The 56,747-nt window shown below is 63.9% G+C and carries 58 protein-coding genes and 1 riboswitch (2 of these 59 cut by a window edge); of the genes, 16 read left to right on the plus strand and 42 right to left on the minus strand.

All coding sequences use genetic code 11. The features are described 5' to 3' along the window. Positions 1-886, plus strand: partial view of a tetratricopeptide repeat protein gene (locus tag CH296_RS18220; protein WP_179277766.1) — the 3' portion only. 677 nt of this gene lie to the left of the window's left edge; 886 of the gene's 1,563 nt are visible here — the last part of the coding sequence; the start codon falls outside the window, past its left edge; it ends in the stop codon at positions 884-886. A 74-nt stretch (positions 887-960) separates the two neighbouring features. On the opposite strand, the gene CH296_RS18225 is transcribed toward CH296_RS18220, so the two are convergent. From CH296_RS18225 to CH296_RS18250, 6 genes are all read right to left on the minus strand, one after another. After that, entirely contained in the window at positions 961-1,689 is a 729-nt protein-coding gene (locus CH296_RS18225; protein WP_094685424.1) for a CHAP domain-containing protein, read from the minus strand. 190 nt (positions 1,690-1,879) lie between these two features. Beyond that, a complete protein-coding gene (locus CH296_RS18230; RefSeq protein ID WP_143546385.1) occupies positions 1,880-2,998 on the minus strand; it encodes a hypothetical protein in 1,119 nt (372 codons plus the stop codon). 102 nt (positions 2,999-3,100) lie between these two features. After that, on the minus strand, positions 3,101-3,922 hold the full coding sequence (locus tag CH296_RS18235) for an ABC transporter permease (RefSeq protein WP_094685426.1): 822 nt from the start codon (positions 3,920-3,922) through the stop codon (positions 3,101-3,103). Next, positions 3,922-4,746: an ABC transporter permease gene (locus CH296_RS18240; RefSeq protein ID WP_094685427.1), complete on the minus strand. Its 825-nt coding sequence runs from the start codon at positions 4,744-4,746 to the stop codon at positions 3,922-3,924. Before CH296_RS18240 ends, CH296_RS18235 begins: the two co-directional genes overlap by 1 nt. Then, positions 4,743-5,552, minus strand: a complete 810-nt coding sequence (locus CH296_RS18245) for an ABC transporter ATP-binding protein (protein ID WP_094685428.1) — start codon at positions 5,550-5,552, stop codon at positions 4,743-4,745. Before CH296_RS18245 ends, CH296_RS18240 begins: the two co-directional genes overlap by 4 nt. A gap of 31 nt (positions 5,553-5,583) precedes the next feature. Continuing rightward, entirely contained in the window at positions 5,584-6,573 is a 990-nt protein-coding gene (locus CH296_RS18250; protein ID WP_256980498.1) for an ABC transporter substrate-binding protein, read from the minus strand. A 258-nt stretch (positions 6,574-6,831) separates the two neighbouring features. Here CH296_RS18250 and CH296_RS18255 point away from each other — a divergent pair, with 258 nt between their 5' ends. From CH296_RS18255 to CH296_RS18280, 6 genes are all read left to right on the plus strand, one after another. Next, the gene (locus tag CH296_RS18255) at positions 6,832-7,659 is read left to right on the plus strand and encodes a FadR/GntR family transcriptional regulator (RefSeq protein ID WP_094685430.1); all 828 of its coding nucleotides are present in this window, start codon (positions 6,832-6,834) and stop codon (positions 7,657-7,659) included. A 131-nt stretch (positions 7,660-7,790) separates the two neighbouring features. Continuing rightward, entirely contained in the window at positions 7,791-8,354 is a 564-nt protein-coding gene (locus CH296_RS18260) for a MaoC family dehydratase (RefSeq protein WP_045194237.1), read from the plus strand. Further along, positions 8,351-9,568, plus strand: coding sequence for a CaiB/BaiF CoA-transferase family protein (locus tag CH296_RS18265; RefSeq protein WP_094685431.1), 1,218 nt, complete (start codon positions 8,351-8,353; stop codon positions 9,566-9,568). The genes CH296_RS18260 and CH296_RS18265 overlap by 4 nt, the downstream gene beginning before the upstream one ends. Continuing rightward, positions 9,565-10,935: an MmgE/PrpD family protein gene (locus CH296_RS18270; RefSeq protein WP_094685432.1), complete on the plus strand. Its 1,371-nt coding sequence runs from the start codon at positions 9,565-9,567 to the stop codon at positions 10,933-10,935. Before CH296_RS18265 ends, CH296_RS18270 begins: the two co-directional genes overlap by 4 nt. A 24-nt stretch (positions 10,936-10,959) precedes the next feature. Then, positions 10,960-12,123 carry an acyl-CoA dehydrogenase family protein gene (locus tag CH296_RS18275; RefSeq protein WP_094685433.1) on the plus strand — a complete coding sequence of 388 codons (1,164 nt, stop codon included), beginning with the start codon at positions 10,960-10,962 and terminating at the stop codon, positions 12,121-12,123. Continuing rightward, positions 12,120-12,953 (plus strand): CoA ester lyase, encoded by an 834-nt coding sequence (locus CH296_RS18280; RefSeq protein WP_094685434.1) that lies wholly within the window; start codon positions 12,120-12,122, stop codon positions 12,951-12,953. Before CH296_RS18275 ends, CH296_RS18280 begins: the two co-directional genes overlap by 4 nt. A 2-nt stretch (positions 12,954-12,955) precedes the next feature. On the opposite strand, the gene CH296_RS18285 is transcribed toward CH296_RS18280, so the two are convergent. Together CH296_RS18285 and CH296_RS18290 are read right to left on the minus strand one after the other, a co-directional pair. Further along, on the minus strand, positions 12,956-13,333 hold the full coding sequence (locus CH296_RS18285) for a hypothetical protein (protein WP_094685435.1): 378 nt from the start codon (positions 13,331-13,333) through the stop codon (positions 12,956-12,958). Positions 13,334-13,447: 114 nt separating this feature from the next. Then, complete coding sequence (locus CH296_RS18290) at positions 13,448-14,101, minus strand: hypothetical protein (RefSeq protein ID WP_094685436.1); 654 nt, start codon at positions 14,099-14,101, stop codon at positions 13,448-13,450. Positions 14,102-14,257: 156 nt separating this feature from the next. After that, positions 14,258-14,376, plus strand: a riboswitch (SAM riboswitch). A 28-nt stretch (positions 14,377-14,404) separates the two neighbouring features. Between CH296_RS18290 and CH296_RS18295 the strand changes: the two genes are divergently transcribed. Next, positions 14,405-14,833 (plus strand): mandelate racemase/muconate lactonizing protein, encoded by a 429-nt coding sequence (locus CH296_RS18295; RefSeq protein ID WP_094685437.1) that lies wholly within the window; start codon positions 14,405-14,407, stop codon positions 14,831-14,833. A 39-nt stretch (positions 14,834-14,872) separates the two neighbouring features. On the opposite strand, the gene CH296_RS18300 is transcribed toward CH296_RS18295, so the two are convergent. Next, complete coding sequence (locus CH296_RS18300) at positions 14,873-15,337, minus strand: nucleoside deaminase (RefSeq protein ID WP_094685492.1); 465 nt, start codon at positions 15,335-15,337, stop codon at positions 14,873-14,875. Between the two features lie 94 nt (positions 15,338-15,431). On the opposite strand from CH296_RS18300, the gene CH296_RS18305 reads away from it, so the two are divergent. Beyond that, positions 15,432-15,833 (plus strand): PPOX class F420-dependent oxidoreductase, encoded by a 402-nt coding sequence (locus tag CH296_RS18305; protein ID WP_094685493.1) that lies wholly within the window; start codon positions 15,432-15,434, stop codon positions 15,831-15,833. A gap of 43 nt (positions 15,834-15,876) precedes the next feature. Here CH296_RS18305 and CH296_RS18310 read toward each other — a convergent pair whose 3' ends face one another. From CH296_RS18310 to CH296_RS18370, 13 genes are all read right to left on the minus strand, one after another. Then, positions 15,877-17,100: a type II toxin-antitoxin system HipA family toxin gene (locus CH296_RS18310; RefSeq protein ID WP_094685438.1), complete on the minus strand. Its 1,224-nt coding sequence runs from the start codon at positions 17,098-17,100 to the stop codon at positions 15,877-15,879. Next, positions 17,097-17,357 carry a helix-turn-helix domain-containing protein gene (locus tag CH296_RS18315; RefSeq protein WP_032395135.1) on the minus strand — a complete coding sequence of 87 codons (261 nt, stop codon included), beginning with the start codon at positions 17,355-17,357 and terminating at the stop codon, positions 17,097-17,099. The genes CH296_RS18310 and CH296_RS18315 overlap by 4 nt, the downstream gene beginning before the upstream one ends. Before the next feature lie 260 nt (positions 17,358-17,617). Next, positions 17,618-18,721, minus strand: coding sequence for an alcohol dehydrogenase catalytic domain-containing protein (locus CH296_RS18320; RefSeq protein WP_094685439.1), 1,104 nt, complete (start codon positions 18,719-18,721; stop codon positions 17,618-17,620). 10 nt (positions 18,722-18,731) lie between these two features. After that, the gene (locus CH296_RS18325) at positions 18,732-19,691 is read right to left on the minus strand and encodes an ROK family protein (RefSeq protein ID WP_094630747.1); all 960 of its coding nucleotides are present in this window, start codon (positions 19,689-19,691) and stop codon (positions 18,732-18,734) included. Next, on the minus strand, positions 19,688-20,356 hold the full coding sequence (locus tag CH296_RS18330; protein WP_094685440.1) for an HAD-IA family hydrolase: 669 nt from the start codon (positions 20,354-20,356) through the stop codon (positions 19,688-19,690). The genes CH296_RS18325 and CH296_RS18330 overlap by 4 nt, the downstream gene beginning before the upstream one ends. Continuing rightward, positions 20,353-21,240, minus strand: coding sequence for a TIGR03619 family F420-dependent LLM class oxidoreductase (locus tag CH296_RS18335; RefSeq protein WP_094685441.1), 888 nt, complete (start codon positions 21,238-21,240; stop codon positions 20,353-20,355). Before CH296_RS18335 ends, CH296_RS18330 begins: the two co-directional genes overlap by 4 nt. After that, positions 21,237-22,034 (minus strand): VOC family protein, encoded by a 798-nt coding sequence (locus CH296_RS18340; protein ID WP_094685442.1) that lies wholly within the window; start codon positions 22,032-22,034, stop codon positions 21,237-21,239. Before CH296_RS18340 ends, CH296_RS18335 begins: the two co-directional genes overlap by 4 nt. Next, positions 22,031-22,930: an NADP-dependent oxidoreductase gene (locus CH296_RS18345; protein ID WP_094685443.1), complete on the minus strand. Its 900-nt coding sequence runs from the start codon at positions 22,928-22,930 to the stop codon at positions 22,031-22,033. The genes CH296_RS18340 and CH296_RS18345 overlap by 4 nt, the downstream gene beginning before the upstream one ends. Then, a complete protein-coding gene (locus CH296_RS18350) occupies positions 22,927-23,745 on the minus strand; it encodes an SDR family NAD(P)-dependent oxidoreductase (protein ID WP_094681808.1) in 819 nt (272 codons plus the stop codon). The genes CH296_RS18345 and CH296_RS18350 overlap by 4 nt, the downstream gene beginning before the upstream one ends. Then, complete coding sequence (locus tag CH296_RS18355) at positions 23,738-24,733, minus strand: zinc-binding dehydrogenase (RefSeq protein WP_094685444.1); 996 nt, start codon at positions 24,731-24,733, stop codon at positions 23,738-23,740. The genes CH296_RS18350 and CH296_RS18355 overlap by 8 nt, the downstream gene beginning before the upstream one ends. Beyond that, positions 24,730-25,920: an MFS transporter gene (locus tag CH296_RS18360; protein WP_094685445.1), complete on the minus strand. Its 1,191-nt coding sequence runs from the start codon at positions 25,918-25,920 to the stop codon at positions 24,730-24,732. The genes CH296_RS18355 and CH296_RS18360 overlap by 4 nt, the downstream gene beginning before the upstream one ends. 4 nt (positions 25,921-25,924) lie before the next feature. After that, positions 25,925-26,962 (minus strand): ketoacyl-ACP synthase III family protein, encoded by a 1,038-nt coding sequence (locus tag CH296_RS18365; RefSeq protein WP_094685446.1) that lies wholly within the window; start codon positions 26,960-26,962, stop codon positions 25,925-25,927. Continuing rightward, complete coding sequence (locus CH296_RS18370) at positions 26,959-28,194, minus strand: sedoheptulose 7-phosphate cyclase (protein ID WP_094685447.1); 1,236 nt, start codon at positions 28,192-28,194, stop codon at positions 26,959-26,961. The genes CH296_RS18365 and CH296_RS18370 overlap by 4 nt, the downstream gene beginning before the upstream one ends. Positions 28,195-28,363: 169 nt before the next feature. Between CH296_RS18370 and CH296_RS18375 the strand changes: the two genes are divergently transcribed. After that, positions 28,364-28,969 carry a TetR/AcrR family transcriptional regulator gene (locus CH296_RS18375; protein WP_032395033.1) on the plus strand — a complete coding sequence of 202 codons (606 nt, stop codon included), beginning with the start codon at positions 28,364-28,366 and terminating at the stop codon, positions 28,967-28,969. Positions 28,970-28,981: 12 nt separating this feature from the next. On the opposite strand, the gene CH296_RS18380 is transcribed toward CH296_RS18375, so the two are convergent. The 9 genes from CH296_RS18380 to CH296_RS18420 are packed head-to-tail and all read right to left on the minus strand — an operon-like array spanning position 28,982 to position 38,301. After that, the gene (locus CH296_RS18380; RefSeq protein WP_256980499.1) at positions 28,982-30,310 is read right to left on the minus strand and encodes an aspartate aminotransferase family protein; all 1,329 of its coding nucleotides are present in this window, start codon (positions 30,308-30,310) and stop codon (positions 28,982-28,984) included. A 1-nt stretch (position 30,311) separates the two neighbouring features. Beyond that, entirely contained in the window at positions 30,312-31,256 is a 945-nt protein-coding gene (locus CH296_RS18385; RefSeq protein WP_032395136.1) for a choline kinase family protein, read from the minus strand. A gap of 7 nt (positions 31,257-31,263) precedes the next feature. Then, the gene (locus CH296_RS18390; protein ID WP_094685448.1) at positions 31,264-32,199 is read right to left on the minus strand and encodes a phosphotransferase family protein; all 936 of its coding nucleotides are present in this window, start codon (positions 32,197-32,199) and stop codon (positions 31,264-31,266) included. Further along, complete coding sequence (locus CH296_RS18395; protein ID WP_094685449.1) at positions 32,196-33,605, minus strand: amidase; 1,410 nt, start codon at positions 33,603-33,605, stop codon at positions 32,196-32,198. Before CH296_RS18395 ends, CH296_RS18390 begins: the two co-directional genes overlap by 4 nt. A 10-nt stretch (positions 33,606-33,615) precedes the next feature. After that, positions 33,616-34,407: an SDR family NAD(P)-dependent oxidoreductase gene (locus CH296_RS18400; protein WP_094685450.1), complete on the minus strand. Its 792-nt coding sequence runs from the start codon at positions 34,405-34,407 to the stop codon at positions 33,616-33,618. Between the two features lie 13 nt (positions 34,408-34,420). Beyond that, on the minus strand, positions 34,421-35,689 hold the full coding sequence (locus CH296_RS18405; protein ID WP_256980500.1) for a M20 family metallo-hydrolase: 1,269 nt from the start codon (positions 35,687-35,689) through the stop codon (positions 34,421-34,423). Next, positions 35,689-37,251, minus strand: coding sequence for a sodium:solute symporter (locus tag CH296_RS18410; protein WP_094685451.1), 1,563 nt, complete (start codon positions 37,249-37,251; stop codon positions 35,689-35,691). The genes CH296_RS18405 and CH296_RS18410 overlap by 1 nt, the downstream gene beginning before the upstream one ends. 1 nt (position 37,252) lies before the next feature. Then, on the minus strand, positions 37,253-37,531 hold the full coding sequence (locus CH296_RS18415) for a hypothetical protein (RefSeq protein WP_045199456.1): 279 nt from the start codon (positions 37,529-37,531) through the stop codon (positions 37,253-37,255). 5 nt (positions 37,532-37,536) lie between these two features. Beyond that, positions 37,537-38,301: an inositol monophosphatase family protein gene (locus CH296_RS18420; protein ID WP_179277768.1), complete on the minus strand. Its 765-nt coding sequence runs from the start codon at positions 38,299-38,301 to the stop codon at positions 37,537-37,539. Positions 38,302-38,545: 244 nt separating this feature from the next. Here CH296_RS18420 and CH296_RS18425 point away from each other — a divergent pair, with 244 nt between their 5' ends. Beyond that, on the plus strand, positions 38,546-39,316 hold the full coding sequence (locus tag CH296_RS18425) for a GntR family transcriptional regulator (protein ID WP_045199458.1): 771 nt from the start codon (positions 38,546-38,548) through the stop codon (positions 39,314-39,316). Positions 39,317-39,362: 46 nt separating this feature from the next. On the opposite strand, the gene CH296_RS18430 is transcribed toward CH296_RS18425, so the two are convergent. The 7 genes from CH296_RS18430 to CH296_RS18460 form a co-directional block, all read right to left on the minus strand. Further along, positions 39,363-41,312 (minus strand): primary-amine oxidase, encoded by a 1,950-nt coding sequence (locus CH296_RS18430; RefSeq protein WP_094685453.1) that lies wholly within the window; start codon positions 41,310-41,312, stop codon positions 39,363-39,365. Beyond that, entirely contained in the window at positions 41,309-41,686 is a 378-nt protein-coding gene (locus tag CH296_RS18435) for a hypothetical protein (protein WP_094685454.1), read from the minus strand. Before CH296_RS18435 ends, CH296_RS18430 begins: the two co-directional genes overlap by 4 nt. Positions 41,687-41,786: 100 nt before the next feature. Next, complete coding sequence (locus tag CH296_RS18440; protein ID WP_094647274.1) at positions 41,787-43,412, minus strand: long-chain fatty acid--CoA ligase; 1,626 nt, start codon at positions 43,410-43,412, stop codon at positions 41,787-41,789. A gap of 68 nt (positions 43,413-43,480) precedes the next feature. Beyond that, complete coding sequence (locus tag CH296_RS18445; protein ID WP_094685455.1) at positions 43,481-44,560, minus strand: alpha/beta hydrolase; 1,080 nt, start codon at positions 44,558-44,560, stop codon at positions 43,481-43,483. 87 nt (positions 44,561-44,647) lie between these two features. Continuing rightward, positions 44,648-45,532 carry a tagatose-bisphosphate aldolase gene (locus tag CH296_RS18450; RefSeq protein ID WP_094630728.1) on the minus strand — a complete coding sequence of 295 codons (885 nt, stop codon included), beginning with the start codon at positions 45,530-45,532 and terminating at the stop codon, positions 44,648-44,650. A gap of 71 nt (positions 45,533-45,603) precedes the next feature. Continuing rightward, positions 45,604-46,959, minus strand: coding sequence for an L-fuculokinase (locus CH296_RS18455; protein WP_052683681.1), 1,356 nt, complete (start codon positions 46,957-46,959; stop codon positions 45,604-45,606). 10 nt (positions 46,960-46,969) lie between these two features. Further along, a complete protein-coding gene (locus CH296_RS18460; protein WP_179277769.1) occupies positions 46,970-47,974 on the minus strand; it encodes a LacI family DNA-binding transcriptional regulator in 1,005 nt (334 codons plus the stop codon). Positions 47,975-48,076: 102 nt separating this feature from the next. Here CH296_RS18460 and CH296_RS18465 point away from each other — a divergent pair, with 102 nt between their 5' ends. Next, entirely contained in the window at positions 48,077-48,631 is a 555-nt protein-coding gene (locus tag CH296_RS18465) for an AAA family ATPase (RefSeq protein WP_052049434.1), read from the plus strand. On the opposite strand, the gene CH296_RS18470 is transcribed toward CH296_RS18465, so the two are convergent. Together CH296_RS18470 and CH296_RS18475 are read right to left on the minus strand one after the other, a co-directional pair. Then, positions 48,616-49,623, minus strand: coding sequence for a LacI family DNA-binding transcriptional regulator (locus CH296_RS18470; protein ID WP_094685457.1), 1,008 nt, complete (start codon positions 49,621-49,623; stop codon positions 48,616-48,618). The genes CH296_RS18465 and CH296_RS18470 overlap by 16 nt on opposite strands. Positions 49,624-49,654: 31 nt before the next feature. Continuing rightward, a complete protein-coding gene (locus CH296_RS18475) occupies positions 49,655-50,380 on the minus strand; it encodes an SDR family oxidoreductase (protein WP_094685458.1) in 726 nt (241 codons plus the stop codon). 405 nt (positions 50,381-50,785) lie between these two features. Here CH296_RS18475 and CH296_RS18480 point away from each other — a divergent pair, with 405 nt between their 5' ends. From CH296_RS18480 to CH296_RS18495, 4 genes are all read left to right on the plus strand, one after another. Further along, positions 50,786-51,565 (plus strand): ATP-binding cassette domain-containing protein, encoded by a 780-nt coding sequence (locus tag CH296_RS18480; RefSeq protein ID WP_094685459.1) that lies wholly within the window; start codon positions 50,786-50,788, stop codon positions 51,563-51,565. Next, positions 51,562-52,659, plus strand: coding sequence for an ABC transporter permease (locus CH296_RS18485; protein WP_082073654.1), 1,098 nt, complete (start codon positions 51,562-51,564; stop codon positions 52,657-52,659). The genes CH296_RS18480 and CH296_RS18485 overlap by 4 nt, the downstream gene beginning before the upstream one ends. Before the next feature lie 53 nt (positions 52,660-52,712). Then, positions 52,713-53,684, plus strand: coding sequence for an ABC transporter substrate-binding protein (locus tag CH296_RS18490; protein WP_032395047.1), 972 nt, complete (start codon positions 52,713-52,715; stop codon positions 53,682-53,684). A 104-nt stretch (positions 53,685-53,788) separates the two neighbouring features. Continuing rightward, positions 53,789-55,264 carry a mannitol dehydrogenase family protein gene (locus CH296_RS18495; protein ID WP_094685460.1) on the plus strand — a complete coding sequence of 492 codons (1,476 nt, stop codon included), beginning with the start codon at positions 53,789-53,791 and terminating at the stop codon, positions 55,262-55,264. On the opposite strand, the gene CH296_RS18500 is transcribed toward CH296_RS18495, so the two are convergent. Next, positions 55,252-56,043: an acyl-CoA thioesterase II gene (locus CH296_RS18500; RefSeq protein ID WP_094630723.1), complete on the minus strand. Its 792-nt coding sequence runs from the start codon at positions 56,041-56,043 to the stop codon at positions 55,252-55,254. The genes CH296_RS18495 and CH296_RS18500 overlap by 13 nt on opposite strands. A 79-nt stretch (positions 56,044-56,122) precedes the next feature. Next, positions 56,123-56,747, minus strand: the 3' portion of a protein-coding gene (locus CH296_RS18505) for an SDR family oxidoreductase (protein ID WP_094685461.1). It continues 425 nt past the right edge of the window; only the last 625 of its 1,050 coding nucleotides appear in the window; its start codon lies beyond the right edge, outside the window — the gene reads right to left on this strand; its stop codon occupies positions 56,123-56,125.

The following is a 56,747-nucleotide window of genomic DNA, read 5'->3' on the forward strand; positions in this document are numbered from 1 at the left end:
CATGCTCGATCAGAATTTGGCCGGCCTGCATATGTCCCGCGGCGATCTCGATGGAGCGGAGGAAGCCTTCCGCCGCGCCGCCGCGGTCTTCGCCGCCCTGGATCAGAAACCGAGGAGTGCCCTCTGTCGATGTAATCTGGGGGCGGTTGCGCTTTTGAAATCACAGTTCGGCAGGGCCGCCCACATTATCGGGGAGGCGTTGCATGAGCTGAGGTCGGACCCAGCTCACCGACGTACAGTGGCCTGGGCTGAGCGAAATCGGGCATGCGCAGAATTGTTGCTCGGCAACAAGAACCGCGGACTGGTGCATCTCGGTGCTGCGCGGACCCTCGCGCTCGAGCTCGGCACAATGCTGGATGTGGCAAAATGTGACTACATCGCGGCGTTGTGGGACGTATCCGACACTGGAGACGACCGGCTGCGCGAAGGGATCGACCTGGCTCTCCCGGCGCTGCAATACCTCGATGCTCAGCGGTTCCAGTTCAGTTCCGCCGGTACGCGCGAAGCATGGTCGAAAACTGTCGCTTTGTGGACATCGAACCTATTCGACTGGGCTCATCGCTTGGACGACGAGGCGCTGATGGCCGAGCTCATCGAATCCGCGACCAACTCTGGGACACACGTATCCGATTCGCCCGCCGACCTGACGGTTGTGTCGATGGACCTCGCGTCATCTGGACACGACATCGACTTCGGTGCCAAACAGCTACCGACGCTTGATATCGGAGGGAGAGCAGGTTCTCTCATCGCCGGTGCGGTTCTACCGATGCAACCTCCGCCCATGCTGGTGATGCCTGATGGTCGCATTGCCCTGGGGGCGTACTTCCGTGCCGCAGACAGCCGATACGGTAAGCAAGCGCGGCCCTCGGCTGTAAGCGTTGTGTGAGACGCAGAACGAATTCTGGACGCGCTCAGGAGGTCCCGTGTGCGAGCGATTAACTCGCCCGCACACGGGATGGCTCATGGTGCGAGGATGTAGCTCATCCCAGCTACGTCCTTGAGAACGAAATTACCGTAGCCGTTCATGTCCCTGCCGCGGATGTAGCGGCCATCGGCTCGGTCTTCCACCGAGTCGACCCACCCAACGTGTCCGTAGTTGCGGTCGGCACCGTGAACTCCCGGCTGAAACACCACGATGCTGCGCGCCTGCGCATCGGCTACGACGGTCCAGCCATTGGCTCGCGCGTCATTGCCCCAATCTTTCGCGTTACCATGAATATTCGGGTAATAACCGGTCGCAACTTTCCAATAGTTCTTTGCTCCCCACGTGCATTGTCCCGCAGGCGCGTCGTTGCTCGCCATTGTCCGGCCCATGGTGCGTCCGGTGTTGGCCGACGGTGCCGGGGTGCCACACCGCGGGGTGACGGCCGAATTCGAGCCCGTTTCCAGATACGAGTCGGTGACGTAACCGCCACCATCGATCGTGTACCAGATTGTCGACGTAGTGCGGTACGGGCCGGTCACTGCCTGTCCTGGGACCCAGCAATTGATTCCTACGCTGGTTCCGGCGGGAATTGTCCGGACGACAGGGCCGCCGGTGTTGGGCGCGTTGCGGACGTTGACTTGTTGGATTACTTTGCCGGTCTTTATGCCGGCGTCGGCCAGGGGCGCGTTCAGCATGCTCAGCGAGGTTAGGGCAATACTGGAAGCAACTAGGGCCAACATGGCGGTACGAGTGCGATACGTCATCGAAGTCTCCTGGGTCGGGTTTGCTTACACGACCTTTACCGAACCCCCGAGGGCATCGAAATAGCCGGGCCTACTCGACGGCCACTTCGTGCCTGCCGATCTGCCGGAAAACTCGGCAGATCGAATGGGCCCCGGGTCTCGGCCTGTCCAGGAACCTGATCGGTGTTACCGGCAGAATTGACGTTCGGGCTCAACACACCTCGTTGCCGAGTGTCGGATCGAAATGGCCACCCATGGACGGGAAATACCATTGCACCTTCGAGTAGGCGCGGCGCGTGTTGCAGGTCGAGATGTCGTAGGCAATGACCTCCGCCGGCATCATCTCGGCGTCCGCGACGGAGTCGACTACGTACAGCGCGTTTCCGTGACCGGTTGCACGTTCGCCACCCCATGAATCCCACACGATGTCGCTGACCAAACCACTGGGCGACCCGCCGAAATATATCCTGGCGGGGGTTGTTTCGCCGTAACCCTCGGAATAGGAGGGCGGTCGGCCGCCGAGGACAATGTTCGGATCCAGTTCGGAGACCGTCGGCGCAAACGCTGGGGGAGCGGAATGCACCGGTTCGCATTCGAACGTCCCAGTCTTGGCGAGCTTGTTCGGACTGGTGTACTCACCGGGCACCCTTGTCGTGTCGCTCTCAGACCATGCGCCGTTTGCCCAATCGGAAGTGACAGTCTCCGTGTACGCACCACCCGGGGTCGGTGTTCCGTAGCTGCTGTCACCCTCCGTCGTGACCGCCCCGACCGACCCTGGCCGCGGGCACCGCACCAGGACTCGCAAACCCTCAGTAGGCACCGTCCATGCAGTCGGGTCTTCGAATTCGGAAGCAAGGACGGGGGGAGCGGGAACGACTACGGGTCCGTCGTCCCACCCGATCACGCCGAACAGTTCTGAACCGCCGAGCCCGAATTTTCCGTCGACGACGATATCCGCGCCCTGTCCGCGCGTGATGTAGTACGCACCGACGAACACGTTCGACGGCGTGATGTCGCTGCGCAGAATGTGCTTATCCTCGATACTTGCAGTTGACACAGTGCCGCCCGTGTCGACTCGGACGCTGACCAGACCGTCGACCAATTCGATGGCCACATTGTCAGTGTTGCCGTCACCGTCCACGTCGACGGACGCGACTACCTCACACGGACCACGGGTGCCGTCGCACGGGTTGCCTGCTGGTGCTCGCTGTGGACTCGAAGCTGTGTCCTCGTCGACGGCCGGCGAGGATGCCACCGCATTGGGCCCTGTGGTTGGCTCGACGCCGTCTTCACCGCACGCCGCAACCAAGAGTAGAACGGACGTTGCCATGACACTGAAGACTTTCCTTCGCCGCATATCCGTGAATGTAAAGTGGCAGAGGGCAGAATGGTATCCGGTGCTTGATCGACGATGGCCGCCGAACCGTCCTCGTCAGCGGCCGCCGTACTTCGAGGTGATGCGGCTTTCCAACCACTGCAGGGCGATGGTGGGCGGCAGTGCCATCACGAGGATCAGTACAACCGTACCCATGATGTTTTCCATGCGCACCAGGCTGACGTTGCGGAGCAGTTCGTATCCGATGCCGCTGGACGACGAGAACATCTCGGCAAGAAGCAGACCTAGGAACGCCAAGCCGAAGGTCATCCGCATACCCGTCGCCAGTGCCGGAAGCACTGCGGGAATGACAATTTGACGGATCAACCTGGGCCAGCTCACTTGCAGTGACGCCGCCATCTTCAGGTGGATCCTCTGGACCGATGCCGTGGCCTCGACCGCGACGAGGAACATGGGGATGAATGCGGCGTAGAACGAGAACCCGAATCGGCTCAGTGCGCCGATCCCGAGGAACGACAGGAAGATCGGGTACAGCACGATCTTCGGGATGCTGTTGATCGAGTAGACGATCGGGGCGATCGTTCTGGTCCAGAACGGACTCAGTCCCAGTGTGAGACCCAGCAGGGAACCCACTACCGTGCTGGCCAGAAACGCGAGCACGAGGATGCGCAGCGAGTCACCGACATTGGCGCGGAAGTCTGCCTTGCCCAGGTCTTCGACGAGTGAGGCCATGGCCTCGGCGGGCGTCGGGAAGATGAGACTGTCGACGAGCACGGCCGAGACCCACCAGATGATTACCGCGACGACGGCGACGACCAGTGGTGGGAGGAACCGTCGCGCGTTGGTGCGGCCCGCAGACGAGGTGACCTTCGGGGGAATTGTCCGTGCGGTAACTACTCTGTCCAAGGTGCTGCTCATCAGCGGCGCCTCCAATCGAATCGGTTGAGCGCGAGAGAGATCAGCGAGGTCGAGAGCAGCGCGATCAGCGCCACGATGAGGATCCCGGCGTACATGTCGGCGATGTCGAACCCGTCGTAGGCAATGGAGATGAAGTGCCCCAGGCCTTGAGTCGAGAGGATGAACTCACTGGCCAACACCGAGATGACCGCGTACGAGAGACCCAGCTTGAGTCCGGTCACGATGCTCGGCAACGCATACGGAAGAAGCACCGATCGGAAGTACTGCCACCGTGTGAGCATCAGCGTGGTGCCGAGCTTGGTGACGATCGGCGATACCGCGTTGAAACCGGTACGTGCGTTCAACGCCACCACACCGAAGGCGAAGATGGTGGACAGGATGGCGATCGGGGCCACGCCGGCACCGAACAGCACCACCATGATGGGGTAGAGCGCGAACGTCGGGACGGCGTAGTAGACGTTGAGGTACGGCTGAAACGCTCTGTCCCACAACTCATACCGCCACAGAACGTACGCGGCGGCTACGCCGAGGACGGAACTGAGCACGAAGGCGAGGACGATGATGCCCAGCGTCCGGCCCAACTCGTCGATGAGGAAGTCCGGGTCGGTCAGTAGGCCCAGTGACGTCGAGATCATGTCGGTCACCGGAACGATGTCGAGCGGTGAGGCGAAGAACCGTGCCGAGATGTCGATGGCTACCAGTGCCGCGACGAGGATGAGCACGGTCCATCCCCATGCGGGTAGGCCGAGTTGGGTGGAGGGGGCAGGCCGGATGTATCCGGGAACCACGGAGGCGCGCGTGCTCTCGCGCGTGGGCGCACTCATGGTTCGATGCTCATAGTCTTCTTGGCCTCGTCCCGCAGCCGCGACCAGATACGTTCGTGCAGAGCGACAGCCTCAGGACTGGCCAGCACGTCTTCGGATCGTGGGCGCGGCAGGTCGATGTCCACCTCGTCGATGAATCGACCGGGCCGCGCACTCATCACCAGCACGCGATCGGACAGCAGTACCGCCTCCTGAATGCTGTGGGTGATGAACAGGACTCCGCACGTGAGCTTTTCGACGATCTTGAGAAGCTCGTACGACATCACCAATCGCGTCTGCTCGTCGAGTGCACCGAACGGCTCGTCCGCGAGAATGAGGTCGGGCTCCATGGACAGGCACCGCGCGATGGCCACACGCTGGCGCATACCACCGGACAACTGGGTGGGGTAGTGGTCGCCGAACTTGCTCAGCCCCACAGTGTTCAGCAGCTCGTCGGCGCGGGCTCGACGCTCCTTCTTGCCGACCCCGCGGACTTCGAGGGCGAATGCGACGTTGTCGCGGACGGTCCGCCAGGGCAGCGTCGCCGATTCCTGGAAGATCACCGCAGTTTTGGAGCGGGGTCCGGTCAACGGCCGACCGTCGATCTGCACGGTGCCGCCGTCGTGATCCTGCAGTCCGGCGAACACCTCGAGCAGAGTCGACTTGCCGCAGCCACTGGGGCCGACTACGGAGACGAATTCACCTCTGCCGATAGACAAGTCGATCTCGTGGAGGGCCGTCACGTCGCCGAAGTGTCTCGACACCGAGGATGCGACGGCGATGGCCGCGGTGGTGTCTTGGTGAGGTCGAACCGATGTTTGCGTCACGTCGCTACCTTCTGGTGGTGGGAAATTGTGGTCAGGCTTCGCAGTCGTCGGGCATGTCGTTCGTGACTCCCTCGGCGAGGAAGTCCGGGTCGAACAGAGTGCAGAAATCGGGTTCACGATCGCTGCCCGACGCCTCGACTCCGTCCTGCGCGGACATGACGGACGCCGTATCGAACCCGCCGCCCCACGTGTCGACCGACGACGCCCGCTCGACCACCGCGGTGGCCGACTCCACGTCGAAACCGGTGTAGTTCGCGTAAATCTCTGCTGCCGCAACAGGATCGGCTTTGATCGACGCGACCGCCTCGGTGTAGCCAGCGTTGATGGCCCGCACGACGCCGGGGTTGCTGGCGGCGTAGTCCTTGGTCGTGGTGATCGTCGACTGCAGGAACCGAGACATGTAGTCGGGGCTGCTGACGATCAGCTTGAAGTCCTCCGGTCGCTGCTCGGCGACGATGGAGGGGACGAGGGCGATATCGACGTTGCCGGCTTCGAGAAGCGCGAAGCCCTCGCCGATTCCGCCGGACGCGACCCGTTCGATCTGGCCGGCGTCGACGCCCGCGAGAGAGGGAATGAGGCGGGTCAGGGCGTCGGACGCCGAGTTGGGTCGGGTGTAGGCCCACCGGCGCACGTCCTCGATGGAGTTGATATTGGGGTTCGAGGCGAGCGCGTAGAAGTTCATCGGATACGGCCCCTGCGTGCCACCGCCGACGATGCGCAGCTCGGAGCCGGCCGCGTCGGCCTGCACGATCGACGGGTAACTGACCTCGCCGATGGGAATGTTGCCGTCGAGCAGAGTGCGCATCGTCGCGCTGCCGCCCTTACCCGGAACGATGTTCTCCACGATGACACCATGCTTCTCGAACAGTCCCTGCTGCTGCGCGACAAGCCAAGGGATGCTGTAGATTTCGGCCGCTGCCGAGACGGTGACATCGATCGTGACCGGATTGGCAGGGTCCGCGTCGGGACCGGGATCTGATCCGCAGGCCACCAATGCGGCGGACAGCGTCAGTGCTGCCATGATGGACGTGGCTCGGCGTAAATGCATCTGCGTCCTCGCTGGATGATCGGCGTCGCACGGATCGAAGTAGTCCGCGCATTGCCGAGGTCTGGAATGTCGGCTGCCACAACCTCAGGTGTGGTGAGACCTAAGTAACAGCTGCGATCTACCTAAACATAAGATATATAGACCGTCAAGGGGCGTGTATGTGCGTCTCGATGCGTCGATTCGGACAGTTTTGGTCGAAAACATCAGATGTATCACGGTGGCATTGACGCAATGAGCGCTGTGCACGCGATCGGTGCATGTCGGAAGTTCGGCCACGCTAGGCTCGAGCCGATCGTCAGCCGTCGTCGAGAAGCAGGGGGAGAAGTGGCCGAATCGGCATCGCTCAAGGGCACAGCCAAGAGCGTCCCCGCGTATGCGGTCCTCGCCGGACATCTGCGCACTCGCATCCTGTCGGGTGAATTGCAGCCCGGTGAGCGCCTCCCCGGCGAAGCGGAGCTGACCGCAGAATTCGGCGTGGGCCGCAGCACCATTCGTGAGGCCCTTCGCTCCCTGGCCAGTCAGAACCTGATCGAGACGACCAGGGGAGTGACCGGGGGAAGCTTCGTCGCCGTCCCCAGCGTCGGACACATCAGCGAGCACCTGGAAACCGGTGTCGCCCTGATGGCGGCCGCGGAAACCGTCACCGTCGACCAGTTGATGGAAGTCCGCAATCTGATGGAGGTGCCGGCCGCCGGTATCGCTGCATTCCGCCGCACCGACGAGCATCTCGAACAGCTCAACGCGACGATCTTCGACCCCAACGACGTGCAGGGACCCGAGACCTTCGCCAAGAACCAGGAATTCCACCTCGTCTTGCTCCGTGCCGCCCACAATCCGCTGCTCGAGCTCATTACCGCACCCGTCTTCCGTGTCCTGTCCGGCCGATTCGGTCGCGATCACGCGCCGGAGGGCTTCTGGCAATGCGTCGACAGTGACCATCGGGGACTGCTCGACGTGGTGGCCGCCGGTGATTCGATGGCCGCGATGGACTTGATGCGTAAGCATCTCGACCACCTCGGCGACTCGTACCGGCAGATGGATCGACTCCGTAACCCGTAAACATCTGCTCTTTATCGAGCCGGTCTGCCTGAAGCCCGTCGATTGTCGGTTTCGCCGAACCCTTGACGCCGTAAACATCTGATGTTTATGGTCTAGGTAAGGCACTCGCCAAACCGACACAAGGAGACACGGTGGCAATCCATCCGGCCGTTCTGGGGCGCTTCTTCGACGACTACACCGTGGGGGACGTCTACCAACACCCCTTCGGACGGACGATCTCGGAGACCGACAACACCTGGGTGACGCTGCTGTCGCTCAACACGAACCAGAACCACTTCAACGCGCATCTGGCATCACAGAACCCGATCACCGATGGGAAGGTCATCGTCAACTCGGGCCTGACCGTGTCTGTGGTACTGGGTCTTTCGGTGATCGACATGAGTCAGAACGCGATCTCGAACCTCGCCTTCACCGACATCAAGATGTCCCACCCGGTCTACGCCGGCGACACCCTGTACGCCGAGAGCATCTGCACGGGGCTGCGCAAGTCCAAGTCTCGGCCCTACGCCGGCATCGTCTCGATGATCACCCGAGGCCTCAATCAAGATGGTGCCGAGGTCATTTCGTGGAAGCGCTCGGTCATGGTCGCCACCCGCGACAGTGGCATCGGGCAGAACTACTTCCCCGAAGCACAGAACGGCCCGCTCGAACTCCCGGCGGACATCGAACTACAGGCGAAGGATTCAGACGCATGAGGCCACTGGAAGACGTCCGCATCATCTCCCTCGAGCAGTACGGTGCCGGCCCGTTCGGCAGCCTGCATCTGGCCGACCTCGGCGCGGATGTCATCAAGATCGAGGACCCCAGTGTGGGCGGCGACGTCGGCCGCTACGTCCCTCCGTACAACGAGGGCGAGGACTCGCTGTTCTTCGAGAGCTTCAATCGCAACAAACGATCTCTCTCGCTCGATCTTTCGACCCCGAGCGGGCGAGCGGTGTTCGAAGACCTCGTCCGCACCAGCGACGCTGTGTACTCCAACTTGCGCGGTGATGTGCCCGAGAAGATCGGCATCACCTACGACCAGCTCAAGCATCTCAACCCCGCGATCGTGTGCTGCAGCCTCACCGGCTTCGGCATGACCGGCCCGCGCGCGAAAGAGCCTGGCTACGACTACATCCTGCAAGGACTCGCCGGTTGGATGAGCGTCACCGGCGACCCCGACGGCCCGCCCACCAAATCCGGCCTGTCGCTGGTCGACTACTCCGGTGGTTTCGTCGCCGCCATTTCACTGCTATCGGGATTGCATGCTGCCCGACGCGACGGCATCGGTGGTGACTGCGACGTCTCGCTGTACGACACTGCGATGTCGCTGCTCACGTACCCCGCGACGTGGCATCTCAATGCCGGCTTCGAGCCGATCCGCACGAAGAACTCTGCGCACCCCTCCCTGGTTCCGTTCCAGGCCTTCGAGGCAACGGACGGTTGGCTCATCGTCGGCTGCGCCAAAGAGAAGTTCTGGGACCGCCTCGTCGTGGCCATCGATCGACCGGATCTCGGTGCCGACCCGCGATTCACCAATTTCTCGTTGCGTGGCAAGAACCAGCACATTCTCCTTCCGATCCTGGAGGAGGTGTTCGCCACGAACACCGTCGAGCACTGGCTCTCGAAGCTCGGCCCGGCCGGGGTGCCTACCGGGCCGATCAACGACGTCGAGCACGCACTGACCGAACCCCACACGCTCGCACGCAATCTCGTCGTCGAGACCGAGCATCCGGTGTACGACACGGTGCGTCAGGTCGCGTCCCCGGTGAACTTCGGTTCCGAGGCCAAGCAGTACCGCCGAGCGCCGCAGCGCAACGAGCATTTCGACGACATCGTGCGCGATCAGTTGGGCTACGACGACGAACGCGTCGCGAAACTGAAGGCGGAGGGAGCCTTCGGAACGGCGAAAGACGAGGTGCGGGCGTGAGCTCGACCGTTCTGGCGGAGTGGGCGTCGGCTGTCACCGTTGCCGACCTGTCCGAGGACGTCCGGCACGCCGCCGCGCGTCACCTGCTCGACGGCGTCGGCAATGCCATTGCAGCGCAACGGTTGGGCTACGGCCGGGCCGGTTGGACGGTGGCCGATGCTCTCGGCGGGCCGCCGGAAGCCCGTCCGCTCACCGGTGCACGCGGGTTGTCGGCACCGGCGGCAGCGTTCGCGACCGGAGTGATGGTGCACGCCCTGGACTTCGACGACACGCACGCGGGCGCTCTGGTCCATGCGACGGCCGTCTCTCTTCCCGCGGCCTTCGCCGTGGGGCAGCAGGTGTCGGCCTCGGGAGCCGACGTGCTGACTGCCGCCGCGCTGGGCCTGGAAACCGCCTGTCGTCTCGGTGAAGTCAGTCCACACGGATTTCATGCCCGGGGAGTGCACGCCACGGCAGCGGTGGGTCCGTTGACGGCCGCACTCGTTGCCGGTCACCTCTCGAAGTTCGACACCGAGACGTTGGTCAATGCCCTGGGGATCGCCGGGTCGTCGAGTTCGGGACTGCTCGAGTTTCTCGATACCGATGCCGACACCAAGGCTCTGCATCCGGGATCGGCGAGCATGAACGGTGTTCTGGCCGCGCGACTCGCCGCCGCCGGTGCAACCGGGCCCTCGTCGGTTCTGGAAGGTCGACGCGGAATCTACGCTGCGTTGACCGACCGGCCGACGAATTTCGCGGCACTGACCGAGGGGCTCGGCTCGCGATGGGAAGCGACTCGAATCGGCATCAAGCCGTACCCGAGTTGCCAGCTGATGCACGTCACACTCGATGCAGTGTCGGAAGCCCTCGGCGACACAGACGTTCACGCGAGCGATGTCGCCGACATCGAGGTGTTCGTTCACCCCGATTCGAGCCCGTTCGTCTGCGGACCGAACACCGGGGTCGCCTCACCGCGCAGTACCTACGACGGCAAGTTCGACCTACCGTGGAGCGTGGCCGCCCTGCTGCACGACGGGGCCATCACCGTCTCGACCTACACCGAGGATTCCATTGCGCGCGAGGACGTCCTCGTCACTGCCCGCAAGGTGCGGGTGACGAACCTCCCGTCCGAGGTTCCCGCGGCAGCCGCGTCGGGCAGGGCGGTTCTCACGCTCACCGACGGACGGGTGCTCGACGCCTCCGTCGGTGGCAGTCAAGGAAGCGCCGGGTTCCCGTTGAGCGACGACCGTCTGCTGGAGAAGTTCCTCGGCAACTGCGGCAACGACTCTCTCGCCGTCGAGCTCTCCGACCGCATCCTCGGACTGGTCGACGAAGCCGACTTGACCGCCATTCTCGATCTCGCCGCAGCCATCGCGCCGGCACCCTGACACTTCAACCGACAGGACATCATCATGGACTTCACGTACGACGAACAACAGTCGGCCTTCCGGAAAGCATTGCGCACCTTCGTCGACAAGGAGATCATCCCCGTCGCGAACGAGTGGGAGAAGACGGGCCGGTACCCCACGGAGATCGTCGAGCACATGAAGGCCATGGGCCTGTTCGGGATCACGACGCCTGAGGAGTACGGCGGCCTCGACCTCGACAAGGTCTCGTTCACCCTGGTGTACGAGGAGCTGGCCCGCGGCTGGATGGGCGTCGCCGGCATTCTCGGCAGCCACAACCTGTCGTGCTGGATGATCGGCAAGCACGGCACCGAGGAGCAGAAGAAGACTCTGCTGCCCAAGCTCGCGTCCGGTGAGTGGCGAACGGGCGTCGGTCTGACCGAGCCCGGTGCCGGCACCGACCTGCAGGGCATCAAGACCACCGCCAAGCGCGACGGCGACCACTACGTCGTCAACGGTGCCAAGACGTGGATCACCAACGCACGCCACGCGAATGTGCTTCCGGTGCTGGTGAAGACCGACACCACGACCACGCCGGCTCACAAGGGCATGTCGCTGCTGCTGATCGACACCACGACCGACGGTTTCGAGGTGCAGCGCGACATGGGCAAGCTCGGTTACAAGGGCACCGAGTCGTGTGAGATCACGTTCACCGACGTGCGTGTTCCCGTCGACGCAGTGCTCGGTGGTGTGGAGGGGCGTGGTCTGCAGCAAGCACTGTCCGGTCTCGAGATCGGTCGGCTGAACATTGCCGGACGCAGTGTCGGTATCGCGCAGGCCGCCTACGACGCTGCCCTCGAATACGCGAAGCAGCGCACCGCATTCGGTCAGCCGATTGCCGAGTTCCAGGCCATTCAGCTCAAGATCGCCGACATCGCGACCCAGCTGCAGGCCGCCCGTTTGATGACGTACTGGGCTGCATCGCAGGCAGATTCGGGTAAGCGCGTCGACATGGAAGCCGGCATGGCGAAGTACTTCGCCTCCGAAGCCGCCATCACCGCCAGCCTCGAAGCCATGCGTATTCACGGTGGCTACGGCTACTCAACCGAGTTCGTCGTCGAGCGCCTCTACCGTGACGCCCCGCTCATGGCCATCGGTGAGGGCACCAACGACATCATGCGGACCGTCATCGCGAAGTCCCTCGTCGCGGGTACGGGAGTCATCGGATGAGGTCGGCTCTGACGTACCTCTATGTTCCCGGGGACGTGCCGGAGCGCTTCGACAAAGCATTGGCCTCGGGTACGGACGCGGTGGTGTTGGATCTCGAGGACGCCGTCACCGCGGCGAACAAGGATCATGCGCGTGCGACGGTGGCCGAGTGGGTTGCGGCCTGCGAACCGGGTGACGTGCAGATCTGGGTGCGGGTGAACCCAGGGGCGTTGCAGGAAGACGATATTCGTGCGGTGCTGCACCCGAACCTGACCGGCATCTGGCTGCCGAAGGTGTCGTCTGCTCGCGGGATCGAGCAGGCCGACGCTCTTCTGGGCGACAGTAGCGCGGTGGTCTCGCCCCTCATCGAGACGGCCGCCGGAGTGTTCGCCGCTCTGGAGATCGCCCGGGCACCGCGGGTGCGGTTTCTTCAGATCGGGGAGGTGGACCTCGCCGCCGATCTGGGCGTCGACGGCTCGGCGGAGTCACTGTCGTTCGTGCGCGCTCAGGTGGTGGCAGCCAGCGTGGCGGCCGGAATCGATCCGCCTCCCGCAGCGGTGTCTCGAAACTTCAGAGACGCCGATGCATTCGAGGCCGATACTTGTGCCTTGGCCGGTCTCGGTTTCGTCGGTCGTGCGTGTATCCATCCGGCCCAACTCGCACCGGTGCGAACAGTCTTCGTGCCCTCGGAAAACGAGGTGCGTGAGGCCGAGGAACTGTTGGCAGATTTGGAACGTGCCACCTCGGGTGTGGCTGTGGACAGCAAGGGATTCCTCATCGACGAGGCCGTCGCCCGAACCGCTCGACGAGTGGTCGAGCGTGCTGCTGCGCGGTTCGCGATCGGCAGCTGACGTCAGCCGAAGGCGATGCGAAGCCCGACGCTCGCTGTGGCCCCGCCGGCGCTGAGGATGAAGTTGTGTCGTCCTTCGTCGCGGAACACCATCTGCATCGGCAGGAACCAGAATCGATTCTCCCCGGTGAAGCCGGCACCGGGGATCTGCAGGCCCCGCTGATTCACTATGTGTTCGCCATTCGCATCGAGGACTTCGAGTGTCGCGGGAAAGTCCTTACCGATGTCATCGGGTCCCGTCTGCAACAGTGCGACCAGACGGCATTCGAGCATACGGGTCTCACGAGGGACCGTGCAGGTATCCCAGACGCCGCCAAGAATGTCGAGCATGTCGTTGGAGGCTCGCGCATACTCGGCGAAGAACAACCCGGTGATGATCATCTGCTTCCTCTCTCGTTCATGAATTGGTCTGATTAAAAGGGACTTTGCTCACCGCGTCGACCGAGGAAGTCGAGCGCACCACTCCAGGCGGCGCGGCGGTCGACCCTCGAGCTCCTACGCTGTCGTACGCAGCGCCCACGCTCGCGCGAGCGCAAAGGTTGCCACGAGTACGCACAGCACCGCCACGATCACGGCGACGAAAGTGGATGCCGTCGTGGAGAATCCGAGAATCCAGGCAGTCCCCGTTCCGACGAGGGTGGCGAGGACACCCCCGATCGGGAGAAAGGCAGCCACCACCTTGGTCGTCCGGGACGACAACGGATCGTGACTTACTTTGAGCAGCAGCCGAACCGAGGCGACTCCGAGCACGTAGGCCAACGCTCCGGTACCTGCGTATATCGGCAGCAGGTAGTCGGTCGAGACGCTCGAATTCAGACCGGAAAAGCTCGTTCCGACCAAAACCAGTACGGGCGTCATTCCCAGCGTCACTCCGATCAGACCGGCAACGGCGACGAGCCCAACGCGCCGAGAGGGGGCGACGGCGAATCGAAACCCACACAGGTGCAGCACCAGGCCTGCGAGCATGCCGACCACTGCTCCGACTGTGGCAGCGACAATGGGCTGCACCCACGGCCCCAGCGTGGTGTCCGGACCATAGAAGGACTCGCCGGAGACGTACGCCGAGTACCCCGCAGTTCCGGTCGCCGAGTAACCCAGAACCGCAATCACTGCGCCGAGCAAAGCAAAACCACTTCCCTGTTTGATCACGTATCAATGATGGCGGATGTCCGATCTGCGTAGAGAACTTCGGTCGGAGTGTTGCTGGTTCACCTGTTGGTTCCTGATTCCGTTGGCAATTCGTCGAGTTAGTCCGCCGATTCATAGGATTGTCCAACCCGTACCCCTCGGCTATTGTCGAAGAAGGTTCATGAGTGGCAGTTGTCGGTACCTGGCCGGCTGTCCGGCAACCCCGTCTCCATCGACAGGGTGCCCCAGGGGAAGAACCGGCGCGTCCCGCAATCGCAGGCGCGCAAGTCGATGGAGGGTTGCACCTCCAGAATGAGGCGAACAGTGTCCGGCAGTGACGAACTCGAAGCAGCGCAGGCGAAGTGGGAACCCATTCCGCCGGAACGCCGTCGTACTTGGTGCCAAACCCTACTGAGTTACCCACCGATCTGGTACGGCGTGTTCCCGATGATCGAGACTCGGAGGCGGGTGCTCGAAGGCGGATACGCCAATGCGGAAGCCTGGATCGACCTTGCGAAACGTGCTGAGGCAGTGGGTTTCACGCCGCAGACGTGGTTGATCTTTCGGCAGAGTCTCGAGCCCGCGTATCTGAAGGATCGGTTCCCGTCCCATCCCGAGAACATGCCGAAGCGGCGCGGTAACGGCGGTGTCGAGACGGTGGTGGTAGATCCCGAGGACTTCTCCGAATGGCCATGGCTGTTCGAGGCGGGGTATCGCGCGGGAGAGGCGACCTGGCAGGCGTTGGCTCGATGACTCACTCGAGCTCGGACAGGACCGGTTCGTCGGTGCCGCCTATGCGTCCTCCCCGATGTCCTCGAACCACAGGCTCGGTCGCTCGGCGAGCATGCGTTCCATCAGTCGAACGCATTCCGCGTTGTCGACGACGTCGACCTGCACGCCGTGCTCGCGCAGCAGGCTTTCCGATGTCTCGAACGAGCGGTTCTCACCGACGACGATCCGAGGAATCTCGTACAGCAGAGCGGTTCCCGCGCACATGAAGCACGGAGACAAGGTCGTGTACAGCATCGACTTTCGGTACACCGACGCGGGGAGACGACCTGCTCGTTCGATGCAGTCGGTTTCACCATGACGGATTGCGCTGTCCATCTGGACGCGACGGTTGCGGCCGACCGCCAGTACTTCACCGTTGTGCACGAGTGCCGCGCCGATCGGAACGCCGCCCTCAGCCCAGCCGATCTGGGCCTGTTCGATTGCAAGTCCGAGGAAAAACTCGTCGGTGCGTGCATGATCGGTCATGGGGTCCTCCTCGGCGTTGATGAATTGTGAGAGTGATCCTTTCAGTCGACCAGGTATCGAACAGATTGCCAAGCGGGTGAGTAGCGTGGTGGCCATGACTTCTTCGGACAAACCGATGCACTCGCTGGGCGACGAGGCGTTCGTCTCGCTCACCACGTTTCGCCGGTCCGGTGAACCCGTGTCCACGGCCGTGTGGATTGCTCGTGACGGAAATGACCTGGTCGTCATCACCCCCGCCGAGAGTGGCAAGGTCAAACGCATCAAGAACTCGGGGCGTGTCGAGCTACGGCCGTGCAACAGGGGCGGGAAGGTGCCCGACGGCGCAACAGCAGTGGCTGCAGAGGCACGAATCGTCACGGGCTCGGCTGCGGATCGCGCCACTGCGATACTGAAGAAGAAGTACGGGTTTCAGTACCGACTGGTGATGTTGATCGAGCGAGTCATCGCCCGCCGTCACAAGCCGCGCGTCATACTCGCCATCAGTGCTGCCGAGTAGCCGAGTCCGTTGCCGCACTGACGAACATGAATGGTGCTCGAGGTCAGGACAGCTCTGTGCAGCGTTCATCGAGCAGTCGTTTCAACTGCCGCGTTTGCTTGTCATCGAATCCGATCGTGTCCACTTCATCGATTCCGCTTCGAACACCTGCGCAGACGTCGTCGAGGATTCGTCGAGTCGCTCGCTCGGGCATGCCCAACCGGCCGGCGGACTCGACGAAATGCCCACGTGTCCAACGGTTCGCGCGCCCGTAGAAGCTCAACGCCATCGGATCGCTCCACGACGCGTAGGGCTGCGTGCACAGGAGGTCGTAGGCAGGTGTGATCGACCAAATTCCGCGAGTGTTGTTGTGTATCGAATAGTTCTTTCCGTGCAGATCGCCGTTCCCGATCGCATACGAATAGGCCGTCAAGCGAAGAAGTTCGGCAGTGGCCTGACGCGCGGAACCGCCGCCGCGCTCGACAGTGTCGGCGAGCAGCGCAATCACCGCTTCGGTCTTCATTCGGTACTTGGACGCGGGATAGAGCCCGGCTACTTGGCACGCATCCTCTTGCGGTAGCCGTTGTCCACCGATCCGATCGAATCGCGCCACCAGCAGACCGCTGATCCCCTTGTCGTCCTCGATCACCCGGTGATTCGGCACCGAAAGCCCGCATCCACGTGCCAGATTCATGAAGAAGCTCTCGTTATCCACCAGTCGCGGCAGTCGCGCGGGCGGGGCGAGTTTCAAGATGGCAGGCCCGGCCGTAGTCGACACCGGGGTCGAGTACATCTGCGCGGACACTTTGCCCTGAACGCCCGGCAGAGCGGACGGATCCTGACTCACCGACTCACCCGTGGCCAAGGAATCGAACAGTCGACGAAGATCGGGAACACGATGTCTCGAATCGAATGCAGTGCCCACCAAAGACATCTCTTGACCGCGTGGCAGCACACGAACGTCTCCGATTGTGTCCGATCCGACCGCCAGCAGCAGAGTGAAGTGATCGTCCTCGGATGTCTTGGTAGCCGTCACCACTCCGCTGAGACGGACGCCCTCGGGCAGTAGGCCCGCGAAAAAGGCAGGGACGCTACCGCCCGATGCCCGCGTCTCAGCGGACGACTTCGGAATCGACCACGCGAGATTCGGCGCGGAAGCGCTGTCGAGGTAATCGCTGTCGTACAGAAACTCGACGTCGTTGCCCACACGCGTCAGTGAGCCGGCGAGAAGGTCGCCCTTGTAGACATCGGCTGCATCGACATCCCGCAGCTCGGATACCGGGATCATGTCGCGTCCAGTGGCGGCACGGGCGATCCGGCGCGCGTGAGCAACGTGATCTCACAGCCCAGCGCTTGCGCGACAGCAACCGCGCCGTCGAGCTGCACCGTGTCTTTTCCAGCTTCGAGTGCCTGGACTGTCGAGCGCCCGACGCCGGCGAGCAACGCCAACTCGGCCTGAGTCATGCTCAACTGATGCCGACGCGCGACGAAGGCTTCGGCCAGCTCGCTGGGATGCTTCCTGACTCGTCGTCGTGGTTCGGCCATCATCTCTCCTTGTGCTTGCGAAAGCATGCATATCGGAGCTTACATCGCGAACCACGCGGTGAACAGTCTTTATGCTTGTCAACATAGGCATATAACAGCTGGACGAGCTTGCTGACACGTTTTACCGAGCTTATGCATGCTTTCTCATGCGTAAGCATGATCTTACGGATGAGCAAGGGACGCGGTACGGACTTGGGCCTGCAAGCAGCAGCCGCGCGTTGAGGGGCGGAGGTCGACGAATAGTCCGAAGCGAGCGGCGGTCAGTCGTGGCTGTTGAGGTCCACGACCAATCGGATCACGAGTTCGCCGTCGACGATTCGCGTTCGTCGCTCGCAGATGGTGTTCATCAATGCCGTGCCCTCGTCTATTCCGCGTCGGTGGGTGAGAAGTCCATCGATCGAGTCCTCGGCGAATGTCAGTGCCGTTGCTGCTGCGGTGAGTTGACCGTTCGTGACGCCCCGATTGCCCGTCAGCGCCACGCGCTGAGAGCCGCGCGTGAACGTGGTCACCGCAGGCGGAGTCGGGCCGCCGGTATTGGCCTGCCGCACGCCGGCAATATCCACGCCGGGGAGCAGATCGGAGGTGGCCTTGGCAGGCACCCCGCCGATCGGGTGTACCGCCACCACTCGATCGCCGAGACGTCGCAGAGCCGCGTCGATGGACGCCACCGTCCCGGCGCGATGGGTGGCAACGAGTACTGCGACCGATCCGGTGAGGTGTCGCTCCCACTCGTCATCGACGGCGAAGTTCTTCACGTACGGGAGATGGTTCGCAGTCCACTTCGTACCCAGTTCGGTACGGTGCACCATCGCGACGTCCACGGTGGGGAACAGGACGGACCGAGCGAGTGTGGCTGCGAGATTGCCGATCAAGCCGTCCCCGAAGATCAGCAGTGTCTCTGGGGTCTCCCGCGCCAGGCACGAGAGCGCGTAGCGCACGACGGCGTACGGTTCGACGAGAGTCGCCCGAGCACTGGACAGACCGGTCGGAAGTAGCGACACCAATCCGCCGCCGACAGCGGACGAGCCGATGACGACACGCTGCTGGAACAACCCCTCGACGTTGTGGCCGAGGAGGAACGACGAGTCGTGTGGGTGCGTCGGATTGACGACAACACGATCGCCGACGGCGAACCCCGACACCCCGGTACCGACCTCCGCAACACGAGCCGCTCCCTCGTGCCCGACGATCGGGGACGGATCGTCTCGATCACCGCGCACGATCTGAATGTCCGTCCCGCACAACGACACCGACTCCGGGGCAATCAGCAGCTCTCCCGGCCCAGGCGTCGGCGTCCGACGCACTTCGACGGTCGAGTGGCTACCCTGTCGAACGATGGCGCGATGAGTCGATTGTGTTGTCATGGAGCCTCTTTCAGATCTTGGTGGCGCGCAGATAGCCGTCGGCGATGGCATCGGCTCCGGCCAGAGTGTCGATGTCGCCGGGCTTGCAGAGGTGGATGATCTCGGCGACACGCTCCGAGGTGAGGGAGTCGGCGTACGAGCGTGTCTCCGCGAGTTGTTCCTCGAGCTCACGTCCGTAGAACTCGCACAGTCCCTCCGCGACGCCACCGCCGATGCCGATTCGGTCCAAGCGCGGGTCGAGGGTGATCATGGTCCTGATCAGTTCGGCGATCGGTTCCACCATAATCCGTAGCAACCTGGCCGCGTCTGCGTGTCCGGCCGTAAGCGACGCCGCGAAGGTATCGACGTCGTAACCAATGCCGAGTACCTCCGCCACCGCCTCTACTCCGGGGCCGGACGAGATGGACGACACGTGCCCGATGCCGCCGCATGCGCAGGGCAACGTCCGCACTGCCTCGGGGGCTGAACTCGTTGCCCGCAGATGGCCGATCTCACCCTGTAGACCTCGGTGGTCGACCGGGATGGTTCTGTCGGTGAGAACTGCAGTGCGCGCAGCGATTCCGCTGCTGATCGTGAGGTAGGCGATGTGACGGTCGGTAGGTCGAGCAAATCCGAGTGCGAACGACGCCAGCCCAGCCGTCACGTCGTTGACGAGCCGCCATCGCACATCGGGGCGTCGAGAGGTCAGGACGTCGAGCAGAGGAATCTCACCGGTCGGCGCGCCTCCCCACAGGGGCCCGGAACCGAGGGCAACACCGTTCTGCTCGTCGAGCGCAGCGCCACACGAAATGTTGGCCGCGGCACCCTGTGGAACATGGAGATCCAGGGTATCCACCAGTTGCTCCAACAGCTCGTCGGACGGTGTGCCGGGCTGCCTGATCGAGCTTGGAGACGGTAGCCGCTCGGTGGCACCGCCGTGTCGGATGCGCAACCACGTCCCGCCGAGATCGACCGAGACGGTGGTGTTCACGTCACCCCATCCACATCGATCACCAGACCGCCGTCGCTTACCGCCACCCGCATCGACTCGAAGTCGTCGACGCGGGCAACCTGTGGACCGGACTCGTTGCCGATCGCGATGCACCGCGCGCCGGCGGCATGAGCTGCGGCAATCCCGGCGTCGGCATCCTCGAAAACGATGCACGACTCGATCGCCACACCCAATTGCTCTGCGGCATACTGAAATCCCTCGGGATCAGGCTTGCCGACGGCGACGTCCTCGGCGCACACGGCAACACGCGGCGTCGGAAGTCCGGCCGCGGTGAGGCGTCGCACCATCATCGAACGCGACGCCGACGTCACCACCGCCCATCGGTCCGGTGGCACCGCGTCGAGAAGCTTCTGCGCACCGGCGATGGGCCGAACCGGCACCAGGTTCTGGTGTTCGCGTTCTCGAATCCATCGGAGCGCGGCACGGAGGTCTGCAGTGGGGCCGAGTACGCGCAGAACGATGTCGGCGGCCAGTCGCCCCGGCAAGGCCTTGGCCATCACGGCCTTGTCGACGCCGTGGCGTTCGGCGAACTCGAACCACACCGCCTCGATCGACTCGTGGGAATCGACGAGTGTGCCGTCCATGTCGAACAGGAATGCAGCTGCCGTGATGGATCCGCGAAGCGGGCCGGGCTGCAGACTCATACCGTAGCCTCCGCTCGTATCCCCAAGGCGTCGCCTGCGTAGCGGACGAGCTCGAGATCGTCTGCGGTGGAGCGGCGTAGTTGTTGGTCGCCCGGGTCGGTATCGAGAACCACGGTGCCGGCACCCAATTCGCTGAGAAATTCGATGTCGGTACGGATCTGATCCACGGTCCCGTACCCGAGCGGACGATTGGGCGACTGCACCGGAGTGTCGGTGGGGAGAAAGTAGATTCTCGGGACGAACTCCTTGTCCTCGTGCAGGGCTCGCGATCCTGCGATGCACAATTGTCTCGACGGGTGCAGTGGATGCCAACCGGTGCCGCGGGTATTGGTCCGGTCGATCGCCGCAGGGCCGTTGCCACCGATCCACAGCGGCGGATGTGGCGACTGCACCGGCATCGGCCCACCGTGGATACGGCGGGATGTGCCACTGGCACCGGGGGATTCGTAGGTCTCCGACGCCCAGGCGGCTGCCAGGGTGTCGAGTGTGGTGTCGGTCAGCCTGCCCCGGCGGTGGAACGGAACACCCAGAACGTCGAACGCCTGCGCCGTCCAACCCACGCCGACTCCGACGATGAGTCGTCCGGCGCTGAGCCGGTCGATCGTTGCGGTGGCATGCGCGAGGTATGCCGGATGGCGATGGCTCCCGATCAGCACTCCGCTACCGAGACGGATCGAGTCGGTCTGCCCGGCAAGCCACGACAGCGTCGTCAGGCATTCGTAGAACGGCGCGGGGGAGCGGCGATTCGCATCGTCGGTCAGTACCACGTGATCCGAGAGCAGGATGTTGTCGAATCCGGCCGATTCGGCAGTGCGTGCCCATCCGAGGAGCCCGTCCGGATCGATCTGTGGCCCGAAGTTCGGCAGATTGAGTCCGTACTTCACAGCGCACCCGGAAACAGTCGACGTGCGCCGGTGTTCCGATCACTGGTGGGCAGGGTGAGGAAATTGCCACCGTTGGCCGTCAGCGGCCGGGCACCGTGCTTGCGTCCGATGTGATGCTCGAACAGTTCCACATTGAGCTCACCGACCGAGACCATTGCCATCCTGGACGTACCTTCCACATCGAGATCGAATTGCGCGCGCATGAAGCCGCGGTCTGCTTCGATCTCGGTGCGCAGTACCTCGGTTGCGGAGTGCGAGGCCACCAGCTGCACGATGGTCGCATCGAGATCCGCCACGCTGTACCCGGAATGGTCGAGCCCTCGGCAGGTCGGCAGCAGCGCCGAGGGGATATCGTCACGTCGATGATGCAGCCGGGCGTCGGTGTGGACGAAGTAGCCCGGGGTCTCGGGCCACTGCTGCAGCTCGAACAACGTGCCCCACGGCGATCTGAAGTAGATCCACTTGTTGCCGGCAATCGGACCCTCGGGGACGGTGATCACATCGCCGAGCAACGAAACATCCTGCTGTTCATCGAGGTAACCCGCTGCCGCGTCGATGTCTCCGACGGTGAAGCACAGGTGATTGGTTCCCACATCGACTATTCGCGGCGGGGTCTGTTCGGCCGAAGCCGAGGACGTGAACTCGACGGTGACGCTGCCCGAGACCGGCACCGAGGCATCGTCGGTGGCAGTCGCGCCGACGAGCGATGCGACGAAGTCAGCGGCCTGGTGGGCGTCCGGGACGGTGATACCTATTGTGGTGAGCGATGTTTGGATTCCTTCGGTCGTGGTCATGGGATCAGCAGTACCTTTCCTCGGGTTCCACCGGCCGCAAGGAGCGCATGCGCCTGCGAGGCCTCGTCGAATCCGAATTCGCGGGCAACGGGGACAGTGAGCGTGCCCGCCGAGACGAGCGCGGAGATCTCCGCCAGTCCCGGTCCGTCCTCGTTCACATAGCTCTTGCCCGGGGTGATCCCGCGTTGTGGTTGTGGTTGGTCGCCGTCCTCGATCGAGACGTACGCGCCGCCGTCGCGCACGGAGTCGATGGTCTCCACCACGCCTGCGGTGTCGACGACGGCGTCGTACTCACCGGCCTGCAGGTCGACGGGTTTGGCGAACACTCGGCGCGCGCCGAGCGCGAGCAGATCCTCGGTGTCGGACTCACGCGCGAGGGCGTCCACTCGGTGGCCGCGGCCGATCAGAATCGCCGACGCGATGCGTCCCACCGCGCCCGCAGCCCCGGTCACCAAGACTGTCGAGTGCGCTGCGAGGGCGATCTTGTCGAGTTGCTGCACGGCGGTGAGAGATGCGAGCGGGATCGCTGCCGCATGGGCCAGGCCGACGCCGGTGGGCGCGTGTGCGAACAGAGATTCGTCGGCGACCACACGCTCGGCATAGGTACCGAAACGATGTGCCGGCTGCGCAATCATCCCGATCACGTTGTCGCCCGGTGCAAATCGAGTCACCGACTGTCCGACGGCGACGACGGTGCCCGACACATCCCAACCGAGGACCGCGGGGTACGTCAGTTCGATCGGTAGAAATCCCGAGCGGGTCTTGAGGTCGACCGGATTGACGGCGGCCGCAGCCACCGACACCGTGATGTCTCCCGGTCCGGCGACGGGTTCGTCCACGTCGGCGACAGTCAGTACTTCGGGTTCACCCTTGGCGGTGATGACAACGGCCTTCATGCGATCTCCTCTCGTTCGGCTGCGGGCACCAACTCGCCCGCGTACCGTGCGTTTTCCTCCGCTGCGGTCAGCACGAGGCCGCCGTCGACGGTGATGGTGGTACCGGTGAGGTAACTCGATGCCGGTCCGGCGAGAAAGACTGCGGCTGCGGCAACCTCGTTCACCCCGGCGGGCCTGCCGAGGGGAATGGCCGGCCTCGAAATCTCCGCGTAGGCGGATTCGTCGACAACTCCGTTCATTGCGGTTGCTGTCTCTCCGGGAGCCACCGAATTGACCCGAACACCGTGCCGCGCGAACTCGAGCGCGAGTACCTTCCCCGACGCAGCCAACGCTGCCTTGCTGGCGCAGTAGATCGCGCCGCCGGTGATGGGCACCGAATCGTGAACCGAGGTGATGTTGACGATCGAGCCCGCGATGCCGTCCGAGATCATGCGACGACCGACAGCCGATGCCAACGTAAGTGGCGTGACGGTGTTGATCGCCAGGACATCCTCGATCCGTTGGACATCGAGACCGTCGGCCGAGGACCGGTCGTTGACGCCGGCGTTGTTGACAAGGCATCGGATCTTGCCGAACGTGCCGATCGCGCCCTCGACTGCGGCGACCGTGGCCCGCGCGTCGCGCAGATCGAGCTGGAGCGCAGTCGCGTCGACGGGATACGACGCTCGAATATCGTCGATCAGTCGACTGACTCGGTCGGTGCCGTTGCCGTATCCGAGGATCAGGTTGTGTCCCTCGCGTGCGAGGGCCACGGCGATCGCGCGTCCGATTCCGCTACTGGCACCGGTGACGACGGTGTAGCCGGGTCTACTCAACTGCGATCACCACCTTCGGGCGTGTCCTGTGGCTTTCGAGACGATCGAAGGCCGTCTTGGCGTCGGACAACGGGACCACGCTGTCGATGAGCGCCGCCAGGGCGGGACGAATGAGCGGGAAGAGCGCCGCAGCACGGCGATAGTGATCGACACCGTGACGAATCCCGATGATCGAGATACCCGCCAGCGCAACCGCTCCGGGGTCGATGGACTCGCAGTGCGCAGCCACGCCGACGAGAATGCACTTTCCACCGGGGCGCAGAACCCCGATTGCGGTGCTCAGTGCGCCGACGCCGCCCGATGCCTCCACGACGATGTCGTAGGGCCCGGTCAGAGCGTCGGCCTCGGTGAAGGTCCGAGCCACCGCGCTTGGGTCGAGGTGCTCGATGCATCGTGGTTCGAGAATGTCGACGGTGACGGGGTAGCGGGAGAGCATGGCCACCGCGAGACTGCCGATGGTTCCCGCCCCGACGACGAGGACCCGATCGCCCGGCGACACCGATGCCGCGTCGACAGCTTCGAGTACGGTCACCAGCGGTTCGATGAGGACATGTTCGGGTTCGGCTGTCACCCGTCCCAGCGAGACCACGGCGCGCCGCGGCATGACGAGGAATTGTGCTGCAGCACCGCCGTGTTCGTAGAGGCCGACCTCGCGAAGATCCGAACACTGGTTTCGTTTACCCGATCCGCAGGCCGTGCAGGACTGACAGAAGAGCATGGTGCTTCCGGTGACCGCGTCGCCGGCATCGAGATCGCGGGCGCCGCTGCCCGTCCGTTCGACCACGCCGACCCACTCGTGGCCGAAGTGGTGCGGAAAGGACGTCTTCCCGTCGGTCAGGTACGAGGACGTGCCGTGCAACAGTTCCAGATCCGTACCGCACAGCCCGACATACGAGACAGCGACCACGACGTCGTCCGGGCCGCAGACCGGTGCGTCGAGCTCGACGATCGAAACGGAATGCGGCGCGTCGATCACCGCGGCTCTCATGCGGCCACCTGTGACGCGCGACGACTGACGAACAGCAGCGCCACCGCGCCGACGGCGAGGACCGCTCCGATGGCAGGCAGGACCGAGACGCTGCTGCCTCCCGACAGGGCGATGGAACCGATCCAGGCACCCGCTGCGTTGGCGAGTTGGAACCCGGCGATGTTGACGGTGGCCGCGAGGTGGGGCGCTTCACTGGCCGCGCCGATCAACTTCGAGGCCAGTGGCGGGATGATCGAGAAGCCCGCGGCACCGAGAACGAACATCCACGCGAACGCGAACCATGCTGTGCCGCCGAAGAGGAACAGGACGACGAGTGCGCCCGCGAGTGCCGTCAGCGCCGTGTACAGCGTCGTGTCCAGTGCTTTGTCTGCGAAGTATCCGCCGAGCTGGTTGCCGACCACCGAGCCGACGCCGAAGACGAACAGCACGATGGTGACGGTCGATGCGGAGATGCCGGCGTGATCGGTCAGGTAGGGCGCGATGTAGGTGAACACCACGAACAGCGCGGCCTGGCTCAGCGCCGTGAGACCGATTGCCCACAACACCGGTCCGCGGGTGAACACGCTCAGTTCCGAAGTGACACTGCCGGTCTGATGTGACGGTGCTGCTCGTCGGGTCGAGGCGATCAAGGCGGCGGTGACCAACAATTGGAAGAGCGCGACGATGGCGAACGACCAACGCCAACCGAGCTGCGAGCCGATCAGCGTCCCCAACGGAACTCCGAGGACGGTGGCGAGGTTGAGCCCCAGTGTCACGCGTGCGATGACGCGGCCCTGAAATTCCGGTTCCACCAACGATGTTGCCAACACCAGGCACAGTGCGAAGAACGTCGCGTGGGGGAGTGCGGTGATGATTCGGAAGACCACGAGGGTCGCGAAGTTCGGGGCCAGTGCGGTGCCGATGTTGCCGATGACGAACAAGGCCATCAAAGCGGCGATGAGCGGGGTGCGATGGACTTTGGTGGTGGCGATGGTGAGAAGGGGGCCGCCGATGACCACCGTGACGGCGTAGATCGTGATCAGCAGGCCCGCAGTCGAATTACTCACACCGACATCGGAGGAGATGTCCTGTAGAACTCCGGCGACGAGGTATTCGACGGTTCCCACCCCGAACACTGCGAGCAGCATCCAGATGATGGCCGCGTTCGCGTTGACCGCGGGCGCTTCGTGACGTGTCTCGGTGACCATTGGTCTATCCCTTCGTGGTGTTGTCGTGGCCTGTGTACTCGACGACTGCGCATCCCCAGGTGAACCCGACGCCGATGCCGGTGAGCATGATTCGGTCACCGGGCTGCAGGGTTTCGGTGTGCCGGAGCAGGTCGAGGCCGAGCAACGGGTCGGCAGCACCGGTGTGGCCGATCTCGCGCCCGAGTTCGACCAGCGTCTGGTCGGGCTTGATCTTGAGAGGCTCGAAACACTGCTTGCGCAGCAGAACGTTGCCGAAGTTCGGGACGATCCACCTGCCGATCTCGCCGTGATGGGTCGCCGAGTCACCCAGTGCCGTTTCGGCACAACGGGACAGAGCCGCTGCGTTGCGGGACCAGAACTCGTCGATGGAGTGTGTCGCGGTGAAGCCCGCGACGCGTGCTCTCAGGTCGATGGGCCCGTCGGTGTCGTAGACCGGCATGTCCAGGCTGTCGAAGCCGCGGTGCATCTGTTCGAGGTGCGCATCGCTGACCACGGATGTCGACAGGATGCGGAACGGGCCGAGATCGGGGCCGACGACGGCGGCGGCCGCACCGTCGCCGTAGACGAGTCCGCTGTCGGACTTCCACCGGTCGAACAGTGGCATTCGCCATGCGTCGGACGCGGTCACCAATCCCTTGCCGCTTCCGTCGAACCAACGACCGATCATCTCTATGCCGACGATCGCGCCGGCACATGCGGTGCGGATCTCGATGGGCAGACAGTCGTCGATGCCGAGTTCGTTCTGGATGTACGCACCGCAGTTCCAGGCCTCCAGACCGTTGTGCAGAACGACAGCGTGTACCAGAAGATCGATCTCGTCACTGTTGATTCCGCTGTCCTGCACCGCGGCTCGGCCCGCGAGGACGGCCATGTCCGGCGCGGACTCGCCGAGGTCGGGATTCGAGACCGCGACCGACGTCTGCCCGGTCTTCTGGTGCTCGACCGAGTCGAATCGCCCCGCCGCGACCATATCGGCCGCCTGCACTCGGCTTTCGGGTAGATAGGACCCGAAGCCCTCGATGTACAGGCTGTCCCACTTCATGACGCGACCTTCGTCACCGAGACTTCACCGTTGGCCAGCCCGGTGTTCTTGCGCGCGAGAAGAGTCAGCGCGGACACGATCTCCTCGTTGGTCACATCGTTGGCGAAATGGTGTCCGCCGATACCGACGGGCAGCGGCAGTCGCTGACGTCCGTCTCGATGGCGGACGGTGTCTGCGAGTGCGGCGTCGAGCACGCCTGCGGTGGACAACACGTCGTTCCAGACGGGGAGGCCGAGCCGTTTCATCACCGTGAGAATCCGGTCCAGATCCTCTCTGCTGAGGCTTCCGCGCAGGAAACCCAGCGCGGAGGTGAGCGCCATGTCGATGCTGACGGCCTCGCCGTGCAGCAGAGCGGGCAGAGCCTCCATCTCGAGTGTGGGCGAGAACGTGTGGCCGTAGTCCACGCACCGTTCGAGGCAGGACTCCCACAGGTTGGGTTGAAGCTCCTCGAGCATGAGGTGGATCGATTCGGCAATGACCTGCGTTGCAGCAGTGTCGAGTTCGCTGCACGTACCTTGAAAATTGTCGGCGATCAGGCGTTGACCGTAGGTTTCGAGCAGCTCGAACAGGTCGACCGACTTGATCAACGCCATCTTCAGGATCTCGGCGAGACCGTTGGACAGGTGTCGGTCGTCGAGGGTGCGCAGGAATGAGCGGTCCACGTAGGTGGCGATGGCGGGGGCGTACGTTCCGAGACGGTTCTTGCCCATGCCGTAGTTGACACCCGTCTTGACGCCCACTCCGGCGTCGACGAGACCGATCAAGGTGGTGGGAATCCTGATGTACGGAGTGCCGCGCCGATAGACACTCGCGGCGAATCCGACGACGTCGAGCAGCACGCCACCGCCGACGGCGATGACCGGCTCGCGTCGTCGGTCGATACCGAATCCGTTCATCGCGTCGACGACGCGGATGACCGAGCTCCATTCCTTCACCGTTTCGTCGGCGCGCATCGGCACGAACGATGCGGCCACCCCGTGGTGCTCGAAGTATCTCCTGATGCGGTCGCCGTGGATGCGATCGACATTGGAGTCGATCACGACGAGACGTCTGTCTCCCCGGGTCAGCGGTGCTGCGCTGCAGCCGGTCAACAGCTGGGCGTTTTCCGTCTCGAAAAGGTTCCGTGCGGCGATGACGTGGTACTCGACTTGCTTCACCGCCTCGACCTTCCACGCCGAGTCGGTGTCTGCGCTGTGACTGAGTCCGAGTTTGAATGAAGCGGCACTACGCATTTCGATCCCCCTGGACGGTGATATGCACTCTCGGGCTGTATTCGCTCTCTTCCGTGCGGCGCCGAACCGAAGTTCTTGCAGAAGCGTAAGGGATTCGCTTAGTGATCGCTACAGGAGTAGAGTAGATCACAGCTGAACAGAACTGTTGCGATGTGACACAGGAGGGCCTATGGCCGGCGTGCGAGGGCAGGGGCGCAAGTTCGATGTCGACTCTGCGCTGGACAAGGCGATGTTCGCCTTCTGGGAGCACGGGTACGAGGGCACCTCGGTGTCGATGCTGACCGGTGCCATGGGCATCAACCCGCCCAGTCTCTACAGTGCATTCGGCGGCAAGGAGGGGCTGTTCTTCGCAGCGGTGGACCGCTACCTCGCTACGCGCGGTGACTTCATGGCCCGGGCGTTCGCCGAGGAGCCGCAGGCCGCCAAGCTCATCTCACGGCTGCTGTACGACGCGGCTGTGCACTACACCGACGATTCGTGTCCGGGGGGCTGTCTGATCATCAGCTCGGCCGTCGGCGTCACCGACGCCAACCGAGGCATCGCAGATCGGTTGCGGGACATGCGCAATGCCAACGTCGCGCTGCTGTCGGAGCGCATTTCGGAGAACATCGCCGACGGCATCCTGCCCCCGTCATGGGAGCCCGTCGATGTAGCGGAATTGATCGGTGTGATCATTCAGGGCATGTCCCAGCGCGCCCGGGACGGCGCAACGCGGGGTCAACTCGAACGAGTGGCCGACAGAACCTTGGCGTCGCTGGGCCCGACCGACGCCTGACAGACATTCGTATCAGGCCACGACCGCCGCGAACATGTCGAGGAACAGGTCGACGTCTGCCGATTCGATGGTCAACGGCGGTCTGATCTTCAATGTGTTTCCGTACGAACCGGTGGCCGAGATCAACACCCCGCGTTCCTTCATGGCGTTGACCACGCGCAATGCCTCGGCCGGGTCCGGTTCACCCGCCGGGTCGATGAATTCGACTCCGACGAACAACCCCGCACCACGGATGTCACCGATGGAATCGATACCAGGGGCAAGTCCTCGCAGGCCCGTCAGCATGCGCGAACCCATCGAGGCGGAGTTGGCGACCAAGTCCTCGTCGCGGATCACGTCGAGAACCGCACGGGCCGCAGCAACGGTCACCGGATTGCCACCGAAGGTGTTGAAGTAGCGCAGGTCTCGTCCGAACGACTCGGCAAACGAACTCTGCATGACCAGTCCGGCAATGGGCATACCGTTGCCCATCGGTTTGCCCATCGTCACGATGTCGGGCAGCAAGCCGTGCCGCTCGAAGCCCCACATCGAGGCGCCAAGGCGCCCGAATCCCGGCTGCACCTCGTCGGCGATCAACAGCCCACCTGCGGCGTGAACGACGTCCGCTGCAGGCTTCAGGAACGGTGTCGGCTCCGGCAAGATCCCGTCGGAGGCGAAGATCGAATCGACCATCAGTGCAGCGAAACCGACACCGCTGCAGACCAAGTCGTCGATCTGTGCCTGCACCTTCTCGGCGAACCACGTGCCCGGATCGCCGTCCACCCGGTACGCATCCGGTGCCGGAACCGTCCGCACCCACTCCGCGTCGCGGACGGACGCCGGACCCATCGACGGCGAACACGCCGCCACATCCACGGTTCCACCGTGATATGCGCTTTCGGTGACGATGATGCCCTGACGGCCGGTCGCGTGCCGTGCGATCCGGAGAGCGAGGTCGTTCGCCTCGGACCCGGTACACGTGAACATCGCCGTGCTCAGGTTTTCCGGGAAAGTGCCGACAAGATCTTCTGCGTAGCCGATCACGGCCTCGTGCAGGTACCGCGTGTGCGTGTTGATCCTCGACATCTGCCGGGTGACGGCGTCGACAACCCGGGGATGGCAATGCCCCACGCTGGCGACGTTGTTGTACATGTCGAGGTACCGACTGCCGTCGGCGTCGTAGACGTACACACCCTCGCCCCGTACCAATTCGAGCGGAGACTCGTACATCAGGTGGTAGGCCGGCCCGAGTACGCGCCTCCGGCGCTCGACCAGATCGAGCGTGCGAGTGCTGAGCCCCACGGCCGAGGATGCATCGAATCCGTTGACGCTCAGGGCTCCGACGCGATCGAGTGTGGTCACCTCACAACCCCTGCAGCCAGAACGCCCAACGCGGATCCGCCATCTTCATCCTCGCGCGGGCAAGCTTCCAGGTTCCGTACTTGTGGTAGTCGAAATCCCATGCGGTGCTGAGCTTGTGGTTCATGCAGCCCCACAGGCCCCACTTGACGTCCGCGAGGGCGCTGCACACCTGCACGCGAGAGATCATCGACCACTCGGCTTTGCCGTAGAACTCCTCGATCAATTCCATCGTCTGCTGCTCGCCGTAGAACATCTCGGTGATCATGACGGCGAGCTCGTAGGCGCGGTCGTTGTTGGATGCGAACTCGTAGTCCACCAGTTTCATCGGCAGGCCGTCGCCGATGAGGATGTTTCCTGGCATCGGGTCGTTGTGACATGCAACCAGATCCAGGCCGGACGCCAGCATCGCGTTCTTCGCCTGCCCGTACTCGGCGAGGATCAGCTCTGCGTCGCGCGGCAACCGCACACCGAGTTCGGCAACCTGATCGAGGTGTTCGTCGATCATGTCGAAGATCGTCTTCGTGATGCTGAGCTTGCTTCCCGAATGAAGCACGCGATACACATCGATCATGCCCATCGGGATCTCGGGACGCTTGAGGTCGCCGTTGGTGCACGCCCGGTAGCCTTCCAGGAATTCGATCACCTCCACCCCGGTCACCGGATCGAACAGCACCACCTCCGGCCCGATGTCCAAAGCGCCTGCCCGGCGAGCGGCTTCGTTGGCCAGTGACCGGTCGATGAACGAATCCGTCCCGGCGCCGGGGAGTTTCATGAAATAGCGCTTGGGTTTCCCTTCGACGGTGATGCGCCAATTGCTGTTCATCAACCCTCCGGGTACCGGAGCGTAGGTGATGTTCAGGCCCTCCCACTCCGCAACAGCGGCCAGAGCCTTCTCCACCTGCCGTTCGGGCTCGGTTCGGGCAGATCCCAGTGCGATCTCGTTCATGGCCACCTCAGATATTCCGTACTCGGTCGTCGAAATGGGGGTCGCGCAATCCAGCCCGCGCTCTCAGGAACTGCCAGTCGGAGAACTTCGAATACTCCTGCGTACCTGGCCTCATCGCGTCGGCATACGAGCCGATGAGGGCCCACCGCAGGGAGTCGGCGATGCCGTATACACGGGCGCGATCGAACAGCGCACTGTCGAACGATCCCCACATCATCTCGAACACCTCGCGTGCGTCGGTGTCGAACGGACGGATCTCCGCGAGCAAGGCACCGATGTCCTGCAACGGATCCATCAGCGCCGCAACGTCCCAGTCCACGAGCCGCATACCGCCGTCGTCGAGCATCAGGACATTGGAGACGTTGCCGTCGCCGTGGCAGGGGACCGCGTCGAACCCGGCACCGTCGATGCGGACTCGAGCAGGCGCGAGAGTCCGCAGCATCCAATCGAAGTCGGCCGGGAACAACCCCCCGACCTTCTCGACCAAGCCGATCATGTGCGCCAGGTCCTCGAACACCGACGCACGTCTGGTGATTCCGCTGAGCCGGTGAACGGATGTCCGCAGCGCCACCAGCTTCTCCACATTCGCGTCCTCGTCGAACAGATCGAGCGTTGCGGTCGAACACCGTCCGGTGAAGTCCTCCATGACCAGCACACCGGAGGCTGCGTCGGAGAAGAAGACTTTCGGTCCGATGCCCGTGTCGCCGGCCGCGGTCGCCGCCGAGAACGTCGCTGCGACATCGATGTAGTCGCGAGCGTGCGGTTCCGTCACTTTCACGTATGCGGCCGAGCCCGTGCCGGAGTCCGCAACCTCGGCCCGCGCCGAATACCGCTCGGAGTCCGCGCCCCACCAACTGGGGCTCGCCATGGTGGTACCTGGGTCCAACGTCAAGTCGCCCGTTGCCCAGATACCCAACTCGCTCAGTGTCTGCCGCACAGTCATCCCAGCACTCCGATCTTGTCAGCGGCCACAGCCGTCGGCCAGTTCATCTCGAATCCGCGTGCACCTTCGAGCCATTTCGTCAGCCTCAGCACCGCCTGGTCGGCGAACCGAGGTCCGACGACCTGTATCCCGACAGGCATGTGTCCGGCGAAGCCGAAACAGAGCGCCGAGGCCGGTTGCGCGGTCTGGTTGAACCATGCGGTGAAACTGCAGTGGCCCAACGGTTGTGCCGGGTCGAGCCCGACTTCCTCGGCACCGAAGCCCACTGTGGGAACGACCGGAGAAATGACGAAGTCGAATTCGGACGTCTGCGCCCGAACAGACTCCTGCGAGCGCATCACCGCATCGGTATCTCGCGTGAACTGAGCCGCCGAATACTCCGCCGCCGCCGAGGCCCACTCCGCGACCGCGGGCAGTACCTGCGATCGACGACTCTCGGGAATGGCCTCCCACTCCGTGCGCGCACGAACCTGGAACAGGCGATCCAACGCCGGGTACGGATCCACGCCGAAGATCGGCGGCATGTCGGTGACCACGGCACCCGCTGCACTCAGTTGCGTTGCGGCAGAACGCACCACGGCCTGTACGTCGTCGGAAACGGTGGGACCGTAGCCCATGTCGAGCATGACGCCGATGCGAAGCCCGGCAGGAGCGAGAACCGCGTGTATGTCGGAGGTGTCCTCGTCCGGCAGACTCCACGCGTCGCGTGGATCGGGCCTCGAGACAACGCCGTAGAGGTCGATGAGATCGTCGACGGTGCGCGCCATCGGACCGGCCGATCGCATGGTCGACGGAGCAGTGTGCGGAATGCGGCCCTGCGTCGGCTTCAATGCAACGAGCCCGCAGTGTCCCGCAGGCAACCGCACCGACCCGGCGATATCGGAACCGACAGAACCGAACCCGATGCCCGACGCCAGCGACGCACCTGCACCGGCACTGGATCCACCGGTGTTGCGCGAAGGGTCCCAAGGATTGCGGGTGATTCCGTACAGCGAGCTGACGCCGGCTGCCATCATCCCCATGTCCGGCATCGTGGTCTTGCCGACGATGACAGCACCCGCTTCCTTCAGCCGGGCGGCCGGCGGCGCGTCGACCGTGGACATCGGCAGGTCCGCATTCGCGGCGACGCCGTGCCGCCACGGCATCCCGATCGCATGGACGCTGTCCTTGATCGTCACCGGAATCCCGTCCAGGCCTCCTCGGGCACGGCCGGATACGAGTCGGTCGGTCGCGGCCGCCGCGGCTGCACGGGCACCCGACTCGTCCACGTACGCCATCGCATTGATCACGGGGTCGGTCGCCGACAGATGCTCCAGCGTGGCGTCGAGCAACTGCACGGGAGTGAGCTCACCGGTGCCGAATGCCGCACGTATCTCGGCGACGGTTTTGGTCAACATGGGATTCATCGCGTGCCTTTCATGCCGATACCGCGGTTACCGCCGGTACGACCGGAGTGCCGACGAGCCAGCCGCCGTCCACGGCCACGATCTCTCCGCAGATGTGGTCCGAGAGCGACGAGGCCAGGAACAGCACGGTGTCGGCGATGTGCTGCGGATCTGCCCACTTGCCGTTGGGCGTCTGCCCCTCCAGAGCAGCGCGGATGGACGCGTCGTAGATCGCGGTCATGTCGGTCTCGACGAAGCCGGGCGCAACGCCGTTGACGTTGATTCCCATCGGTGCATAGTCGATGCCGACCTGCCGAGTGAAGTTGACCATCGCTCCCTTCGCCGCGCAGTACCCGGCAAATCCTGGATTGGCCCGCAGGCCGCTGATCGACGCGACGTTGACGACCTTGCCGCCCCGCCCGGCGTCGACCATGTGCCGTATCGCCGCTCGGGTGCAGAAGAACGTCCCGTCCACGTTCACTGCGAAAAGTGACCGCCACGCATCGTCGGTCGTGTCGAGGACCGTTCCGGCACTGAGCACTCCGGCGTTGTTGACGAGGATGTCGATGCCCGATCGGCCCGCGACGTCCGCGAAGACCGCGTCGACCTGCCGGGAATCGGAGATGTCCAGCAGGACGGACTCGGCGGTGCCTCCCGCAGCGCGGATCAGATTCGATGTCGATGCGCCGTCGGTGCGGAGTGCGTCGCTGCGGTCGGCGATCACCACGTGCGCGCCGGCCGCCGCCAAAGTGGTCGCGACTGCGCGTCCGATGCCGCGGGACCCGCCTGTGACCAGTGCAGTCTTGCCGCTCAAATCGATCATCTGGCTCTGCTTTCTATGCTCGAGTGCGGCTGGTGGCGGCGAGTTCGGAAGATCGGCCGACTCCGATATCGCCGCGGACCATGCGCGCGACCGTCTCGGCGAGCATTTTCACGCCGTCGAGCAGGTCGCTGTCGTGGGTCAGTTCTTTCTCGCTGTGCGAGATTCCGTCGACGCTGGGGACGAACAGCATCACCGTCGGGACGACGTCCTTGAGGTTCACCGAGTCGTGGCCGGCCATCGTGAGCATCCGTCGGGACGACAATCCGAGTGCCTCGGCTGCCTCCTCCGCCAGTTCGACGCCGTCGATCTGGTAGCTCGTGGACGGCCGTAGCGCCGAGGTGTCGACGCTGACCCGCACCTCCCCGTCGGTGTTGACGGAATCGATTGCTGCAAGGAGCTTCTCGTGGGCCTGCTCGAGAACCTCGGGATCGGAGGACCGGATGTCGATGGCCATGGTGACCTTCGACGGCACGACGATGGGGGAGTTGGGTTCGACATCGAACTCGCCGACCGAGGCCAGCAGCGCCTCCTGCGGGAACTGCGTGGTGAGTTCGCGGGTGGCGAGCACGATGCGCGATGCGCCGACCAACGCGTCGTGACGCAGGGCCATATGAGTTGCGCCGGTGTGCGACTGCTCGCCGTGCACGGTGATCGAGTACTTCCGTGCGGCCCAGTTGGCGGTGACGATTCCGATCGTCGTGCCCGTGTCCGCGAGAATGGGGCCCTGTTCGATGTGGATTTCGGCGTAGGACGCGGCCTCGGGTGCATCGTCGTTGCCGTGAAACCCGATATCGGACAGAGCATCCCGCACGCTGACGCCATTGCGATCGGTGACCTTCAGGATGTTCTCGGCGTCGAACTTGCCGATGAAGACCCCGCTTCCCATGAGGCTGGGCGAGAAACGGGAACCTTCCTCGTTGAACCAGTTCACCACCGCGAGGTTGAATTGTGGAGCGACCGAGCCCCGTTCGACGCATTCCGAGACCTCGTACGCGGCGTGTGCCGCGGCGAGGACCCCGTAGGCCCCGTCGTACTTTCCGGCCGTGGGCTGACTGTCGAGATGCGAGCCGACGAGGACGTACGGTGCGCCGGGAACCAACTCGACGGTGCCGTACATGTTTCCCACCGCGTCGACGGTGGTGGTGAAGCCGTGCCGGTCGAACCAGTCGGCAAGGAACCGCCTGGTTCGACCGTCGTCCGCGGTCGCTGCCTCGCGGTGCACGCCGCCGGCGGCGGTGGCACCGAACTGCGACATCGCGGCGAAATCGTCGAGAAAGGTCACTAGATCTTCTCCGGTGCGGGGTTGGCGGCCAGTTCTTCGATCCGGTCCTCGAAGGACAGGTCGACCGGTGCTGTGCGGGTAGGACGCTTGCCGACCGCGAACATCTCGTCGACGCGTGCCTTCTCCTCGGCCGTGATTCCGGTGACCTTGGAGACGATGAGGAAGACGGCCAGGTTGACGGCCATGCCGACGACTCCACCGGTGAGGCTGCCCAGTCCGACGATGTCGTCGGGGAAGATCGCGGTGAGCACCAGGGCGACGGTGAAGCCGGAGATCATTCCGGCGACTGCGCCCTTACCGTTGCCGCCTCGCCAGAAGATGCCGAGGAACAGTGGAATGGCAAGCTGCACAACGCCTTGGTACGAGATCTGCGCGAGGAGTTGCAGGCGCGTCATGTTGAAGGTGGCGTAGGCGACGATGGCCGCCGCTGCCATGAACGCGAGCATGCTCGTCTTGGCCACCTTGGTGAGCTGGCTGTCGGAGAGTTTGCGCTTGTCGGAGTTGACGATGTCGTTGGCGATCTGCAGTCCGCAGACCTGCACGCTGCCGTCGATGTGGCCCATGGATGCGGCGAACACCATGGTGGCGGCGAGTCCCAGAAGCCACGTCCCACCGTAGCTCTCGGCAATGGTGAACCAGCCGGTCTGCGGTGAATCGGCGACGGCGGGAATGACCGTGCCTGCGATTCCGACGAGCATGAGCAGTGAGTAGAAGACGCCGGAGATCAGCACGGTGCGGATGGTGCCGGACTTGACTGCCCGGACACTGGATGCGGTGTAGATCCGCTGAAAACTCGTCGGCCCGCAGAGGGATCCGACGACACCGGTGAAGATGAGGGCGAAGAGGTAGAACGGGCCGTAGGAGTCGCCGTCGCCGGGGACGCGGAGATACTGGTCGGCGACGTCTCCCAGAGTCGAGAAGCTGATCGGGCCGCCGGCGACACCGGAGAGCAGGATCAGGCAGAGTGCTGCGGAGAAGACATACGCGACGATGCCTTGGAACATGTCGGTCATGATCAACCCGCGCATGCCCATCTTGACGGTCCAGTACTGACGGATGACGATGACGGCCAGGCCGACGAACAGGCACGTGGTGACCGACCATGCTCCGGCACTGGCGATCTGGAAGACCTCGCCGAGTGCCTGCATACCGAGTACCACCCAGGGGAAGAGCGAGACGATACCGATGACGCTGGCGACGATCTTGGTGCCGCGGGAGTTGAAGCGCAGGCCGAGCAGGTCGGGCTGTGAGCGGAGGTTGTACTTCGCGCCCCATCGCCAGGCGCGGGTGGCCATGAAGTACATCATGGCGACACCGAGGCTGGAGTAGGCGAGGCCGTACATGCCGAATACGCCTGCGCCGCTGGCGAGTCCGAAGAACGCGATGAACACAGAACCCGGCCACCACGAGTTGACGTAGCTCATCGCGACATACCAGGGGCCGTAGCTGCGACCGCCCACCGAGTACTCGTCGAACGTCGGGGAGGTTTTCTGTTGAGTGGTGTACAGAATGAAGATGACGACGGCGTAGAAGACGCCGAGCATTCCCAGCATGATCAACATGTCATTCTCCAGTCAGCGGTGCGGTAGCGGGAAGGAGGTCCTCGTCGAGTTCGCCTCGGATGTCCTCGACGATGTAGAGGCCCCACAGGGTCAGTCCGAGCACGACCCCGTTGATCAGCCAGTACATGATGGCGAACGGGATACCGAGGATTTCGTAGCGAATTCCGCTGCCCCACATGTAGAGCGGTGGGAACAGTGCGAAGAGCAGAGCGAGAGCGTAGGTACCGCCGAAGAACGTCATGATGCTCTTTCGGCTCAGGCCGCGAATGTACTCTTTCATGTGCGTCATCCTTGGTTGACTATTTTGAGAACCGAGTCGTGAATTACGCCGTTGGTCGCAATCCCGTTGCCTTTGTCGAAGTCTCGCGCTCCGTCGAGCGAGGTGAAGGTGCCGCCGGCTTCCTCGATGATCACCGGCATGGGGGCAAGATCGTAGATCTGCGTCGTGTAGTCGACCACGGCATCGGCCTGGCCGCTCGCGACCATCATGTAGCCGTAGGCGTCGCCCCAGGTGCGTAGTACGGCACCCGTGGCGTGGAGGTCGACGATGGTATCCGGGTGCCAGTCCTCGAGCCAGGTTGCCATCACGTAGGCACCGTCGAGATCGGTCCTGCTCGAAACATGCACCTGCTCACCATTTTTCCAGCACCCTTTGCCGCGCTCGGCGTGCATGAGGACGTCGACGCTGGGTAGGTTGATGGCACCGAAGACGATCTCGTCGCCTTCCTCGATCGCAATCAGGTTGGCGTACAGAGGAACTCCGTGCACGAACGATTTGGTGCCGTCGATCGGGTCGACGATCCAGCGGTAGTCGGAGGTGCCGCCGGTTTCACCGAACTCCTCTCCGAGAAAGCCGTCGGTGGGGAAGTGCTCGGCGACGCCGGCTCTGATGTGCGTCTCGATATCGCGATCCGCCTGTGTAACAGGGGAACCGTCCTGTTTCTGTTCGACGGTGAGGCCTGAGGTGTCGAACCAGCGACGAGCGATCTCGCCCGCCGAGCGGGCGAGCTCCACGCCGAGAGCGGCGCGTGCCGACCTGGAATCCTCCACGGTGTTGCACCCTTCGGTAGATGTTGCGTTCTCGGGTAGGTGCAACGATGGGCGTAGACCATTTCTGGTTTTCTCGTCGATACGTGAACGTCGTGTAACGCATGACCTGGTTGCGGGTCATAGGACACCCGCCGTGTTAATCGTGCGTTAATGCCCAGGTCGAGGGGTGTTGCGCGGGCCTGATTGAAGATTGAATGGACACTGCAGTCATTCCAGGAGAAATCGAGGTGGTCCGGTGCTGTTGATGGAACAGACGCACGCGGCGCTTCTTCGGCTGGCGGCCGAGCTCGAATCGCGCTCCGTTGCCCGGTTGCCTCCCGAACGCGAACTGGCCGAGCGGCTCGGCACGTCGCGGACGACACTGCGCAAAGCGCTGGATCTCCTCGAACGCGACGGTGTCATCCGACGGACGAAGGGTAGGGCAGGCGGTGCCTTTCTGACCTCGGTGACACCGGGTTCGTCCTCGCCGGAAAGTGCGCAGTCCCTCTGTCAGAGCCGGCGACTGCTCCGAAGCCTCAACACCGTCAAGGGCGTCCCACAGATGCTGCACGAGCAGGGATTTCGAGACGGGACCAAAGTCATCTCGGCGCGCATCGCCGAGCCGAGCCCGGAGGCGGCGCAGGTCCTGGGAGACGGACCGGTGGTGTCGTTGCTGCGGCTGCGCTTCGCCGACGGCGACACGCTGTCGCTGGAGCAGATGTATCTCAGCGACAGCATCTGTGGCCGAGTTCTGGAGACTCCGTTGGACTCGGTGTACGAGGCTCTGCGTACCCGGCTCGGCGTATCGGTGTGTATGGCAGACGAATCCATCGAACTGGCGACGATCAGTGCGCCCGCGGGCTCGCTGCTCCGCCAACCCGAGGGAACACCCATCCTGAAACTCGAACGCATCGGATACGACCAGTCCGAACGACCCGTCGAATATTCCGTCGACCTGTTCCGAGCCGATCGAACGCGATTGAGTGTGCGCACCTCGTCGCTGGTGAGTGCCTCGGTCACCGAGACTGCGACCTAGACGCGTAGGCCCGGAGACCGCGGTCCCCGGGCCTGGACGCGGACAATTACTCCTTGCAGCAATGCGCGGCGGGCTTCGGCGTCTCCGGTGCCAGATCCAGCATCGGATTGCCGTCGAAGAACCCCGTGGGCTTGAGGTGCAGACTCACATGACTGACCGGCATCACCGGCCAATCCTCGGGGCGCACCACATGGTGTGCGGCGATCGTGGGCCAGATGACCAGGTCGGCGTTCTCGAGGGAACGGTCACCGCTCGTGTACTTCACCAGCCCGTCGGGTCCCGGATTCTGGGCCACGTACTCACCGGCCGCATAGCGCTCCCGTTCTGCGTACGGCGTCGCCCACAGGTGCTTGGTGGCGAACCCGCCTCGGCGCGCCTGCTGCGAACCTGGCTGTGCCAGAGGCAGAGCGACCGCACCGGACGGCTCGATCTTGTACCCGATGTGCCCACCGAGCTTGTTCTTCTTGTCCGCGTTGGCAATCAACCAGGAACGAGCCCGGAGTGGATCGGCGACGCGTTGCGCTTCTGATTCGCGGGTGAGCTGTCGTTTGGTCTGACGCCAGGCGTTGCCGTGGGGATTGTCCGGCCCGGCGGGTACGGCCTCGGCTTCGAGCTCGTAGAGGTTGTTGCGTGCCCCATCCACGTTCATGTCCAGACGAACACTGAAGAAGTGTTGATGATGCGGCCCATAGAGACCGGGCGCGACAAGAGTGCCGAACTCGGGGACCGTGCCCGGCTCGATCGCACCGGTGGAGATGATGCCGGTCAGCTTGATCTCGAACTCGATGGACCCGTCGAGATACAGATGCCAGTAGAAGCCGTAGTCGTAATTGCCCACGGTGGCGAAGAACGAGACGACGAGACGACGGTTGCGTCGGACCTGGCCTACGTTGTCGCGAAAGTCGGTGTGCTTCCAGCCGATGCTGTAGTCCTCCTCGTGCATGCAGATCGCGTTCGGAAGTTCGATCGGCTGACCGTCCTGATCGTTGACGTACGCGTCGAAATAATGGATCTCGCCGAGGCAATCACAGCCCAGCTGAAGCGAATTGGCGAGAACGCCGAGCCCGTACTCGCCCTCGTCGAACACGTTCTTGTTCCACTGGCTGTCACCCGGATCGCCGTACGGTACGTACATTTCCGACAGCGACGCCCGATGGATGACCGGGCGTAGAGTTCCGCGATCGACGTATCCGACATCGTGCAGCACGAGACCCTCCCGCGGCGTGAAGCCAACGCGCAAGCGCCAATTCGCCCACTCGACGTAGTGGCCGTCCACCGTGAACGACGGACCGTCGGGTTGAGTGATCTCGATCTTCTTCATCGATGCCCGCTGCTGCGCGAACTCCGGGACGTTGCCGGGACGTTCGTAGAATCCGGGTAGGTAGTTGCCTGGCGTGTGTGGGATGGGGACGACGCCGGTATCTGCGACGTCGACGACCTCCATCGTGTCCATATCGACCGTCACGACGAGGTTCTCGACGGGCCGCGCGTAGCCGTTCTCCTGCGCTTCGCTTCGTACGAACGTCAGTGGCCGGGCGAGGCGTCGACCGCCGGGGTTGTCGCCCGCCATGGTGTGGCCGCTGGCCCACTTGTCCACCATCGCCAGCGAGAAGTCGGTGACACCACGCTTGACCATCGCTTCCTGCCACCGCGGGTCCGCCTTGATGACCTCCTCGCAGCGAAGGAACTCCTCCAGCGTGATGGGCGGCTGGGCGTCGGCGATCTCGGTGTAGCTGATCAGGGCGTCGTGGGTGAGCGAGACAACGGCCTCGAAAGTGGCATGGGCGTCACGGTCACGCAGGACGACGAATGCTCGACGGTCCGTCTCCGAATGCTGAAGATCAGTTTTCGTCGGCTCCAGCAGTTCGATGTAGACGAAGCGTGCAGCGGAGGTCAGGTTCCGCTCGCGGACGACTATCGCCGACGTCCTCGAAATCTCCTGCGGGCTCAGCGGTTCGAGGGGATGAACAACAACGGGCGCAAAGGTATCGGTCATCGAGGCTCCTGCAGTCGGTGATGAAGAAGTTCCGGCGGAATGCCGCGCGTGCGAACGAAAACCACGACGGCGGCGAGCGTGAGTTCGACCGCCGCGAGAATCGAGGCCGCGGAGGCACCGCTGACAGCGTCGGTCACGACAGGCTGATGGTGCCCTGATGGACTGGAGGCATGTGCAAGTAGCATGACGGCACTCGATGCCGCCATCACTACCCACGCGCGATTGTTCGTCGACCGCCACAGATCGGCGGCGCACACAACGCACACCACCGCCATGGCGGTCACCAACATGCCCGACGCGCCGCCGACGCCCATTCTCAGATGCAGAACGGCCGATATCACCGCGAGTGCCGATGCACAACGGTTGATCAACACAGTTCGCCACTTCCCGCCGTCGCTGTCCGTTACGACGCTAGGGGTAGACCATTACTGGTATTCGCAGTTCGCGTGAGGAACGTGTAACTCACCGAACGGATCAGACCAGCTCGATGACCTCCAATGCACCGTCGGCATGGGAGCTCCGCAGCCTCTTCTTGTCGTATTTGCCGACACTGGTTTTCGGGACCTCGTCGATGAATGTCCACCGCTCCGGCAGCTGCCAGTGCGCCACCCGGCTGTCGAGGAATTCCTTGAGTTCCTCGGCAGTGACCGATGCCCCCTCGCGAACGACGACGGCTACCAAGGGCCGCTCGTCCCACTTCGGGTCGGGCACGCCGATGACCGCGGCCTCCCGCACGGCCGGATGTCCCATCACCTGGTTCTCGAGCTCGACCGAGGAGATCCATTCACCACCGGACTTGATGATGTCCTTGGAGCGATCGGTCAGGCGCAGGTACCCGCCCTCGGAGATCGTTCCCACGTCACCGGTGCGCAGCCAACCGTCGTCGAACTTGTCGTCGGCGTCGGCGCGGTAGTAGCTGCCGGTGATCCACGGGCCACGCACTTCGAGTTCCCCGACGGTCGCACCGTCCCATGGCAACACCGTGCCTGCATCGTCGACGAGTCGCGCCCGGACTCCGGCGACGAATCTGCCTTGCGTACAGCGCAAGTCGAATTCGTCCTCCGGCGACAGGCCCGCATCGGGCTTGCCCGAGGTGCCCAGCGGGGAGGTTTCGGTCATGCCCCACGCCTGAGAGATGTGCACTCCGTACTTCTCGTGGAACGCCCGCATCAGGCTCGGGGGGCACGCGGCACCGCCGACCACCACGTCACGCAGGCTCGACAGATCCGCCGGGTGCTCGTCGAGATGAGCGAGCAGGGCCTGCCAGATGGTCGGAACCGCTGCTGCGGCCGTTGGACGCAGCGTCGACATCATCTCCGCCAGCGGTGCCGGCTGCAGAAACCTGTCGGGCATGATCAGCGACGCACCGACCATCAGCGCCGCATACGGCAAGCCCCAGGACATCGCGTGGAACATCGGCACGATGGCCAACACCTTGTCGGACTGCGCAATCGCCATCGCGTCGGTCATACACGCTTGCATCGAGTGCAGGTAGATGGAGCGGTGCGAGTACACCACGCCCTTGGGATCACCGGTGGTGCCCGAGGTGTAACACATTGCGGCAGCTGATCGTTCGTCGAGCTCCGGCCAGTCGAACTCCTCCGGCTTGCCTCCGAGCAGGTCCTCGTAGCCGAGCACCTCGATGCCGTCGGGTGCGGTGACCTGTGCCGGGTCGACGCCGACGACGATGAGGTGCCGCACGGTCTCGAACGTCGGCAGCAACGGCGTCAACAGGGGGAGCAGACTTGCGTCGGCGATGATGACCTGGTCCTCGGCATGGTTGACGATGTAGGTGAGCTGCTCGGGAAAGAGCCGAATGTTCAGTGTGTGCAGCACAGCGCCCATCGCGGGAATCGCCATGTAGGCCTCCATGTGCGGGGCGTTGTTCCACATGAACGTTCCGACGCGCTGATCGTCGTCGATGCCGATCGACCGCAGACCGTGCGCCAGTTGCGCTGCCCGCCTGCCCAATTCCCCGAAGGTCACCGTGGTCGGACCGGTGTCGGTCCAGGTGGTGATCTCGGCCGAGGAGTGAATGGACGTCCCGAATCGAACCAGCTGGCCGATGGACAATGGGGTGTCCTGCATGGTGCTCTTCATCGATCTCGCTCCTGAAGTCTCGGCATACACATCGTTGTGCTGCGCGTCACACCATGCACGATACGGACTTACTCGGACGCGTGGTCTCGGGTACCTCGGATTCGTGCGTCGACCTCGCGAACGATGTCCTGAAAGATCTCCGACGCAGGGTCGATGACGGCGAAATGGCCCCCAGGTCCTTCGATCGAGGCGACCGAATCCGGGCCGGCCGACGCGGCGGCGTAGTACGCCCGGCTGATCTCGAGCAGGTTGGGGTCGTCGTCGAGTGCACTCACCACAAGCTGCGGGACGCCGAGCGGAAGCCTCGAGATGGGCGACGATTTCTCGTACGTCTCCTGCGCACCGGCGAATCGTGCGCCGATCGCGTTCGACACTGCCCCTTCGCCGAGCCACCGCTCGTCCCCGACCCGCAGATCGAGTACCCCGGCCAGACTCACTGCGAGAGCGGGTGTCCCAGGCTTTCCTGCGGAATCGGCCGCAAGCTGCAGCGCGAGTTGGCCGCCGGCCGAGTGGCCGAAGAGAACTGTTCGAGACAGGTCCAGATCACCGGGCGCAGTGTTCAGCGCAGCGAGGGCCGCGGCCACGTCCCCGGTCATCGTGTCCCAGCCGTGTTCGTCGGGTCGACGATATTCGATGTTCCAGGTGGCATAGCCACGTGCCGTCAGATCGACGGCCATCGCGTCCATCAGATCGAATTCCCATCGCGAACGCCAATACCCACCGTGGATCAGCACGGCGACAGGGAACGGACCGTCGCTCTCGGGCACCCGCAGCTCGACGCGTTGTTCCGGGTGATCCCCGTAGGACAGGATCGTTCCGGGGTGGAAGCGGTGGAAATACACGCTGTCGATCGCGAATCGCAGACCGTCGAGTCCACGGCCGCGAATATGAGTGCGTATGCCCGGTGATCTGTCCGGAGTGCACTGACCCAGATCGACCCGAACTGCACTGCTGTACGGCGACGTATCGATCGGGATTCCGTCACCTGGAACGACGATCGCCTCGTCGGAACTGGTTGCGGCATCGACGATGTCACCGGTCAGGCCACGAGCAGCGAGAGCCCGGTTCGCCAGTTCCTCCGCCGTCGCGAGATCGGCGAAGACTCCGGGAGCGGCAACGATATGGATGTGTCTCGAAACGTCGGTCATGGGTTCACGCTACCCAGAACGGCGTCGACCGAGCCCGGGACGGTGCGTCCGGACTCGGTCGAAGAACGTGCAGTCGAAGAATGCGGATCAGTTGTCGACGGCCTCGTTCAGTTCGCGCAGGCGGGGGAGTGCGCGGTTGGTGAGCAGGTCCTCGCGGGTCGCGGCGGAGACGGCCATGCTGTCCTTCCACAGTGACCGGCCGGCCATCGCGCCGCGCGCGCCGTTCGCTACAGCGACGCGTACCTGCTCGATGAACGTCTCGTGGTCGACGCCTGCCGAGAGCACTGCCCACGGAACACCCTGTGCCGCTTCGGTAACGGCGGCGCAGGCCTCGGCGGAGCCGGGGTAGGGGAGCTTGAGGACCTTGGCACCGCATTCGACCGAGATGCGGGTGGAGTCGGCGATGATCTTGCCGAAGCCTGCCTTGTAGTCCTCGTCCGATTCGCCCTCGAGCTTGTAGGTCAGGATTTCGACGATGAGCAGCAGGCCTTCGGCGGAGCACGCCTTGACGAGGTCGCGAATCTCCTCGGCGACACGGGAATCGACGCCCTGCCGTTCGGGACGCATGTAGAAGAGCATCTTGGCGACATCGCCACCCAGGTCGCGTACGACGCGCGGGGTGACGCCGTCGACGTACCGGGTGTAGCGCAGGCCGTCGGTCTCCTCGAAGCCCGAGGCGTCCATGCCGACCACCAGCGCGGTGCCCCGCGAGAGCACACCCTCGTCGACGATCTTGGGCAGTGCGACCTCCGGGTCGAGCAGGATCGCCGGGGCGTGATTGCCGAGGTAGCGAACCAGATCGGCCTTGGCGTCGGCGAGCTGCTCGAACGTGACCGAACCGGGCCCGTCGGGAGCGTCCGTCATGACCGCCTTCATGCCGTTGCGTTGATCTCCTGCGACGATGAGCATGTTGCCGTCGGCGGTGGAGATTGCGGCCATTCCGCGACGTTCGAGTGTGGTCAGTTCGTTCATTGTTCTCTCCTGGTGCTGGGTTGGGGTCGAGAGCGAGCGAGACAACGTTGTCTCACTGCAGAAATGTGGGCTCAGATTTCTATGAGCGTCAGTAGTCGCGCCGCGAACAACGCTGCGCCGTAGGCGGTGTCCTGGGCGCGGGTGGAGACCGAGACATCGGGGAGCACCTGCGCGCGGGCATCTCGAACGCTGGCCATGCTCGCCCAGCCGCCGGTGAGCAGCGTGGAACGGGCCGGGGCAACCTCCGCGTCGAGGGCGGCGATGAGCCGCGCGATCTCGTCGTTGCCGTGCAACAGAATCGAACGGAACAACTCCGCCGCGTTCACCCCGTCCGTCCGCACGGTGATCGACAGAACCCCGTCGTCGTTGCGGGCTCCGGCGATGTCGATACCGCCGTCGGTGGACGGTCCACCGGCAGGCAATGCGCACACCCGCTGATCGAGCAGGTCACGCCCGGCGCGGTCGGTGATGTCGCACAACTGCAACGCCCGTCGCATCAACAGCCCGGTCTTGACTCCGGCGACGAGTACGTGTTGGCCCGGAACCACATGCCGCACCGAATTGATCAGATGATCGGCCAGACGGCTTCGTGCATCGGGCGTCAGCGGAGCGTCGAGCACTCGCAGCAGCACCTCGGCGGTTCCCATCGACACGTGATAGCGGTCGTTGGGGATTGCCCCACCCGATACGGCGGAGACGAGGTGGTCATGGCCGGCCACGGTCAACCGTGCCCCCGCGATGGCGTCGGGGAGGGCGGGTCCGGTTGCCGTTCCCAGATCCGTGCCCGCATCGACGAGAGGCGGGATGAATTCGGCCCCGACGCCCAAGTGCGTCAACATTTCCGACCACGGCTCGCCGGTGTCCTGATCGAGCAGGCCGGTTCGGGAACCGAGTGAGTAATCGGCCACCGCGCGGCCACCGAGGGACAGCACGACGAACTCGGGAAGGTTGAACCATCGCAGTCCGGCCAGCTTCAGTCCGTTGTCGCGCAGGTGCGCGATCTTGACCACCGACACCTGGACACCGACGGGAAGGCCTGTCTTCCCGGCGAACCGGTCACGTAGATCCTGGGGTAGTGCGTCGACCTGCTGTTGCCCTCGGGGATCGAACCACGCGAAGGCCGGCGCTCGGACAACGTTGTCTTGATCCAGAAGGAAGCCCGTCTCACCCATTCCGGACACTGCGATCGCATCGATGCGCGACGCGGGATCGCCGGTCACCTCGGGCAGTCGGCGCGCGACGGCCTCGAGCAGATTCGCGATGGTGGCGAGCAAGTCCTCGGCCGCGAGATCGGTGGTACCGCCCGGGCCGTGACGCCACGGTGTCGGACTCTGTTCGATGAGCATTTCGGTGCCGGCATCGTCGGTGACGAGTACTTTGACGCCGGTGCTCCCGAGGTCCAGTCCCGCAACAAGTCTGGGGTTCACGGAGTTGGTCTCATTTCTGTACGGGTAGGGGGAGTGCGTGCGAGAGTCTTTCCACCAACGTGGTGGGCGCGATCTGTTGCTCCGGTTCGAGGTAGGGATCGTCGAAACGCTGCACCAGCCGATCGAACGCGAGTGTGCCGATGCGATACGGGTCTTGGTCGATGCACGTCACCGATGGACTGACGGCATCGGCGAGCGAGAAATTACCGAACGAGACCATCGCCACGTCGGTGCGATCCATCTCGTGCAGCACCGATACCACGGCCGTCGCATGACGTGCGTTGGCGACGAAGAAGGCGGTCGGCGGATTGCGTAGTGCCAGTAGCTTCTTCACCACGGGCCGTACCGAATCGGCGGCGTGCGACACCGGGGGAGCAAGTGCCACGTCCGGCTTCTGGCCGAGGTTCGCGAGAACATCGAAATACGCCTCACGGCGCAACTGCGCGGTCTGCAGTCGATCGTCGAAGCCGAGCAACGCAATTCGGGTGTGCCCGCCCTCGACCAGTTTCTCGACGGCTCGTTTGGCAGCGCCGTAATCGTCGACGATGACCGAATCGAATCCCGGGATGGAACGGTCGATGGTCACCGTGGGCAATGTTCGACGCCGAGGCACGAGGAAGTCGCTGTGATCGCCGACCGGCGCGAGAATGATGCCGCGCACGTGTTGACCGGCCAGCAGGGCCAGCTGGTCACGTTCGCGCTGGGCGTCGAACCCGGTGCTGCCGACGATGACGGCGAGTCCGTGTTCGAGTGCCCGATCCTCGACCGCACTGACCAGGGAAGCGAAGAACACGTCGTCGATGGAGTCGACGACGATGCCGATGGTGTTGCCCGATCCCGATTTCAACGAGCGCGCGGCCGAATTGGGGACGTAGTTCAGCGTCTGCACCGCGGCCTCGACGCGTTCGCGCAACTCGGGCAAGACGGTGTCCACGCCGTTGACGACGCGGGAGACGGTCTTGAAGCTGACGCCTGCCAATGCGGCGACGTCTTTGATGCTTGCGCGCTCGGTCACGTGAACTCTCGATCGGAAGGATTGCGTTTCGCTGTAGCAAGGTGCGAGACAACGTTGTCTTGTATGATTGCCGCTATGCCTCATGTCTGTCAAGACGTTTCCGTGATCGATCGGGATCGACTGCCGGTCCTGCTCGTCGCGGGTGCTGCCGGGAGTGGAAAGACCACCCTGGGACGCGAGCTGGCGCGCCGTTTCCGCATCCCCTTGCTCGACCTCGACACCCTGACGAATCCGCTTCTCGATCAGCTGGATTCGGTGTCGGTCGGCCCGCACTGGAACAGTCCAGGGCCGCACTCGGAGCAGATTCGAGCCGGCCGATATGCAGTATTGCTGGCCGCTGCCACCGATCTCGTTGACATCGGTCAGCGGCCGGTCCTCGTGGCTCCGTTCACCCGTGAGCTGACCGGTGGCGCGGAATGGGAGCAGCTGATCGCGCAATTGGCACCGGCCGCAACGTCGGTCGTGCACGTGGACGGCTCGCCGGAACTGCTGGCGCGTCGACGGGCCGCCCGTGGGGCAGAGCGCGACGCACATCGGCCGTCGGATACTCCGGCGGAGAAGCCGCGTGTTCCTCATCTACGGGTCGATGCCGAGCTGTCCACCGAGAAGCAGGTAGAGCTGGTCGCGGGAACTCTCGAGGGCTACGTGCAGCGGTGATCGCTTCCGGGCGTGCACGATCGACGTTCGATCAGCTCGACCCCGAGTATGTTGCGCCGCTTGAAGCGCTTGCCGGGATTCTCGATTCGGCCCAGTAGCCGCTCGATGGCCAACCGGCCCAGCCGAGCAGGATTCTGGTCGATCACCGTCACCGGTGGCATCACGGCATCGGCAAGGGGAAAGTCGCCGAATCCGACGAACGCCAGATACAGCAAGTTCATCTGCTGCAGAACGGGGACACATGCCATGGCCACGCGTGCGTTGGAGAGAAACAGCGCTGTCGGTGGATTGTCGAGCGCGGTCAGTGCGGTCAGGGCGCTGCGTGCATCGTCGCGGCCCATGACGCCGAGCGCAACGAGGGATTCGTCGAACTCGATTCCTCGGGACTGCAACGACTCTCGATACCCCTTCAGCCGATTTCGGCTGGTAGGAATGTTGGCACTGTCCCCGATGACCGCGATCCGAGTGTGGCCGAGTCGTAGCAGATGATCGGTGGCCAGCACCGCCCCACCGTGATCGTCGTCGACGAAGCTGTCGGCCTTGAGGCCATCGGGTCCGCGATCGACGAAGACCGTGGGAGTCTTGTCGATCCACCGCTCCAGATAGCCGTGGTCGGCACCCGTGGGTGCAATGATCAAGCCGCTCAACTGCCTCCGCAACAGTGACTCGACCAGCGCCTGCTCCTGATCACCGTCGTGGCCCAGGCTGGTGACCAGCACGGCCATGTCGTCCTCACGGGCGCGCTCCTCCACCGCGCGTGCGATGGAGGAGAAGAACGGATCGTCGATGTCGGGCACGGCCACACCGATTGCCGCGGCTTGACCGTTGCGAAACGACGTCGCCATCGTGTTCGGAACGTAATTGAGCGAGTTCAGGGCATCGGTGACGCGAGCGCGCGTGTCGGGGTCGACGTGCGGGTCGTTGTTGTACACCCGTGAGACGGTCTTGGCGCTGACTCTGGCCAGCGCCGCGACATCCTGCATCGTGGTCATGATCTACCCCCGTCTGCTCGTCGTCCGCTCGTCATCGACTGGTGTAACCGCCGTCCACCGGCAACGACACTCCCGTCACCATGGAAGCATCATCGCTCAACAAGAAGGCAATCGGCGCGGCAATCTCGTCCTCCGTGGCCCAGCGACCCAACGGCATCTGTGCCAGGAACGGCTCCTCGATCTCCGGACGACCCCAGTAGAACGCGGACATCTCCGTCATCACGACGGTCGGATTGACTCCGTTGACCCGGATTCCGTGGAGGCCGAGTTCGAGGGCCGAGACGCGAGTGATGTTGTCCAGGGCTGCTTTCGAGGAACCGTATGAGACGTGTCCTGTCAGCGCGACGAGACTGGCCTGGCTCGAGACGTTGACGATCGATCCGACACCGGCGGCGATCATCGCGGGGACGGTGTACTTGATGACGAGCAGAGCCCCGCGCGCGTTGATGGCGATGACCTTGTCGAAGACCGAGATGTCGGTGTCCTGAGGCGTCGCGATCTCGCCGCCGAAGCCCGCGCAGTTCACCACCCCGTACAGCTCCAAGCCGGAGACGGCGTCACGCACGCTGTCTTCCGACGTCAGATCGAAGGCCAGGGGTTGTGCGCCGGTCTCGTCGGCGAGCTTGTCCAATGCATCCACCGACTGGCCCGCGGCAACGACATCGGCACCGTCGGCCACGAGCCGTCGCACCGTCGCCGAGCCGATGCCTCCGCTGGCACCGGTCACCAAGATCGTCCGGCCGTCGAACTTCGCCATGGGGTCTACCTCTGCTGTTCCGAATGGATATGTCATCGATGTCATCGGCTCGCCGAGCGCGCACGATGTCATCGGTGTCATGGACGGTACCTCAGCCCGCCTCCGACGGCTCGAAAATCGAACAGATCGGTTATTTCTGCAGCTGAGAGACGGTACCGTCCGGTCCGATAGTGGTTCGACAGTGCGCCACCTTCCATGTGCATCGTTTGTGTCATGTCACCGGTGACATGAATTTTCGCGAAACACGTGACAACGCGGGTTGCGTGGGTCACACTCGTTTACACAACGAGCCCCGCGGGGAGCTCGACCCGCCTCGCAGATCACGTTCACCGACCGAGCTGCACGGGCACCGGTGGGGGTGTCCATCCCGCACCCGAAGGTTTTCGATCCGACCTAGGAGTATCCATGGCCAGCGTTGCACCTGTTGCGACACCGATCCTCGAAGCGAGGGGATTGTCGAGGAGCTTCGGAAACGTGCGCGCCCTCGACGATGCCGATTTCGACATCTACCCCGGCGAGGTCGTCGCCCTCATCGGCGACAACGGTGCCGGCAAGTCGACGTTGGTCAAGGCGCTCTCGGGAAGCCTTGCCGTCGACACCGGAGAGATCCTGTTCGACGGCAACTCCGTCGATCTCGACAGCCCAACGGTGGCAGCGGAACTCGGCATCGAGACGGTGTTCCAGGATCTCGCGCTCGCGCCGCACCTCAACGCCCAGCAGAACATGTTCCTCGGCCGGGAGCTGCCGGCGAGAGGCCCGCTCGGCCGACTCGGTTTCCTCGACGTGTCCACGATGCGCAAGCAATCGCAGGCCGCTCTCGACGAACTGGGAGCCACCGTTCGCAGTCTGACCGTCCCGGTCGGCTCGATGTCCGGTGGACAGCAGCAGGCCATCGCCATCGCACGTGCCGTCGCATGGGCCAAGGGCGTGGTGTTCCTCGACGAACCGACCGCTGCGCTCGGCGTGGTGCAGACCCGGAACGTACTCGACACCATTCGTCGGGTGGCAGATCGGGGAGTGGCAGTGGTCTTCATCAGTCACTCGATGCCACACGTCATCGAGGTCGCGGACCGCGTGCAAGTGCTGCGGATGGGCAGACGCGTCGCCACTCTCGACGCCAAGAACACGACCATGGAAGAACTCGTCGGTGCGATGACCGGCGCGACCACCGGAGCCACACGATGAGCAATCAGATCATCACCCCATCCATCGAACCGTTGCCGCCGAGCGAGAAGCCGTCGAAGCACACGTTCGACCTCGTCGAATCGCTCCGTAACCTCGCTCGCGTCCAGGTCTTCCAGATCGTCCTGGTGTTGGCAGCCATCTGCATCGTGTTCTCGATCATGGCTCCCGGGAGTTTCCCCGAGTGGGGCAACATTCGGCAGATCATCCAGAACGTCTCCATCCTGGCCGTCCTCGGGATCGGCATGACGTTCGTGATCGTCACCAGCGGCATCGACCTTTCCGTCGGGTCGGTTCTCGTCTTCTCCGGTGTCGTCTCGGCCAAGACCATGGCAGCCATCGGTGGCGACGGATGGGGAGTCGCCGCCGTCGGGATCGTGGTGGCCCTGGGATGCGGCCTCTGCTGGGGATTGCTCAACGGATTTCTGATCGGCAAGGCCAATGTGCCTCCACTGATCGTCACGCTCGGTACCCTGGGCGGCGCACTCGGGCTCTCGCAGGTCATCACCGGCGGCGTCGACATCCGAGACGTTCCACCGGTACTGGTCGACACGATCGGGTACGGAAATCTACCGGCCACCACCATCCCGCTGATCTCGAGCATCGCCCTGGTGCTGGTGGTCATCTTCGGAATCGTGCTGCATCGCACCAAGTTCGGTCTCTACACGTTCGCCGTCGGCTCGAAGGAACAGTCCGCTCGTCGAGTCGGCATCAAGGTGGACATGCACCTGGTCAAGATCTACGCACTCTCGGGCACCCTCGCCGGACTCGCAGGAATTCTGTCGCTCTCGCAGTACGGCACCACCGCCATCGCGGGTCAGTCGCAGACCAACCTCAATGTCATTGCGGCCGTTGTCATCGGCGGAACGAGCCTGTTCGGTGGCATCGGCACGATGTTCGGCACCGTCGTCGGACTCTTCATTCCCGCAGTGCTGCAGAACGGATTCGTCATCGTCGGCGTTCAGCCGTTCTGGCAGCAGGTCGCCGTCGGCGCCGTCCTCATCGCCGCCGTGTACTTCGATCAGCGTCGTCGTGACGCAGCGAGTCGAGGTCAGTCGCCCAGCTCGCTCAAGAAACTCTGGTCCCGAAGTCCGTAGCTCGGGCCGGCCCACAACTCCCTCCCGCACAATCCCTTACAAGAAAGTCGACCATGATCACATCACGCACCGCCGTCGTTGCACTGAGTGTCGCTTCGGTCTCCGCCATGTTTCTGGCGGGCTGCTCGTCCGACTCCGGAAGCGGTGACGGCAGCGGCAAGATCGCCTTCATCCAGGGCGTGAGCGGCGACGAGTTCTACATCAGCATGCAGTGCGGAATCGAAGCTGCAGCCGAGGCCGCCGGCGTCACCGTCGACACTCAGGGCCCGGTCAAGTTCGATCCCACGCTGCAGAAGCCGATCGTCGATTCCGTCGTCGCATCGCGGCCGTCGGCCATCCTGATCGCGCCCACCGACGTCGCGGCGATGCAGGCACCGTTGGCGGCTGCGGCGAACGCGGGCATCAAGGTCGTCCTCGTCGACACCACCCTCGAAGATCCGTCCATCGCGGTGTCGTCGATCTCCTCGGACAACAAGGGCGGTGGAGCGGAAGCATTCAACGCCATCCAGGAGCTCAACCCCTCCGGCGGCAAGGTTCTGGTCATCTCCACCGACCCCGGTATCTCCACCGCCGATGCGCGTGTCGAAGGCTTCGAAGAGGCCGTAGGAGCCAATTCGGCATTCGACTACCTCGGAGTGCAGTACAGCCACAACGACCCGGCCGAAGCTGCCCGCTTGGTCTCGGCCGCTCTGGCCAAGGACCCCGACATCGTCGGCATCTTCGCCGCCAATACCTTCGCAGCCGAGGGCACCGCGACGGGCGTCCGGCAGGCAGGCAAGCAGGACCAGGTCAAGATCGTCGGATTCGATGCCGGTCCCGCACAGGTCAAGCAGCTGCGTGAAGGAACAGTGCAGGCACTGATCGCCCAGCAGCCCGACACGATCGGCACCGACGGCGTCGAGCAGGCCATGGCTGCGATCGACAACAAGCCGGTCACGTCCGAAATCTCCACCGGCTTCCACGTCATCACCGCCGACAACATCGACGGCGACGGTGCGCAGTACGTCTACAAGTCGTCCTGCTGACCTGTAGCACCTCGAACTGCGGTGGTGCTCCTGGGGGCAGCACATGCCCGGGAGCGCCACCGCTCACCAATTCCATCCGAATCGTTCGACCCGAGGAACCTGTCATGACCATGCTTCGCCGCGCGACGTTGGAATCGCTGCCTGCGACCGTCACGAAGCCGGCCTACGACTTGGACGAATTGCACTGCGGTGTGGTGCATTTCGGCGTCGGCGCGTTTCATCGCGCACATCAGGCGGTGTACTTCGATCGGCTGCTCGCGGCCGGACATCTCGACTGGGCTCTGTGCGGAGTGGGAGTGTTGCCGGGAGACAGGAAGATCGGGGACGTCCTCGACTCGCAGGACCACCTCTACACCCTCGTCACAGTGGATCCGGACGGTCGACGGGACGCCCGGGTGATCGGTTCGGTCGCCGACTTCGTCTACGCGCCCGACGATCCGCAGGGCGTACTCGATGTGCTCAGCTCACCCGCCACGATGATCGTGTCCTTGACCATCACCGAGTCCGGTTACGGCGTCGACGACGCCACCGGAGCGTTCGCGCCCACCGATCCCGCAGTGCTGCACGACCTGGGGGACATCTCGGTACCGTCGAGTGTCTTCGGCTTCCTCACCGTTGCCCTCGCCACCCGCCGGTACCACGGGATTCCGCCCTTCACCGTGATGTCGTGCGACAACATCGTTCACAACGGGTCGGTGACCCGAACGGCGTTGACCTCGTTCGCCCGTCATCACGACGCCGATCTCGCCGACTGGATCGACGCAACGGTGGCGTTTCCCAACTCGATGGTCGACCGCATCACCCCTGCTACGACGGCCGCCGTCATCGAGGACGTGCGCAGCGACTTCGGAATCGACGATGGCTGGCCGGTGCGGTCGGAATCGTTCTCGCAGTGGGTGGTCGAAGACACCTTCTCGTTCGGGCGACCTCCCTTCGGCGAGGTCGGAGTGCAACTCGTCGCCGACGTCGCGCCGTACGAACACATGAAACTGCGGCTGCTCAACGGCTCCCATCAGGCGATGAGCTACCTCGGCATACTCGCCGAGTACACCCACGTGCACGAGGTGATGGCCAGCCCAGACCTGCACGAATTCGTCGCGTCGTACATGCGGAACGAGGCCGCACCCACCCTCGCCCCTGTACCGGGAATCGACATCGAGGGCTACATAGACCAACTGCTGCAACGCTTTTCCAGCCTTGCCGTTCGCGACACGCTCGAACGGCAGATCGTCGACGCGTCCGCCCGCATTCCGAAGTTCGTACTGCCGGTGATCCGCGACCTGCTGGCCCGGGATCGATGCGTCGACCACTGCGCGTTGATACTCGCAGCGTGGTGCGGTGTCTACGAGCGCGGAGACGTGCCGATGCTCGACGCGGATGCCGAACATCTTCAGCGGCTGTCCTGGGAAGACCACGACAACCCCGGTGCCTTCCTGGCGAATCCTGCTGTGTTCGGGGGTCTCTCGACCAGTCCTCGGCTGCGAGGCGCGTACCAGAGGGCCAAACGGTCGCTTCAGGACAGCGGAGCGCGCGGAGCCGTACGGCGCGTGCTGGAACAGTCGGTCGGTCAGGCCTTGTAATAGACCACCTGGTGACTCGTCGCCAGCAATGTCCCGCCCCCGGTCCACAGTTCGGCCGTCTGGTCGAAGTAACCTCGGTGGAAGCGGCGCGCTCGGGCAGTGCCGAGGATGTACCCGTCGGAGTGGCTGACGAGATCCTCGGGCGTCGCGAAGAAGTGGGTCGTCAGTGAGATGGTGCCCGCCGGAACGTAGCGACCGAGACGCTGAAAGATCCTGGGATAGAACACATCGCTGAGCGATGTCAGTGCCGGGAAGTCCAACGGACGCGGCGGTGTGTCTCGAATCCACAGGGTTTCGGTCGAGTCCGCGGATTCCTGGTCGCTCAGAGCGCCTGCCACGAAGCGCATCTCGTAGTTCTGTGCCCAGGCGATTGCATCGGGAAATGTGCCTCGGGGCGTCTCGGCGGGGGAGGGAACGGTCGGTGCCACTGCCTCGATGGTGTCCCACGTCTCGCGCCTCGTACCGAACACTGCTGTTGCGGTGGTGGCGACGTCGCCACCCTGAGTCAGTTCGAGATACCAGTGTTGATTGCTTCGGTTGGTGCGCACGGCACGCGCCGAGATATCGAACTCACCCTCGGCGACGGGGCCGGCGAAGTTCACCGTCAGCGAGACCGGTGAACCCAGACATTCGGGATGCAGCTCGATGGCACGGACGAACGTTGCGGCGGTGAGACCACCGAACGGGCCGACCATGTTGTTGTACGGTGCCGACGTCCTACCGCGGTAAATGCCGTCGGAAACGGTCTCGAGTGCCACTGCTGTGTCGAACGGATGCATTGTTCTCCCGTAGGTCTCGATCGGCGTTGGTGCCGATTCAAACTATCCGGCTCACCTACACGCCACGCAGGGTGGCTCCTCACGGAATGATTTGCCGGCTGCGTAGCTCGGCGAAGATCCCGGCGAACATGGCCTCGGTGTCGACGAAGCGGTGAAATCCCATGCGACGGGCCTTGGAACCGTCGGCGATGACGTCGTAATCCCAGGAGAACACGAAATCACCGAATGCCCAGGAAGAGACGTCGGAATACGGAGTCGACTGCAGTCCGTGCTCGGCGACGATGGAATCCCACAGCGGCTCCTTGTCTGCCATGACGTCCGCCAGGGACATCGGTAACGGAGTTGCGGTGTCGAGGTCGAACAGACCCGCGATGCGCGGCCACATCTCGCTCCAGCGAAACAGGTCGCCGTTGGTGATGTTGAACGCCTGATTGGCGCAGGTCGGCGTGGTGGCCGCCCATACCGTCGCCTCTGCGAGCAACGATGCGTCGGTCATCTCGAGCAGCGCGCCGAAGGCACCGGGCTTTCCCGGAAACCGCATGGGGACGCCCAGTTTCGCGCACATGGTGGCGTACACGGCGATGACGGTGGCCAGGTTCATCGGGTTCCCCAGAGCGACACCGCACACCACCGATGGCCGGATGGCCGACCAGGTCCATCGCTTGCCGAATTGCCGCGCCTCGAGAAACTGCTGCTGATCGACG

Source organism: Rhodococcus sp. 14-2496-1d (assembly GCF_002259365.1).
GTDB lineage: Bacteria > Actinomycetota > Actinomycetes > Mycobacteriales > Mycobacteriaceae > Rhodococcoides.

Bases quoted from the DNA above. Each gene is read 5' to 3' on its own strand.
- CH296_RS18225 (WP_094685424.1), bottom strand. From the start codon at position 1,689: ATGACGTATCGCACTCGTACCGCCATGTTGGCCCTAGTTGCTTCCAGT.
- CH296_RS18230 (WP_143546385.1), bottom strand. From the start codon at position 2,998: ATGGCAACGTCCGTTCTACTCTTGGTTGCGGCGTGCGGTGAAGACGGC.
- CH296_RS18235 (WP_094685426.1), bottom strand. From the start codon at position 3,922: ATGAGCAGCACCTTGGACAGAGTAGTTACCGCACGGACAATTCCCCCG.
- CH296_RS18240 (WP_094685427.1), bottom strand. From the start codon at position 4,746: ATGAGTGCGCCCACGCGCGAGAGCACGCGCGCCTCCGTGGTTCCCGGA.
- CH296_RS18250 (WP_256980498.1), bottom strand. From the start codon at position 6,573: ATGGCAGCACTGACGCTGTCCGCCGCATTGGTGGCCTGCGGATCAGAT.
- CH296_RS18255 (WP_094685430.1), top strand. From the start codon at position 6,832: ATGAGCGCTGTGCACGCGATCGGTGCATGTCGGAAGTTCGGCCACGCT.
- CH296_RS18265 (WP_094685431.1), top strand. From the start codon at position 8,351: ATGAGGCCACTGGAAGACGTCCGCATCATCTCCCTCGAGCAGTACGGT.
- CH296_RS18275 (WP_094685433.1), top strand. From the start codon at position 10,960: ATGGACTTCACGTACGACGAACAACAGTCGGCCTTCCGGAAAGCATTG.
- CH296_RS18280 (WP_094685434.1), top strand. From the start codon at position 12,120: ATGAGGTCGGCTCTGACGTACCTCTATGTTCCCGGGGACGTGCCGGAG.
- CH296_RS18285 (WP_094685435.1), bottom strand. From the start codon at position 13,333: ATGATCATCACCGGGTTGTTCTTCGCCGAGTATGCGCGAGCCTCCAAC.
- CH296_RS18300 (WP_094685492.1), bottom strand. From the start codon at position 15,337: ATGACCGATCATGCACGCACCGACGAGTTTTTCCTCGGACTTGCAATC.
- CH296_RS18305 (WP_094685493.1), top strand. From the start codon at position 15,432: ATGACTTCTTCGGACAAACCGATGCACTCGCTGGGCGACGAGGCGTTC.
- CH296_RS18310 (WP_094685438.1), bottom strand. From the start codon at position 17,100: ATGATCCCGGTATCCGAGCTGCGGGATGTCGATGCAGCCGATGTCTAC.
- CH296_RS18315 (WP_032395135.1), bottom strand. From the start codon at position 17,357: ATGGCCGAACCACGACGACGAGTCAGGAAGCATCCCAGCGAGCTGGCC.
- CH296_RS18320 (WP_094685439.1), bottom strand. From the start codon at position 18,721: ATGACAACACAATCGACTCATCGCGCCATCGTTCGACAGGGTAGCCAC.
- CH296_RS18330 (WP_094685440.1), bottom strand. From the start codon at position 20,356: ATGAGTCTGCAGCCCGGCCCGCTTCGCGGATCCATCACGGCAGCTGCA.
- CH296_RS18340 (WP_094685442.1), bottom strand. From the start codon at position 22,034: ATGACCACGACCGAAGGAATCCAAACATCGCTCACCACAATAGGTATC.
- CH296_RS18345 (WP_094685443.1), bottom strand. From the start codon at position 22,930: ATGAAGGCCGTTGTCATCACCGCCAAGGGTGAACCCGAAGTACTGACT.
- CH296_RS18355 (WP_094685444.1), bottom strand. From the start codon at position 24,733: ATGAGAGCCGCGGTGATCGACGCGCCGCATTCCGTTTCGATCGTCGAG.
- CH296_RS18360 (WP_094685445.1), bottom strand. From the start codon at position 25,920: ATGGTCACCGAGACACGTCACGAAGCGCCCGCGGTCAACGCGAACGCG.
- CH296_RS18365 (WP_094685446.1), bottom strand. From the start codon at position 26,962: ATGAAGTGGGACAGCCTGTACATCGAGGGCTTCGGGTCCTATCTACCC.
- CH296_RS18370 (WP_094685447.1), bottom strand. From the start codon at position 28,194: ATGCGTAGTGCCGCTTCATTCAAACTCGGACTCAGTCACAGCGCAGAC.
- CH296_RS18375 (WP_032395033.1), top strand. From the start codon at position 28,364: ATGGCCGGCGTGCGAGGGCAGGGGCGCAAGTTCGATGTCGACTCTGCG.
- CH296_RS18385 (WP_032395136.1), bottom strand. From the start codon at position 31,256: ATGAACGAGATCGCACTGGGATCTGCCCGAACCGAGCCCGAACGGCAG.
- CH296_RS18390 (WP_094685448.1), bottom strand. From the start codon at position 32,199: ATGACTGTGCGGCAGACACTGAGCGAGTTGGGTATCTGGGCAACGGGC.
- CH296_RS18395 (WP_094685449.1), bottom strand. From the start codon at position 33,605: ATGAATCCCATGTTGACCAAAACCGTCGCCGAGATACGTGCGGCATTC.
- CH296_RS18400 (WP_094685450.1), bottom strand. From the start codon at position 34,407: ATGATCGATTTGAGCGGCAAGACTGCACTGGTCACAGGCGGGTCCCGC.
- CH296_RS18410 (WP_094685451.1), bottom strand. From the start codon at position 37,251: ATGTTGATCATGCTGGGAATGCTCGGCGTCTTCTACGCCGTCGTCATC.
- CH296_RS18415 (WP_045199456.1), bottom strand. From the start codon at position 37,531: ATGAAAGAGTACATTCGCGGCCTGAGCCGAAAGAGCATCATGACGTTC.
- CH296_RS18425 (WP_045199458.1), top strand. From the start codon at position 38,546: ATGGAACAGACGCACGCGGCGCTTCTTCGGCTGGCGGCCGAGCTCGAA.
- CH296_RS18430 (WP_094685453.1), bottom strand. From the start codon at position 41,312: ATGACCGATACCTTTGCGCCCGTTGTTGTTCATCCCCTCGAACCGCTG.
- CH296_RS18440 (WP_094647274.1), bottom strand. From the start codon at position 43,412: ATGAAGAGCACCATGCAGGACACCCCATTGTCCATCGGCCAGCTGGTT.
- CH296_RS18445 (WP_094685455.1), bottom strand. From the start codon at position 44,560: ATGACCGACGTTTCGAGACACATCCATATCGTTGCCGCTCCCGGAGTC.
- CH296_RS18450 (WP_094630728.1), bottom strand. From the start codon at position 45,532: ATGAACGAACTGACCACACTCGAACGTCGCGGAATGGCCGCAATCTCC.
- CH296_RS18470 (WP_094685457.1), bottom strand. From the start codon at position 49,623: ATGACCACGATGCAGGATGTCGCGGCGCTGGCCAGAGTCAGCGCCAAG.
- CH296_RS18475 (WP_094685458.1), bottom strand. From the start codon at position 50,380: ATGGCGAAGTTCGACGGCCGGACGATCTTGGTGACCGGTGCCAGCGGA.
- CH296_RS18480 (WP_094685459.1), top strand. From the start codon at position 50,786: ATGGCCAGCGTTGCACCTGTTGCGACACCGATCCTCGAAGCGAGGGGA.
- CH296_RS18485 (WP_082073654.1), top strand. From the start codon at position 51,562: ATGAGCAATCAGATCATCACCCCATCCATCGAACCGTTGCCGCCGAGC.
- CH296_RS18490 (WP_032395047.1), top strand. From the start codon at position 52,713: ATGATCACATCACGCACCGCCGTCGTTGCACTGAGTGTCGCTTCGGTC.
- CH296_RS18495 (WP_094685460.1), top strand. From the start codon at position 53,789: ATGACCATGCTTCGCCGCGCGACGTTGGAATCGCTGCCTGCGACCGTC.
- CH296_RS18500 (WP_094630723.1), bottom strand. From the start codon at position 56,043: ATGCATCCGTTCGACACAGCAGTGGCACTCGAGACCGTTTCCGACGGC.